The organism is Laedolimicola intestinihominis (genome assembly GCF_040096155.1).
Taxonomy (GTDB): domain Bacteria; phylum Bacillota; class Clostridia; order Lachnospirales; family Lachnospiraceae; genus Laedolimicola; species Laedolimicola intestinihominis.
In genome coordinates, this window is record NZ_JBBMFE010000003.1 from 169827 (window position 1) to 227497 (window position 57671).

Sequence of the window (57671 nt, forward strand, 5' to 3'; positions counted from 1 at the left end):
AGTTTTTCGGCACTCTCTCGTCCCATTTCCGCACCAGCTCCGGATCCAGCTTCGAGTTGGCCAGGGCTGTTCTCAGAATGATATCCTTATCGTAAAACTCAATTCCCAGCTCCTTCGCCACTCTCCGGCCGATTTCACCGCCGCCTGCACCGAATTCACGGGCAATCGTAATAATCTTTTTCATGAAAGCTTCCTCCGTTCTGTAAGCCTGTCGGCTCCGTCTTATGTTTCATTATAACGAACAAAAAGACTTCGGGCAACCCCTTTCTCCACAAAAAGAGCACCCCCGGAAACCCAGAGATGCTCCTCTTTCAATCTTTATTCGATAATTACCCGAATTAAACCTCAAGATAAGAATCTGCGTACAGATTGTTGTTCTTGATGATATCGCAGGACTTGATGGTCTCCATCAGTCTTAAGTCGTTCGGGTTTACGATAGCGGAGGTCAGACCGTTCATCATAGCCATAGCTACCATAGCGGAGTCCATGATCGGACGGATGTGCTTCGGCATACCGTTGGAGTTATTGGACAGACCGCCGGTGGACTTCATGCCCATGTCGGAGATCATCTTGATAAACTCCAGAACCTGCATCTGCTTGTCCTGCATTCCCTTGATAACCAGGAATAACGGGTCAAACCACATATCCTCAGCAACGTCCATACCATGCTCCATGCCTCTCTCCATCAGAGTCTGCATGTACATCATACGCTCGTCGTTGTCCTTAGCGATTCCCTCGCCGTTGCACAGAGCGATAACGATAGCGTCGTTAGCTGCTGCCAGGTCAACGTACTCCAGTCTTCCAGAAGCGTCAGCGGAGTTAACGATGGGCTTACCCTTTGCACGGTTGTATACAGAGATACCAGCCTCAATAGCTGCTACGTTGGAGGTATCCAGTGCCAACGGAACGTTGTCGAAGTTGCCCTGAAGCAGCTCAACGGCCCACTTCATCAGCTCCGGTCCGTCATTCTCAGCCGGTCCGATATTAACGTCCAGGTATGTAGCGCCTGCGTCCAGCTGCTGCTTTGCTCTCTTCAGGATCGGCTCCGGATCTCTCTCGGAAAATGCCTTATTTACAGCCGGTGCTGTGGTGGAAAGTCTCTCACCGATGGTAACAAATTTTGCCATAGTTTTGTTCTCCTTTTATTATAAAATAATTAGATCTCGCCGTTAGCCTGCAGATCCTTCAGGAACTTCACAAGCTGTACTGCCTCGTTGGGGGCTACGATAACTTCCCAGCCCGGCAGCTTCGCCTCGATATCGCCCTTCAGAACTGCTACCTTTCCGGGGATGATCAGCTTTCTGCACTTAACCTTCGGCTCTACGTTCTCCTGGATGAACTTGGATACAGAGGTAGAAGAAAGCTTACCAGCTGCCCAAGCAGTCAGTACGGAAAGTCCGCCTGCGTCGTTGATGATCAGGTTGCAGGGAACGCCGGAACGCTCCAGCTCGCCGGATACTACGAAGTAGGTCAGAGCGAAGTCTACAGTGGTCAGACATACGGAATTCTCATCGCCGCCGTTCAGCGGGTAGATGCCCGGCTCAACCTTCATGGGCTTCTGCGGGTCGGTAAATACATTCTGGCGCAGACCATACAGCGGCAGAGCCTGTGCATAGTCCATGCTTTCCATAACGATGATGGAACCGTATTTTACAGTAAACAGTGAAACAAGAGCTGCCTGCATGGTCGGATCTCCGGCAGCCAGTGCTCCTACGTTAACGATGGAGGGATAACCGAAGGTTCTGTTCTGATCCTTCAGAGCCGCGCGACGAATCTGTACGGTGGTAGCAAACGCGTCCTTAACAGAAGCAGTACCTACATTCAGTACCAGGTTCTTGTTGCCCAGCTTCTCAAGAGCTGCTGTGGTATCATAGAGCTCGTTGATGTCTGCGCCGCGAACGCCCAGAACAACGCCTGCCTCAGTAGCGACAGCGCTCATAGCCTCGTAGTTGGAAGCGTCTGCGCCATCCAGAACCGGCTTTGCGTCCTTGCATACAGCCAGAGCTGCCTTTGCAGCCTCAACATCGGTACAGTCAAGTACCAGAGTCTTGCCGCAGTCCATAGCCTTCTTAACCAGCTCCACATAAGCATCAACGCCCTTATCTGCACAGTAGGACAGATACAGCATCTCAACGTGCATACGCTCGCCGATACGGTCGTAATCAACCTTCTTAGCTGCCTCAAGCTTCGCGTCGATATCCTCGTCCGCGCTGCAGATGGATACTGCGTATCTCGGCTTGCTTACAAAGGTCTTCTCATGACGGCAGAGAACGGTCTCGCCGCCCAGTGTGTACTCAGCCTCGCCGGTACCAACCTTGATGGTCTTCATGGGCGGAGCAGTTGCCTCTGACAGAGTAGCCAGCGCTTCTTCGGACATATGCGGACACTTGCTGAGTTCTACAGCGCCCTGAGCAACCTTCATAGCAAATGCCATACAGGTCGGGCTTCCGCACTCCTTACAGTTTGTCTTCGGTGTTAATTTAAAAATATCCAAGCCTTTTAATGCCATGGTAAATTTCTCCTCCTTCCTCGATTAAACCAGTGCTTTAATTAATTTTGAAATCGTTGCAACCGAGGTCGGATGTTTCAAAATTACTGCATTGGAGCCGGATGCCAGTACTGCTGCGGCTGTCTCAACTTCCATATCAATTCCACGCTCTTCCTGGGATCCCCACTCCGGCATATCTGCTTCGGAAGCCATAGCCTCTTTTACATTCCATGCCTCGTCAGCTACCGGTGTCATAATCGGCATCTGAAGCTGTACATCACCCTGAGCCAGAGCTGCTGCCTTTACACGGTCCATAGTAGAAACTACGTACTCAAAACCGTATCCGGCTGCTGCGGAACCTACGTTCATGACAACGTTAGCCTGATCTACGCCCAGCTGTCCGATCAGCACGTTCAGCTGTTTTGCAAGGTTGATATCTACGGCAGACTCTGCTCCGACCTTCTGGCCGTAAGCAAGACCAGCTGCTGCTGCAACTGCCTTGTAGTTCTCTTCTCTTGCGGACAGGATCAGTACGTTCTTTCCCTGAAGCGCTTCTGCAACCTTGGAGAAAAGCTCTGCATCCTTCTCTACATTCTTACATCCCTCAATTACAAGAGGAGCTGTGATCGCGTCGCCAACCTCTTTCGCGATAGCTACGCAATCCTCAACGGAACGGTTCTCGCCATTCGGATCCGCTCCCTCAAAGCGGAGAACAACGAAATCTGCTCCAGGCATTTCTTCGGCTTTCTTTGCAATCTCTGCAAAAGTTGTAGCACCTGCATAGTAGTCCTTGATTCCTGCAACTTCATTCTCCAGACCCATGTCTGTAATCAGAACTCCAATCTTCGGTGCATTCTCGATCGGCGCGTCGAATGTATAAAACGGCAGTACATTCTCTCCGCCAAGCTTCACTGCCTTATCTCCGGTTCCGATTTCTACGGTACGGATAGCAGCGTTGAATTTTCCTGATTTTCCAGTAAACGGCATTTCTTAGTTACCTCCTTGTCCTTTACGTGGTTTTAACGCATAGGGGCACAGCCCCTATGCGTAAACCAATTATCTTACATATTATACTACATCATCGGGTCCATGCCAAGTGCCGGATGTCCTTTTTCTGTAAGGAATGCCAGCAATGTTTCCGGATCCTCTGCGATAGTCTCGTCACCGATCATATCGGTAAAGTTGTCGATTCCGTAGAGCTCTTTTGCTGTCTCATTGAGACGCTCTGCTACGGACTCCTTCAGCTCCTTGGGCATCCATACGATACGCTCGATTCCGCCCTCAGCCTTCATAAACTTCTTGGAAGAGATGAAGTGCTTTCCATGTCCCATGAATCCAGGTGTCTGAACTCCACCACCGGTCATACTTGCCAGCTCGGAGAAGGTCATTCCCAGCGGAGTCATACCTGCGTACTCACGGTTGGTGATAACAACACCGTTGGAGAACGGCTCGATACCACAGATACACTCGAAGCATCCGCAGGAAGTCATCGGCTTCTCCATGATGGAGTACAGGGAAACCTCTTCCAGAGCACCCTGGGAGTAAAGCTTAACCGCCTCATTGACATCCTCGTACTCACCGATTCTCTCATCGATGGGCTTCTCTTTGGTGATAACCTGGCAGGGTCCCTGGGGATCCAGCTCGTTGGTAGCCTTTGCGTCCAGCCATGAAACGGCACCGCACAGACCCAGACGCTCCGGAGTAACCACGCATACGTGGGACGGGGAGAATGCCTGGCACATGATACAGCTGTAGTATACGTCTACAGACTCGTCAGTCAGAGTAGCCAGACGGTCGTCACGCTTGTCAAACAGCGGGATAGCAGTCTCATGACGCATCTTGGTACACAGCTCCGGATCGGTGATAACCTTAACCTGGCATTTATCTACAACTGCGTCAAACTCATTCTTAATTCTTGCGTACAGAACCTCACCGATGTGCTTTGCACGGAAGCCTGCGTCGAAAGCGTTCTTGCTTACACGGATACGGATCATATCACGCTGACCGGTATGCATAACACCCTCAATGCAGTTCAGGTAGTTATGGAACTTACGCTCGAATACCGGCTCAAAGTCAGCCTGCATGCTCTTTCCGGCAACCTCGACAACGTAGCCGATGCTGTGCTTGCTGCCTACCTCGAACTCGTCGAAGTCCGGTCCGATTACTTCGATCTTGTGGTCCTCAACCTCAGACGCGTCCTTTGCCTCAACCAGCTCGAAGCAGTCCACACGGGAACCGTCGAACTCTACCTGCATATCGCCGCGGCGGATAATCTCGCCCTCGAATGCGGATGCGAAGGAAACCGGGATATCGATCTTGGTAACCTTAATCTTAATATCTCTTGCTTCAATAGAAGTAGCGTTGAACTTGGATACGTCCTCCTGAACGATCAGGCTCTTCGGTACACGGAAGATATTCTCGGTCTCGTTGGTTACTACCGGGAAACCAAGAGCGATTGCGCCTGCACCGCAAGCTACAATAACATCATCCAGCGGCTTGAACGCATTTACGAACGCCGGTACACGGTCCATGGTGTACTTCATCAGCGCGCCTGCGTCGCCCGGTGTTACGTTACCGAAGATCAGAGCCGCACGAAGCGCTACAGATACAACGTGGATTACTGCGGTTACGTCCTTGCCAAGCGGTACGATACGTACGGCGTTGCCCATGTTCAGGCCTGCCTCTACGCACTGTTCGATAACGCCGCCTACCAGAGTAACCAGACAGCCCTGTGCCTGATAGCTCTTAACCAGCTCTACTGCTTCTTCTGTAGAAGGAGCGCTTCCCAGGATAACAGCTACGCCCGGGATATCGCCGGTTACAAGGGGTACACCCAGCTCACGGATGATAGCGTCTGCCAGATGTCCGTAGCAGGGCTCCTCGTACGGCTTTGCGCCGTTCATGTACTTCAGTACCTCGATGAACTCTGCACACAGAGCTGTTGCAACACCGCTCATGAATGCGTCGTTCAGTCTCTTCTCTCTGGTCATCAGAGTCTTTACAACTCCCAGAGCTGCCTTCAGCTCTTTCAGGTTGGTAACCTTGCTTCCTGTTACGGCATAGTAGCAGGGAAGGCTGTATGCAGTGTCCGGGAAGGATACTGCCGCATCTTCTCCGTACTGTGCGATTGCGCCGTCGATAGCAGCCTCGGTCAGTCCGTAAACTGCGTCGTTGCCGCCGAATACTCTATCAAATAATGTCACGGTATTTTACCTCCAAATTTTAATTCGATTGATCGAGGATTTCCTTAATCTTCCGGATCTCCTCCTTTGCGGACTCGCTTACATCGTAGGGGGATTTGCCCTGCCGGTCCGCATCTATCACTTCCGGGTTATAATGGATAAATCCAAGTAAATCCTCTGCCGGGATCTTCGAGCGGATGAACTCCTCATCCTCTGCCCCGCGGACTTTGTTGGCTACTACGCGAACGGTCTGAATTCCCAGGTCGTGGGCCAGCCGTTTTACATTCTTATAGGTCTGAATGCTTCTCGCTCCGGGCTCGATGACTACCACAAACTGCTCCATACCTTCGCAGGTACCGCGGCCCAGATGCTCCAGGCCTGCTTCCATGTCCATGATAACCACGTCCTTGCTCCGAAGACTTAAGTAGCTCAAGATCCGCTTCAGCATCACATGCTCGGGGCAGACACAGCCGCCCCCTCCGGTCTCTACAGTGCCCAGCGTCAGGAGCTTGACTCCGTTATAGGTCTTGCTGTAGGTATCCGGGATATCATCCACCTTGGGATTCAGCGTGTACATGGCATTTCCGGGGCCTGCCCCTGTCCGTTCCTCGATGAGCTTTCTCATCTTGGAAATCGGAACAATCGAGTCCAGAACCTCCTCCGGAAAACCGAGCGCCAGACCTAAATTCGCGTCCGGATCCACATCGGCTGCCAGAACTGTACATCCCTCCTCCGCATATAATCTTGCAAGGGTGGCTGCAAAGGTCGTCTTTCCGACTCCGCCCTTTCCGGTAATTGCAATTTTCACGTTCTATTCCCTCCGGTTCTTTCTTTACTCTTTTTATCCGGATTAGATTCCCAGTGCGGTTCTCTTCTCCTCGATACGGTCGATCATCTTGTCAACCAGCTTCTCGATGTCTGTCTCGACAGTATAAGCGGCTTCAACCCAGTCACGAACGCCCTCAGTCAGCCACTGGCCCATCTCGGAAGAACCGGCTACATACGGGTCAACGCCCAGGAAGGTATCGATACCGGTTGCTACTACGTAGTTACCGATGGAAACAGCCTTCTCAGACATCCACTCCGGAGCGCAGCCTACAACCGGAAGCTGAGAAATATTCAGTCCGGAATCCTTGGCCAGCTCTGCTACCAGAACCATCATACGGCTGATATCTACACAGGAGCCCATGTGAAGTACCGGCGGGATGTCTGCCAGCTCACATACTCTCTTCAGACCTGCGCCGCAGAGATCCTTTGCTGCCTTATCCATCAGACCAGCCTTTGCTGCTGCCTGTGCGGAACATCCGGATGCTACCACTACGATATCGTTGGCAATCAGCTTCTTCATCAGCTCGATATGAGCGTAGTCCGGGCGAATCTTCGGGTTGTTACAGCCTACCATAGCGACTGCACCACGGATAACACCGGAGGTGATACACTCGATAAGCGGCTTGGTGGTACCTGTTACGTCTACCTGAGAGTTGGTTACGCCATCCAGTGTCTTAACCAGAGCCTCAAAGGAGTATCCAACAGTTGCTTTCTGCTTCATATCCGGAATGTATACCAGATCCGGCTTACGGTTCTTGAAGTTCTCACATGCAGTCATAACAATCTGCTTAGCCTTCTCTGCAGCGGTTCCTACATCAAAGCGGATGTAATCGGAATCCGGCATCTGCGCGATGGGAGAAGTGGTGATGAACTTGGTATGGAAGCACTTGCTCAGGGGTCCGAGTGCCGGGAAGATACACTGAACGTCTACAACGATAGCCTCACATGCGCCTGTCAGAACTACGTTCTCCTGCTGCAGGAAGTTACCTGCCATGGGAACGCCGCGGCGCATAGCTACCTCGTTGGAGGTACAGCAGACACCGGATACCGTGATTCCCTTCGCGCCCATGCTCTTTGCGTACGCGATCATCTCCGGATCGTCTGCGTACTCACAGACCATCTCAGAAAGTGACGGATCATGTCCGTGTACTACGATGTTTACATTGTCAGCGTTCATAACGCCCAGGTTTGCCTCGGTATCAAGGGGCTTCGGAGTTCCGAACAGTACGTCGGAGAACTCGGTTCCGCACATGGATCCGCCCCAGCCGTCAGCCAGACCTGCTCTTAAGGACTGACGAACCAGTGCCTCCGGAAGAGAAGAACATCCCATATGAGCCATATGTAAGGAGGTTGCTACCTCACGGTCAATTGCTCTCGGCTCGATCTCAGCATCATGCCACAGCTTCTGGGTATGCTCCGGAGCTCTCTTAAGCCATCTCTGTACACCGAAGGGCTTACCATACTCCATCAGAGCTGTCTCTGCCATCTCGTGAGCCAGATCGTAGATATCCTTACCCTCGGTCTCTACGCCCCACTCCTTTGCGATACGGATCAGTTTCTCCGGATCCTTAACCTTGTAAGCTCCGTCCGGCTTAGCTTCATACAGTGTGTGGCAGATCTCACGGCCATGGTCAGAGTGTGTAGCTGCTCCGCCTGCTGTGAATTTCAGATAGTTACGGCCTACGATACCATGTACGTCACATCCGCAGATACCTCTCGGTGCCTTCGGCGTAATACGGCACGGTCCCATAGCACAGATTCGGCAGCAGACACCCTGCTCACCAAACTTACAGTGCGGTGTCTGGTTCTTCACACGAAGCTGCCAGGCATCAGCACCTACCTTTGCTCCTGTCTCCAGAAGTCTGGCTGTTGCGGCTTCCATTTCCTCCACCGTTGTCAACTTTAAATCTCCCATTATAAACCTCCTACCTTTTTTTATTTTCATAAATTTATTATGAAAGATCCAACTGGTCAATAATACTGTACAGCGCCTTGCGGACCGGAGAATCCTCCGGAAGCTTTACTGTGGGCACGCCGTCACAGTCATACTCAAACACCTGCTCGTCCTGAGGAACGACGCCCAGCAGATGAAGGCCCTGTTTTTCGATCTCTTCTTTCGTTCCCGCATTCAGCACTCCACCCGGAGCGCGATTGATAATCAGTCCTACGGACTTGGGCTTCAGTCCACATTCCGGAATCAGCTTCGCGATACGTCCTACCGCCTGCACGCCTCTGCGTGAGCAGTCGCTGACCAGAATAATGGTATCTACCGACGGAAGAATTCCGCGGCTGATGTGCTCCATTCCCGCTTCATTGTCTACTACTATATATTTGTAATTCTTGGCATATCTTGCAATCTGGGTCGTCAGGAGCCCGTTGACGAAGCAATAGCATCCCTTTCCCTGTGTGTGACCCATCACCAGTAAATCATAATCATCCTGCTCGGAAAGCGCTTCTCCAAATTTCAGCTCCGCGTAATCCTGCTTGGACATTCCCTTCGGAATCGGGTTGGAACCCGCTGTCTCTGCCTTTGCAATCTCCTCACGAATCTCGCCCAGGGTCGGAGCAGCCTCCACGCCCAGCACCTCGTTCAGATTGGAATTGGCATCTGCATCTACAGCCAGAACAGGTCCCTGCTTCTTCTGGCACAGGTATTCAATTAAAAGTCCTGTAAGTGTAGTTTTTCCCACGCCGCCTTTTCCGGCTACGGCAATTGTATGTGGCATATCTTTGTTCTCTCCTGCCTTTTACCGCGGGCAGGTTTGTGCCCCGCCCGCAATTTTTAATAATCAATTTTAAGCTACTTTTCACATTCACTGTCCCGCGAGGTGTTTTGGCATGCATATGCCAAAATCCCGAGTTCCTCATGCGCGAAATTACGCAGTATGCGTAATTTCTGTGCACCACTCACTCATCTGGTTACTGTGAACGAAGTGAACGGTAACTAGATGAGTGTCTTCAGACCTGCGCGGTCGATGATTTCGGATACATCTTTCCACTTGTTCAGAGCGTACAGATGGATACCGTTTACACCCAGAGAACGATAGGTATCGATCTGCTTGATGGTGTACTCGATTCCTGCCTCGCGGAATCTCTTAATCTTATCATCATAGAACATATCGAACGGCTTGCCCTCAGCGTCCTTAGCTGCGAACGGGTTCGGGAACAGCCAGTTCTGGGAAATGATCTTGCACAGCTCGTGATCCATTACACAGCCGTTACGGGACAGTGCCATATTGATGGTAGCTGCCTGATCCAGAATCGGCATAACTCCTACGTCTACCGGCATGGTAACACCGGCGGAGTAGATAGCGTCCAGCCAGTACTTGAACTGCTCCATATCCCAGCAAAGCTGAGTCATGATGTAGTCAGCGCCGTTGTCCTGCTTCTGCTTCAGAACCGCGATATCGGACTCCAGGCTTCTGCATGCGATGTGTCCTTCCGGGGAACCTGCTACAGCGATCTCAAACTTATCGCCAAACTCGTCGCGAATGAACTTTACAAGGTCTGTAGCGTACTGGAAATCACCACAGGTAGTGGTCTCGCCCAGCGGAATATCTCCACGGAGAGCCAGAACATGATCTACGCCCTCATTCAGGTACTGCTGCAGCTGATCCTTCATGCCTTCCTTGGTGTTCTTGATTACGGTAAAGTGGGTAACCGGTGTAGTGCCAGCGTTCTTAATCATCTGACATACCTCGCGGTTTGCTCCTACGTTTCCGCCGCCTGCGCCGTATGTACAGGAAATGTAATCCGGCTGATACTTGCACAGATGCTCGATCGTGCCCGGAAGATTCTCCATACCCTTCTCAGTCTTCGGCGGGAAAACCTCGAAAGACAGCGCCATGCGCTCGTTCATGATGTCTGTTAACTTTGTCATTTCAACCAACCTCCATTTTTTCTATATATCAACAATATTGATATCCCATCCAGGCCCGCACGCACGGCTGCCTCCGTACAGCGTGCCCCCGCTTTTCATAAGCGGACAATAGCCCGTCTTTATACAGACGGGCAGTTTAACTTCACTACGGAGCCAGTCAGATCTACAAAGGAAATTGCTCCTTCTACAACCACCTCGGCGCCCATGATATCAATCAGACGCACCGAATCGCCTTCTACGTAAATCTTGCTGACATTCTTCAGCACGACCTCTTCCGTGTCTTTCATCGTCTTATATACAGTTGCCAAACACATAATGATGCCTCCTTGTAAACTGTCGTTACTGTACTAAGGAAAGCGCCAGGCTCAGATACAGATTGCCCTTATCGAAATTTTCGATGGCTTTCTCAATCTGTACCGCCACATCTTCCTTTCCTGTCTCGCGGAACTTCTTCGCCACCTCAGCCAGCTCCGCAGCATGGTGCTTGTTGTGATCCAGCATATAGGAAAGCAGCGCTTCCTGCTCGCTTCCCGGCTTGTGATCGCCGCAGCCACATCCGCAGCCCTCATGGCTGTGATCGTGTGTATGCTCATGACAGTGCTCGTGATCATGCTCATGCTCATGTCCGTGGCAATGTCCGTGTTCTCCGTCTACCATATGCATGGTTGTCTCCTCCTTTTACTCTATCTTTTAAATTGTGTTAATTTCCTGACAATCTTAGTACAATTATACCCTGACAGGGGGATTTTATCAAGTCGAATTTGGCCGAATAAAGGCTTTAAATTGTATTTCTTTGCATACATTCCAGCCCTGTCAAATTGCAATTGACTTTTCCCTGTTTTTTTTGTACCCTTAGTAAAAGTGTACACGATAACCCCGATAACTTCAAGCAAAAGGTGTAAAAATGGACAAAAAATTTGAGATAACTGGCACTACGAAACTTACCTGTCTGCTGGGAAATCCCGTTTCCCACAGCATATCCCCCGCTATGCACAACGCTTCTTTCCAAAAATTGGATCTGGACTATACTTATCTGGCTTTTTCCGTAGATGAAACGCATTTCGAACGGGCCGTGGACGGACTTATCACCCTGGGGGCCGCCGGCTGGAACTGCACCATGCCCCTGAAGCGGCTTATGTACGAGCGGGTGGATACCCTCTCCGACTCTGCCCTCTTAAGCGGCGCAGTCAACACCGTAGTAAACCGGGACGGGCAGCTCTTTGGCGATAATACGGACGGCTACGGCTTTCTGCAGTCCATGCGGGACGCAGGCTTCTCCTGTGAGGGAAAACACGCGGTCCTGCTTGGCAGCGGCGGAGCGGCGGCAGCCATTCTGGCTCAGGCGGCCCTGGACGGCGCTGCTGCCATCGACGTCTTCGCCCGTAGCGCCTCCGCGTCCACCAGGCTAATCGCCGAGGAAATCCAGCGGATCCATGCCCGCTGCGACTGCCGGATCCGTCTCTTTGATCTGGCGGACAGCACTTCGCTCAGGCACTGTCTGGACGAGGCCGACGTACTCATCAACGCCTCCTCCGTAGGCATGGCTCCCCACACAGACGCTTCCCTGATCCCGGATCCCGCCTTCTTCCATCCGGGTCTGGTGGTGGGCGACGTCATCTACAACCCCCGGGAAACCCTGCTCCTGCGCACCGCAAAGGAAGCAGGCTGCCACACCTTCAACGGTATGTACATGCTGCTCCATCAGGGCGCTAAGGCTTTTGAACGTTGGACCGGCCGGGAGATGCCTGTGGAATATATCCGGGAGCTCTATTTCCGGTAGATGCATCCCCTGCCCTGAATTCCGATCCGATATCTTGTAAATTCATCGGTTCCTGCTTTCTTTCAGAAAGATTTCGTGTTATAATAAAAAAAGCTGCAGTTTTGCCGGCGGCAGATCCGCAGCTTCCCTTTTATCGCAAAAGCACTGTTACGTTAATACACAAAAGTGTAATTATTTTCAAATCTGGAGATGAACCGTTATGATTTACCTTGACAATGGCGCCACCACCTTTCCAAAGCCGGAATGTGTCTGGGACGCCGTAGACCATTTTAACCGGACAGCAGCTGTCAACGCGGGCCGGGGCGCGTATCAGGCTGCCCGGGACGCCACCGCCATGATTCGGGAGGTCCGTGAGCAGCTGATCAGTCTCTGCGACGCCAGGGAGCAGGCCCAGGTTATCCTGACCCCTTCTGTCACCATTGCCCTGAACCAGATTATCCAGGGACAGAAATGGACGCCAGAATCGGTGGCCTACGTATCCCCTTACGAACACAACGCGGTACTTCGCCCCTTAAAGCTTCTGGAAAAGCGCGTCGGTATCCGGGTTCTGGAGCTGCCCCTCGCCGCAGATCTTTCCATCGACCTGGAGGCCACGAAAGAAATGTTCCGGCAGACCCCACCGGATTTTGTCAGCGTCTCCGCCGTCAGCAATGTGACCGGTTACATCCTGCCGGCCCGGGAAATCTTTCTGATGGCTAAAGAATATGGCGCTTTCACTCTGCTGGACGCGGCTCAGGCCATGGGACTTCTAAAGCTGTGCTTCTCTTTCCTCCGGGCGGACGCCATCACCTTTGCCGGACATAAGACGCTTTACGCGCCCTTTGGCATAGGTGGCTTTCTGTTAAAGAACGGGATCGATCTGGAAGAGCTTCTGGCCGGCGGCAACGGCATGAAATCCTTAAGCGAGGACATGCCCCGCTATATGCCCGAGAAAATGGAGTGCGGCAGCATGGACACTCCCGCCATCGCAGGCCTTCACGCCTCTTTAAAATGGCTGAAAACAGTCCGCCCGAAGAAAACCGAGGACGAGCTTATGGAATATCTTATTCCTAAGCTTCGGGAGATTCCCGGCCTGCACCTCTACTGTGCGCCGGATCCCAGTCTTCAGGCAGGTGTCATTTCCCTGAACCTGGACGGCTTCCGGGCCAATGAAGTAGGCGCAATTCTCGACAAAGAATGGGATATCGCAGTCCGGGCCGGCCACCACTGCGCTGCGCGAATTCATAAGCACCTGAAGGATAAGGAATTCGACGGCACCGTCCGGGTAAGCATAAGCGCATTCACCACGAAGGATGAGTTGGACACGCTGGTGAAGGGCTTAGAGAGTATTGACCGGGACATGTTAAAGGGAATTTCTTCCAGCGTTCTTCGGGGCAATTGCTGATTTATCAGATACCTATATGCACAAAAAGCGTGCGCAGATCAAAGAAAAGAAAGGAACATACACTATGAGCTATGACAAGTTATTTGAAAAAGGACGTATCGGAACCCTGGTTCTGAAAAACCGCGGCATCATGATGCCCATGGCCACGGATCTGGCCGACAAGAACGGCATCGTTACCCCCAGACAGATCTGCTACTATCAGGAGCGGGCCAAAGGCGGTATCGGCATGATTATCAATGAATATACCGGTGTGGACGACGTGGACAGCATTCCGTCCATCCACAACCTGCGTATCGCCCGGGATTACCATATCTCTGAAATGGAAAAGCTGACCGACGCGGTTCATCTCTATGGCTGTAAGATTGCGGCGCAGATTCACCACGGCGGCGCTACCTCCAACCCGAACTTCACCGGACGCCAGAATCTGGCTCCCAGCGCCGTTCCCATTGCGGACGGACGCCCGGTTCCGAAGGAAATGACACTGGAGGATATCAAGCGTGTCGAACAGAAGTTTATCGACGCTGCAGTCCGCTGCCAGAAAGCAGGCTACGACGCCGTAGAGCTTCACGGCGCCCACGGCTATCTGATCGCCCAGTTTTTCAGTAAATATTATAACCGCAGAACCGACGCATACGGCGGAAGCGTCGAAAACCGCTGCCGCTTCATCGCGGAAATCATCGCGGGCATCCGCGCCAAGCTTGGCTCCCGTTTCCCGATCATTGTCCGCATGTGCGGCGACGAGATGACCCCTGTAGATGGCTTCCTGACTCTGGAAGATGGTCTTGAGATTGCCAAATATCTGGAAAGCTGCGGTATCGACGCCATCAATATCAGTAACGGAAGCGCCCGCAACGGCGACGCCAACTGCGAGCCCTTCTCCTATCAGTCCGGCTGGAAAAAGCACGTGGCGAAGGCTTATAAGGAAGCCCTTCACATCCCGGTTATCGCTACGAACACCATCAAGGATCCGGATTTCGCAGAATCTCTTCTGGAGGAAGGCGTCTGTGATTTCGTGGGTCTGGGCCGTTCCCAGCTGGCAGATCCGGATTTCATGAACAAGGCCAAGACTGATCATGCAGATGAAATTCGTAAATGCATCGGCTGCCTCTACTGCCGTGAACGTGTACTGGGTCAGGGACTTCCCATTCGCTGCGCCATCAACGCGCGTACCGCCAGAGAGGATGTCTTCTCCCATATCCGCAGGGACGGCGCAGGCAAGACGGCTGTCGTCGTAGGCGGCGGTCCCGCCGGTATGGAGGCTGCACGGGTGCTGGCACTGCGTCAGTTCCATGTGGTCCTCTTTGAAAAGGAGACAAAACTGGGCGGTACTCTGAACGTGGCCGACAAGCCTGCTTTTAAAGATAAGCTGACCCGCCTTTCCGAAACCATGGAGACCCAGATCCGCCACCTGGGCGTAGAAGTCCGTCTCGGCACCGCCGCTACTCCGGAGCTGGTAAGCGCCCTGAACCCGGTGGGCATCGTAGTTGCCTGCGGCGCGGAGCCTGTGATTCCGCCCCTGCCGGGCATGCAGCAGAATCATGTCTGCACCGCGGAAGATGTCCTGACCGGCAAAGCGAATCCGACCGGACAGGTGGCCGTCATCGGTTCCGGTCTGACCGGGCTTGAGACCTCTGAGATGCTTTTGAGCCGTGGTCTCTCCGTCTCCATCATCGAGATGGCTCCGGATATGGGGCCGGGTATCTTTGGCGCCATCCGAAATGATGAGCTCAGCCGCATTCTGCCTCACAACCCGGGCGTCTACACCGGCCACAAGCTCCTCTCCATCGAGGAAAAGACCGTAACCCTGGAAAAGACTGACGACCATAGCACGGTGGTTCTGCCCGCCGACTCCGTAGTCCTGGCCCTGGGTGTGCGCCCGCGCTCCGCTCTGGCTGAAAGCTTCGAGTCCTGCTGCCCGCAGGTGCATATCGTCGGCGACGCCCGCAAGGGTGGCCGCATCGCTACAGCGGTACGGGAGGGCTTTGAAGCTGCTTATGTCTTTGAGGCATAATTTTCAAATGCATTTCCTATTTTTATAAGGAAAGCCTGTCGTAAAATGTATCACTCACATTTTACGACAGGCTTTTCTCTCAAATATGCTCTTGTAGAATGTCAGATTTTTCCAATCACGTATGGCAGGACAAAATTTCCAAGCCCCCACAGCGCCAGCAGATGCACCGGATAAAACCAGTAGAAGAAATATTTGGGCTGATGGCCGCGTTTTCCATTGTAGAGAAGCAGGGCCAGGAAGCCGGGCAGGGCGTAGAGTTCTATCCGACCGCCCACTGCCAGCAGAACATAGGAGACGGCCAGCGCCGCTATTCTGTTTTCCCTCAAAAGGTACATTACCGTAATGACCAACACGCCGGTGGCGCCATAGTCAGTATTGCAAACTTCTGCCAGAATTGCCGCCGCGCCCAAGGCCGCCACGCCGCGCCATTCCCGGCCTGCGCTTTTCCGGAAGATCTGGATGGCCAAAAGGCCCAGCGCCAGGGTACAGAAAACATTCTGATGTGCCCACCATGGGAAATGATTTCGAAGCGCCAGATCAAAGGGGAGCTCCGACACCAGCGCAAAAACCAGCAGCCGACGGGCATATTTTCCAATATCATGGGTATGAACCGCACCCTCCACCAGCAGGAAGCAGAAAATCGGGAAGGCTGAACGGCCAATATAGCGCAGGATACGATCGATGCTCCACCAGAATTCCATATGTTCGATCATCCCGGCCAGCGATGAATTTCCATAGCCATTCAGGACAAAAATCTCCAGGATGCTCGCGCCCACATGGTCTGCGAGCATCAGCAAAATGGCAAGCCATTTCAGAGTACTCCCTGAAAACGGCCTGCCAGTCTCTCTCTTATTCATGCTTTTCGGCAACCTCACCCTGCTTCTTATAGATGGAGTTTGCCGGTACGACGCCGCGCACGGAAGACAGCGGATAAATGTTGGTATGCGGACCGATGACAGTTCCCGGATTCAGGACAGAGCCACAGCCCACCTCTACCTCATCGCCAAGCATGGCGCCGAATTTCTTGATACCGGTTTCGATATCTCCCTCCGGAGTGTGAACCTTTACCAGCTTCTTATCGGATTTTACGTTCGAAGTGATGGAGCCTGCGCCCATATGGGACTTATAGCCCAGGATCGAATCACCCACATAATTGTAATGAGGTACCTGCACCTTATTAAACAGAATCACATTCTTAAGCTCTGTGGAATTGCCGACAACTGCTCCCTCTCCCACCAGGGCGTTTCCGCGAATAAACGCGCAGTGGCGCACTTCCGTATCCTTGCCAATGATGCAGGGACCGGTGATGGACGCAGTGGGCGCCACCTTTGCAGAGCGGGCAATCCAGATGTTCTCTCCGCGTTTCTCATACTCTTCCTCGCTGAGTGTCGCGCCCAGCTCCAGAATAAAATCGTGAATCTTAGGCAGGGCCTCCCAGGGGTAGGTGACACTCTCAAGAAGGGGTGCAGCCAGGGTTTCACTTAAGGTATACAGTTCTTTTACTTCCAATGCTTTCATTTCTTCTTCGTCTCCTTTTTCTCACTTTTCTGGGTTTTATAAAAACGGGCGGACGCGTCAAAGCAGGGGCGTAGGGCCCTGCGGTAATCGGCGGCAAGCACCGCCTGCGTCTTATCCGTAATGTACTTTTCCAGCTTCTGCATGTAATAGTCTTCGGTAATGGTTCCTTCGGCCATCTGGGTCAGTCCCTTCTCCCAGCTGGCCGTCAGTTCCGGATTCAAAAGTCCGTAGATGGAAGCCCGCACCACGTCGAAAATCATTTCCCCCAGAAGGGTCGGCGTGATAATCTGGGTCTTTTTATTCAGGGCAATGTACTTATTATTGACTAACTTTTTCAGGATCTCGGCCCGGGTAGCGCTGGTGCCGATGCCGCTGCCCTTGATTTGTGCCCGCAGCTCCTCGTCCTCAATAAGCTGACCGGCGTTTTCCATGGCCAGAATCATGGATCCGGAGTTATACCGCTTGGGCGGCGACGTCTCGCCCTCTTTGATGTGGAAACCGCTGACTTCCACCGAATCACCCTTTTTCAGATGCTTCAGGAGCTCCAGGAATTCCGCGTCCACACGCACATCCTCGGTCTCCTCATTTTCCGCGTCCGCCTTCTTCTTTGCAGCATCCGCTGTGCCCTGGGGCAGCACCTTCAGATACCCTTCGTTCAACAGCACCTTGAAGCCGGAGAAGAACCGCTCGCCCCGCACCTCGGTTACTAACTGCACCTTCTGGTATTCCGCCGCCGGATAAAAGATGGCCAGGAAACGCCGGGCAATTACCTCATAGATCTGCTCGGATACCGGATTCAGACTTCGAAGCGCTGAGAGCCCCTGCCCCGTCGGCACAATAGCGTAGTGGTCTGTAATCTGCTTATCGTTGACATAGCGGGTCTTGGCGATGCCTTTCCAGGCCGTACCATTCAGAACCTCATGTGCATACTCCGACAGCTTTCCGTAAGAACGTAAGCCCCCGATATTTTTATAAATCTCCTTCGCCACGGCGCCGGACAGCACACGGGCGTCCGTTCGGGGATACGTCACCAGCTTTTTCTCATAGAGCTCCTGCACCACCCGCAGAGTTTCGTCGGGACTCAGCTTAAAACGCCGGGAGCATTCATTCTGGAGCTCTGCCAGATTAAATAAAAGCGGCGGATTTTTCTTTTCCTTTTTCCGCTCCATGGACGTAAGCACTGCCCGCACCGGCTTTTCTTCTTCCAGAAAATGAATCAGGCTCTCCGCGTCCTCCTTCTTCTTATATCCGTTTTCCTTATATAACTTATGCGGCTCGCAGTAAGTGGAGCCCGATACAGCCCGCCATTCCCCCTCAAAGCTGCGGCCATGGAGTCCGAAATCTCCCAATACCCGATAAAAAGGCGTCTTTACAAACTCCCGGATCTCCCGCTCTCTGCGCACCACCATGCCCAGCACACAGGTCATCACGCGACCCACGGAAATAACCGTATAGCGGGTATTCAGATAGTTGGAAATGGTGTCGCCGTATTTGAGGCTTAAAAGGCGGGAAAAATTGATACCCATCAGGTAATCCTCTTTGGCGCGCAGGTAAGCGGCGCTGGCCAGATTGTCGTATTCCGACAGTTCCTTTGCCTCGCGGATACCGCGTAAGATCTCTTCCTCTGTCTGGGAATCAATCCAGACCCTGCGGCGCTTTTTTCCTTTGACGCCGGCCATCTGCTCCACCAGACGGTAGATATATTCTCCCTCCCGCCCCGAGTCGGTGCAGACGTAGATGGTCTCCACGTCCGGCCGGTTCAGAAGGCCGCTTACAATGGTATACTGCTTTTTCACCGAAGGAATGACCTCATACTTGAATTCCTTCGGCAGAAACGGCAACGTGCTGAGACTCCATTTTTTCAGGCGCTCGTCGTAGACCTCCGGGTAGCTCATGGTCACCAGATGACCGACACACCAGGTCACGATAGCGTCCTCACCCTCCAGATAGCCGTCCCTTCTGGCAGTCTGAAGCCCCAGCGCCCTGGCAAATTCCTGGGCCACACTGGGCTTCTCTGCGATATATAGTGATTTTGACATAAGTTCTCGCTTTCTATGTAATGTCCCCGGCTGCCCGGAAGACTATGGCTATTCTAACACATCTGCCATGAATCTGGCAATGTCTTTCGGAATGGGTGCCTCGATGTGGATGGGTTCTCCGGTAAAGGGCTGGCAGAAATCCAGACTGACGGCGTGAAGGGCCGTCCTGTTCATCCGTGTTCCGCACTCTTCCTGTGCCTTTGCCCTGCTTTCCGGCCCGGCGCTGCCGACTACTTTTCCATACAAAGAATCACCTGTCAATGGACAGCCAATGCTTTGCATATGCACCCGGATCTGATGAGTGCGGCCTGTCTTCAGGCGCAACTCCAAAAGGGCTGTATTTTTAATCTCCCATTTTTTTACAGTTTTATAGCAGGTCATCGCGTATCTTCCATGCATGTCCCCTGTCGGACATACCTGCATCCGGGTCTTATCCGCCGGATCCGACACCAGCCATTTTTCAACCGTTCCCTGTTCCGGCTCCGGAATCCCGTCCGTCAGCGCCAGATAAGTCTTATGAAGCCTTCCCCGCTCCCGCTGCTGTTCCAACCGGGCCGCCGTTGTGCGATTTTTCGCCGCCAGTACCACGCCGGAAGTGTCCTTGTCCAGACGGCCGATGATGCGGATGACACCCTCTTCACCCTTTTCCCGTAAATAATGTACCAGGCGGTTCGCGAGCGTATCCGCCTCAAAGGTCTGTCTGCCGGAAGGGTGTACCGGGATGCCGGAGGGCTTGTTTACCACCACCACATCCATGTCCTCATACAGAATCTCCAGCGGCGCGTTGGAAGCCTTCAGATGCCCGCTCACTGCGTCCGGTTTTTCCGTCTGCACCGTCACCTGCTGCCCCTTTCGCACCTGCGCCGTCACTTTTTGCCGTTCTCCGTCCACGCAGATACCGTCCTCCAGAAACTTGGCCCGGCTGATTTCCTTCTTTGCAAGACCCATGCCTTCCCGGAGAAAATGATAGAGGGTAGAGCCGTCGTATTCTGTTGATACTGTTTTTTGAATGCCATGACGCATAATCGAAGCTGTTCCCCCTGTTCATTCCGCATATTTTCCCTGGCCGGTCTTTCTCTGTCAGGGCAGAATCACCGGCGTCCTCGTATATTCATTCGCAAGCGTTTTCCCTGTCTTCAGAGCTTTGGCCGCCTCGTAGAGATGAGCTGCCGCCACATCCTGTTCAAACAACGCCCGTTGTTCCTCTGACAATATTTTCGCCGCGTCCGCCGTCTTTACCAGAAGCGGCGAAGCGCTCTCCCGCTTCACTGCCGAAAGCAGCTTCCCGGCGCTTTTTCGAAAGCCCAACGCCCGCAGGTAAACCGGATAATCCGCCTCCCGGCGCTCCTCAAGCTTCTTCTGCGAAAGCCCCAGCAAAATATGACACAGTGCCCGGGTCACACGCGTATGGGTCACCTGCCGGGTCTTTATCCGGTCTGCAAAGCTTTCTGCCGAGGTAAAGGTCAGACGGTTCCTGCAGATCCGCACGGCCAGCTCTTCTCCCACATCCTGCATAGCTGCCAGTTCTTCCTGAGAATCCGTCAGCAGCCGGTAAAAAAGCTGCGGTGAAAAATCATTCCAGGAGAGCGTTTCATTCCTTTGGAGCGCCTGTGCGAGCAGGACGGCAGATTCTTTCGGAAGCTGCGCCGCAGCCTCCAAAGGCAGGGTTTCTCTCCCGAATCCCGCCACCGCATGCCGGATGGCCGAGGCTGACGCCATCGCCGTGTCCAGGGTCAGCTCATGATATCCTGCTGCCTCCCGCCGGATGGTCAGAGGCTTCATCCTGCTGCTTTTATGAAGCAGCGCCCGCAGATATTCCACGCCGAGGATATTATTGGGAGAATCCAATATGGCAGCTGCCCGGCGGCAATCCGCGTCGTCGGCGGAACACGGCAGAATCCGCTCCGTGCTGTTCCAGTACTCCTCCGCCGCCCGGCTTCTGGCCGCCGGAAAGCTGACTCCCTGCTTCAGATAAGACTGCAAGGTCTCCCGATAGAGGGGCGGCTCCTCCTCAAAAAGTCTCGCATAACGCCAAAGGCTGTCCAAATCGCCCGTCTCGCTTCCAAAGCAAAGTGCGTCTACACAGCCCAATTCCTCCAACACCGCCACCGCTCCCCGGGCAAAGGTTTCCGCGCTGCCGGTGGCATAGGATACCGGCAGCTCCAGCACCAGATCTGCGCCGGAACAGAGTGCCATCTCCGCTCTCAGATATTTGTCTGTCAGAGCCGGACATCCCCGCTGTACGAAATCGCCGCTCATGACAATGACAGCAAAATCAGCCCCGGAAAGCTCCTTTGCTTTCCGAAGCTGATAAGCGTGTCCCTTATGAAACGGATTGTATTCTGCTATGATTCCGACCGTCTTCAAAGGTTCTTACCCTCCCACGTCTTATACAAAATCCAGACCCGCAGCGTCTTTTTCAGAGATACCATATACACCGGAAGGGAGTCGATCATGGTTCCATCGATATCAAACACCAGATGGCTGTATTTCTTCATAAACGCTCTCCTTTTCTCTTATCGAAACAGGATAAAACACGGCGCAGACATTTGCGTGCCGCGCCGTATCTCTTCTGTAAATATGTTAGTTCTTAAAGGAATGAATCGGCGCCGGAATCCGTCCCTTGCGGCTCACAAACGCGTCGCAGGAAAACTGATTGACCGGAATAATCGGCGCATAGCCAAGAAGACCTCCAAACTCTACTGTCTCGCCCACGCCTTTACCGATAACCGGAATCAGACGGACCGCTGTAGTTTTCTGGTTGATCATGCCAATGGCCATTTCGTCAGCGATGATACCGGAAATGGTGCTGGCCTTGGTGTCGCCCGGAATGGCAATCATATCCAGACCTACAGAGCAGACGCAGGTCATGGCCTCCAGCTTCTCGATGGTCAGGGCGCCTGCTTTCACGGCGTCGATCATACCCTGATCCTCGCTGACCGGAATGAAAGCTCCGCTTAAACCGCCCACGTAGGAGGACGCCATGACGCCACCCTTCTTCACCTGATCATTTAACAGAGCCAGGGCTGCCGTGGTTCCCGGCGCGCCGCAACGCTCCAGGCCGATCTCCTCCAGAATCTCCGCCACGCTGTCGCCGATGGCCGGGGTCGGAGCCAGAGAAAGGTCGATGATACCGAAGGGAATGCCCAGACGTCTGGAAGCCTCCTGAGCTACCAGCTGACCCACACGGGTTACCTTGAACGCAGTTTTCTTGATGGTCTCGCAGAGCACCTCAAAGCTCTCACCGCGCACTTTACTTAACGCGTGCTTTACAACGCCCGGTCCGCTGACGCCCACATTGATGATGGCGTCTGCCTCGGTCACGCCATGGAACGCGCCCGCCATGAACGGGTTGTCGTCCGGCGCATTGCAGAATACTACCAGCTTGGCGCAGCCAAGGGAATCCTGCTCTTTGGTATACTCGGCGGTCTGTACCACCATTTCACCCATCAGACGTACCGCGTCCATATTAAGGCCCGTTTTTGTGGAGCCCACATTGATGGAGCTGCAGACACGTTCCGTCTTCGCCAGAGCCTCCGGTATGGATCGAATCAGGTTCTCCTCACCCTTGGTCATGCCCTTGGATACCAGAGCAGAATAACCGCCGATGAAGTTCACACCCACCTCTTTGGCCGCTTTATCCAGAGTCACGGCCAAGGTCACGTAATCCTCCGGCTTCTTGCAGGCCGCCTCGCCGATGGTGGCGATGGGGGTGACAGAAATTCGCTTATTTACAATGGGAATGCCGTAATCGCATTCGATTTCTTTTCCAACTTTTACCAGATTTTTGGCTACGGTTGTGATCTTATCATAAACCTTCTGATTCAGACGGTCGAGATCGGCGTCGATACAGTCCATCAGGCTGATGCCTAAGGTGATGGTACGCACATCCAGATTGTCCTGCTCAATCATCTGGTTAGTCTCTTTTACTTCGTATAAATTAATCATGAAAAGCGGCTCCTTTCCCGGTTAAATGCGGTGCATTTTGTCGAAGATTTCTTCCTGCTGGCACTTGATCACTACGCCGATCTCTTCGCCGAGGGCAGCCAGTTCACCGGTCAACTTCTCGAAGGATTCTACTTTTCCGGTATCCACGATCATCATCATGTTGAAATAGCCCTGTACAATAGTCTGGGAAATATCCAGGATATTGACCTGATTTTCTGCAAGATAGGTACACACTTTTGCGATAATGCCGACGGTATCTTTGCCTACTACGGTGATAATGCTTCTTTTCATAATATCCTCCTTTGTGTCGTTAGACTGCTACGCATTCTGACTGTTCGTCCCGGCTCGCCACCCACATGGGGAAATCGCCCGGTTTGTATGGGCTTTCATTCAGCATCAGCTCCAGCTTCACGGTCTCATAGGCCAGCTCCGCGTAATTATTTTCCTTGCTGAGATGTCCCAGGAATACGGCCTTCATGTTGTCGTGAAGCACCTGGCCCAGAAGCTTTCCGGCGGACTCGTTGGATAAGTGTCCCCGGTCGCCTGCGATGCGCTGCTTCAAATAATAGGGATACGCGCCCACCTGAAGCATATGAATGTCATGGTTCGCCTCAAGCAATAATACATCAAGATCCTTCAAATGGTCAATAGTATAATCGGTATAAACGCCAAGATCTGTGGCTACCGCCATCTTTTTTTCTCCACAGGCCACCCGGTAGGCCACCGGCTCCGCCGCATCATGGGAGATGCGGAAGGGGGAAATGGTCAGATCCCCGAGGATGAAATCCTCATCCGCATGAATTTCGCGGAACAGCTCTCCGTCAATCTTGCCCAGGTTTGTCATGGCCTTTACGGCCTCCGCGGTGCCCGGCGTGGTGTAAATCGGTACGCCGTATTTGCGGGACAGAACGCCCAGACCCTTAATGTGGTCGGAATGCTCATGGGTCAGCAGAATGCCGTCCAGATCCTTTCCGGTCAGCTCCAGGTTATTGAGTCCCGCCTCCACCCGTTTTCCGCTAATGCCTGCGTCAATCAGAATATGGTGTTCTTCCGAACCTATGTAAATACAGTTGCCGCTGCTGCCGCTGGCGATGCTGCATAGTCTCATGTTACTTTCTTGCTCCTTTTTATCCTTCTGTCATGTATCACGATTCTGTCCGGATAACCTTGTACGGTTATCGGAATGTCCCGGATTCCTGATGCGTTGTGTGAATTCCAAGTTTTCCCAGCAGTATATCCACCCGCTCATAAACAGCCTCTTTCGTGCTGTTGTTGTCGATCACCTGTGCGCAGTGGGTCCGGAATTCCGCGTCCGTACACTGTTTCCGGAAAATGGCATCTATTTTCTCGTCCGAATAGCCTCTGGACTCCTTAAGTCTCGCCCTTCGAATCTCCGGTTCTGTATAGATATACCAGAATTCTTCGCAGAGCTCCTCATAATGATCCTCGATAAGCAATGCTGCCTCTACTACAAAGAGCGCGCACGCACCCTGCTGCCGTTCCTTCTCGATCTCCCGGCGGATCCAGTTTTTGATGGCCGGATGCATCAGCTCATTCTGCCAATCCAGTTCCTTTTTATCCGCAAACACAATCTTTGCCACGGCGGCCCGGTCAAGCTGTCCGTCCGGGGTGAGTACACGCTCCCCGAAATGCGCCCGAATCTTCTCAAAGCACTCCATACCAGGCTCCATCAGAAGGTGGCCCACCTCGTCGGCTTCCACCACCCGTACGCCTGAAATGGCCGTCAGGTACTTCAAAATCGCGCTTTTTCCGGCTCCCACGCCGCCTGTAATTCCGATTACTCTCATCTTAATGCGCCTCGTACCAGTTTTCTCCCTGCTTCATATCGATTTCCAGCGGAACAGAAAGCTCTGCCGCACCTTCCATCTCCTCGGACAGGATCTGTTCCACCGCGTCCAGCTCTTCCGTAGAAGCCTCGAGCAGAAGCTCGTCGTGTACCTGCAAAAGCAGGCGGGACTTTAAGCCCTCGGCTTTCAGCCGCTGGTCCACGCGAATCATGGCGATCTTAATGATATCCGCCGCCGTTCCCTGAATCGGCGCGTTCATGGCCACCCGCTCGCCAAAGGAGCGCTGCATGAAGTTCGAGGACTTCAGCTCCGGCATGGGGCGTCTGCGGCCGAACATAGTCCGGGCATAGCCTTTTTCTTTTGCCTCCGTCACACAGGAATCCAGGAATTCCTTAATCTTCGGATAGGTCTCAAAATATTTCTGAATATACTCCTGGGCCTCTTTCCGGGAGATACTCAAATCCTGAGACAGGCCGAAGGAGCTGATGCCATATACGATACCAAAGTTGACAGCCTTGGCATTTCTTCGCTGGAGGTCCGTCACCTCGTCGAAGGGAATGTGGAACACCTGGGACGCAGTCAGCCGGTGGATGTCCTGGGCCTCCCGGTAGGCGTGAATCAGATTTTCATCGCCGGACATATGGGCCAGCACTCGCAGCTCAATCTGGGAATAATCCGCATCCACCAGCACACAGCCATCTTTCGGGATAAAGACCTTGCGAATCTGCCGTCCCAGCTCCATGCGAATCGGGATGTTCTGCAGATTCGGCTCCACGCTGCTTAAGCGGCCTGTGGCCGTGATGGTCTGCTGGAAGGTGGTGTGAATCCGCTCATCCGGGCCGATGTAAGCCGTCAGACCGTCCGCATAGGTGGATTTGAGCTTTGTAAGCTGCCGGTATTCCAGAATGTCCGCCACAAACGGACACTCCGGGGCTAACTTCTCCAGCACTTCAGCGGAAGTGGAATAGCCGGTCTTGGTCTTTTTGCCGCCCTTCAGTCCCATCTTGTCAAATAAAATGACGCCCAGCTGCTTGGGAGAATTGATATTGAAGGTCTCCCCGGCCTCCTTATAGATCCGGGTCTCCAGCTCGCCGATACGGACAGCCAGCTCGTCGCCGTAGCTCTTCAGAGCCTGCGCGTCCACCCGGACGCCCTCCTGCTCCATGCCAAAAAGAGTCCAGACCAGCGGCATTTCCATGGTCCGGTACAGATCTTCCATGCCTGTCTCCTGTAAATGCGCCAGTAACACCGGCATGGACTGATATAAAACGTAGGAAGAGTAGCCGCCGTAGATACGGAAGGCCCCGGTCTTTTCTTCCAGCACTTTCGTTAGTTTATCCTTACCAAATAGTTCTGCATAGGAAGGAATCGTAAGGCCCGCATACTCCCTGGCCAGCTCCTCATAGGCATAGCTGTCCTTCAGAGGATTCAGCAGATAGGCCGCGATCTCCGCGTCCAGAAACGCACCCTGCTGCTCTTTGTCCACATTTACGCCATGGGCTGCCAGGCACTTTAACTCTTCTTTTAATTTCAGGGTTGCGATCTCCGGTACCTTCGCGAAGATCTCACCCAGACGGCCCAGCAGCCAGTCTGCGGTCACAAAACCCGCCACCGGAATCACATATGTCTCTTTCTCCGACAGGGTCAGGGAAAGAGACAGTATTTCATCCCCCTCCCGGTGAATGGCAAAGGCCAGACGGAGCGCGGCTGCCGCCTTATTCAGCACCTGATCCGCCTCGCCGAAGTCCTCGATCATCCGGAAGGTTTTCTCGATCTTATCATTGGCCGGGGCGTCCACCTGAAAACGGGACAGCATATTTTTGAACTCCAGCCGCTTGATCAGGGCGTAGGCTTCCTGGGTGTAGATGTTGCCCAGCTTCGCCATGTCCCAGTCGTAATCATAATCGCAGTCGATGTTGATGGTGGCCAGCGCCTTGCTCATGACCGCCATGTCATAATGCTCCTGCAGCGCATTTTTCGCCCGGTTGGGCTTGATCTCCTCCACATGGGCGTAGGCGTTTTCGATATTGCCGTACTGAACGATCAGATTCGTGGCGGTCTTCTCGCCGATGCCCGGAACGCCGGGGATATTGTCGGCAGAATCGCCCATCAGGGCCTTCAGCTCGATGATCTGAAGCGGGGTCACCTGATACCGGTCAATGACGTCCTGCGTGTTATAATTCTCGGTCTCAGTCACACCTCCTTTCGTCTTTGGCAGGCGGATGCGAATATGCTCGGTGGCCAGCTGCAGAAGATCCCGGTCGCCGGACAGTACCGTCACCTCCATGCCCAAGGCCTCGCTTCGTTTCGCCACGGTTCCCAGGAGATCGTCCGCCTCCAGACCGGCCTTTTCCATGGTCGCAATGCCCATGGCGTGCAGCACGTCTTTCAGCACCGGCACCTGCTCATGAAGCTCCGCCGGCATGGGTTTTCTGGTGCCCTTATAGGCGTCGTACATCTGATGCCGGAAGGTAGGCGCCTTCACATCGAAGGCCACAGTCAGATAATCGGGCTTTTCCTCCTCCAGCACCTTAAATAATGTATTCAGAAATCCGTAAATGGCATTGGTGTGAAGTCCTTCCGAATTGGTCAGATCAGTTACGCCGTAAAAGGCGCGGTTGATGATGCTGTGTCCGTCCACCAGCAGTATTTTTTCACTCATAGTTTTACTATCTCCATCACGATAATTGCCACAAGAGCCGCCATGGCCAGCACCTGTGATACCACATAATACACGTTCAGGAGCACCCGTCCCCTCACCCGCTGCTCTGACGCGTGCAGTGCCTCCTGTAGAAGATTGTGCATATCCCGGCCTTCATTTTCCCCATCCAGCTGGGACAGGCCCGCGTAAATGGTGTAATAGATCTCCAGCTCCTCATAGCAGCTCTTGCATGCGTTGATATGCTCCAGAAACGGCCCCAGCTGCTTGTCCGTCAGCTCGTCATTGATATAGGGCATAATCATCTGTTCCACTTCTTTGCAGGTCATAAGCGGGGCCTCCTTTCGCAATATACGTTCTTTCATAAAACAAAGCCGCGGACTGCATAAAGTTCCACGGCTCGCAGATCAGATTTTATTATAGCACAGATGGCTGGGATCATACAAGGTATCGGGAAGAAATCCCTGCGGGTTCAAATCCCGCTGCCGGATTTTTCCCTGATTTTCATGCGAAAAAAGCTCTGTAAAACCATTCGTAGGTCTTACAGAGCTTTTTCTGAGCCTGCCGGCAGCGGGACTTGAACCCGCACGTGGTCACCCACAACAGATTTTGAGTCTGCCTCGTCTGCCATTCCGACATGCCGGCATGTGCTGTATCAGCAACTCATTTATTATAGCACAGGCTTACGTCAAGCGCAAGCCCTAACTTCCACTCTTCCGCAATTTTTCCAACAGCTTCTCGAAATATTCCGGCAGGGGAGCTTCAAATTCCATGTATTCGCCGGTGGTCGGATGAATGAAGCCCAGCACCATGGCATGCAGGGTCTGACCCTCCAGCTTAAAGGGGGATTTGGCGCGGCCATAGATCTCATCTCCCAGCAGCGGATGTCCCAGGCTCGCCATATGGACGCGGATCTGATGGGTCCGGCCTGTCTCCAGCTGACACTCTATATAGGTATCATTGCCGAAACGCTCCAGCACGCGGTAATGGGTCACGGCACGCTTGCCGCCACTACGGACGATGGCCATCTTCTTGCGGTCCTGGGGATGACGACCAAGGGGCGCGTCCACGGTGCCCTCGTCCTCCTTCAGATTGCCGCAGACAATAGCGCGATATTTTCTTGTGATGCTGTGTTCCTTCAGCTGCTCTGCCAGGGCATTATGCGCTCGGTCGTTTTTGCAGACGATCAGAACGCCCGTGGTATCCTTGTCGATGCGATGGACGATACCTGGCCGCAGCACGCCGTTGATGCCAGACAGATCGCCCCTGCAATGATACATGAGCGCATTGACCAGCGTCCCTGTATAGTGTCCCGCCGCCGGATGCACCACCATATTTTTCGGCTTATTGATGAGAATCACGTCGGAATCCTCATAGAGAATATCCAGCGGAATATTCTCCGGCAGAATCTCCGGCTCCTCCGGCTCCGGAATGGTAAGCGCAATCACAGCGCCGACCGCTGTCTTCGTGCTGGCCTTAACCGGTTTTCCATTCATTTGCACGCTGCCATCCTTCAGAAGCTTCTGCAGATAAGAGCGGGTAATATCCGGCAATTGTTCCGCCAGATACTTATCAATCCGTACACCTGCATCCTCCGGACTCACCGTAAGCCGCTGTAATCCATTTTCATTCATGCTTCTTTTTCAGGCTTAAAAAGCCCAGCTCCTCATCCTTGTATACAAAGAGAATCAACACGGCCAGTAAAATCGCGCCCGCAGTCACATAACAGTCGGCCACGTTGAAAATCGGAAAATCAATCAGTTTGAAATACAGAAAATCTACCACATAGCTCTGAGCCATCCGATCAATCAGATTGCCCACCGCACCTGCGCCAAGCAGGACGCCTACCACGCGTAGCGGCAGATATTTCTTATCCTCCGGCATACGGTTATAATAAAAGCCCAAGACCACCAGCACCAGGACAGTACAGAGCAGGAAAATAAGCTTCTGTCCCTGGAGAATCCCAAAAGCGGCACCCCGGTTTTCCAGGTAGTGCAGTTCAAATACGCCATCCCAGATCACAAAAGGCTTCTGATTCATCAGATGCTTCACTGCCAGCAGCTTCGTCCACTGATCGAGAGCGACGAGAAGCACTGCCGTCACAATGCCAATCAGATTATATTTCGTCTTTTTATTCATATCCTTCTTCCCCTATACGATTGCTTCGCCCAGAATCCACCGAATCGCCTCCAGAAGCTCCTCATCTGTCAGCGTACGCTCCACAAAGGCGTCTCCGATATGCCGCAGCAGCACGAACTTGATACTGCCTGCATCCATCTTTTTATCCGACTTGGTTGCCTTTAAAACCTCCCCGGCAGAAAGTCCATCCGTCCTCACCGGAAGGCCGAATTCTTTCAGGCCTTCGCAGATATAGACCAAATCTTTCTCGGAAATCAGCCCCTGCTTCCAGGACAGATATGAGGCCGCCGCTGTTCCAATGGCCACACATTCACCATGGGACATGCTGAAATTCTTCAGCTTTTCCACCGCATGTCCGATGGTATGGCCAAAATTCAGGAGCGCGCGTTCGCCCTGCTCAGTGGGATCCTGTTCCACCACCGCGCGCTTTATCTTACAGCTCTCCTCAATCATCGGAAGCAGAACATCCATCTCGTGAGAGCGAATCGCTCTCTGATTTTCCAGCAGCCACTGAAAATACTCCCCATTCTTAATCAGGCCATGCTTCAGAATCTCTCCCATGCCGGAAGCAAACTGCCGTTCCGGAAGAGTCGTAAGCACTGCCGGATTCATGTATACCAGCCTCGGCATATGGAACGCGCCGACCATATTTTTATAGCTGTCGAAGTCCACACCGGTCTTGCCGCCGATGCTGCTGTCCACCTGGGATAACAGGGTTGTGGGAATCTGGATAAAGCCGATGCCGCGCAAATATGTCGCCGCAGTGAAGCCAGTCAGATCGCCTGTTACGCCACCTCCCAAAGCTACCAGCATATCCTTGCGGTCATAATGCTTCTCGATCAGATAGGCGTAGACCTGGCGCACCGTATCCAGTGTTTTATACTCCTCGCCCGATGGAATCGTGTAGAGCTCCACAGTATCTGTCACCTTCAAAAGCTCAGCCCGCACCGCTTCCCCATAAAGCTCTCCGGCCTTCGCGTCCGCCACGATACAGAGCTTCCGACCTTCCACTCCCAGGGTCTTTACCTGCTCGCCAAGCTTCGTAAAATCCGCTTTCAGGATAATATTATAACAGAACTTCCCATCCTTTCGAACCGGAAGCACACGCATATTTTCGTCCATATCGATGTCCTCCATCTTCTGTCTCTCAGATATATCTCCACAGGGTCACATACTCCCGGCCTTTCTTTGACTGGCCTCCCGTTCCCTGAAACCGAAACCGTCCCATGCCCCGCACGGACACCAGATCACCTTCTTTGGGTTCATAACCGTTAGATGTGACTAATTTACCGTTTACAAAGACCTTGCCGCCCTCGATGAGTCCGGTCAGGCTGCTGCGGGAAGCATTAAACGCCAGCGCCAGCAGCTTGTCAAGCCTTACCGACGCCACCGTACCGCCCACCTCTTTGTATTTAGGCTCATAGTGAAAGTCTTCCGCTTCCACCTGCTCCACATAGACGCTTGTGTGCCGGATCCGGGTCAGATTTTCCCGGATAAAATCCGCCATCCGTTCCAGGCAGAACAGATAAGCCGCGTCGTCCTCTACGAGAATATCCCCCAGGCATGTTCGTTCCAGCCCCAGATTCAAAATTGCCCCCAGATAATCCCGATGATTTAAGCTTTCCGCAAACTTCACGTTCAACGGTGTGATTTTCAGGCAGCAAATCGGATAATCAGCATAAAAGACAGGAGCCTCAGGACGAAATACCGCTATCTGACGCTCCGCCAATTCATAGCCGCCGAAGCTCTCCATCTTCAGATAGGAGAACTCCGGACGCAGGCTCTGAAAAATATTCAGTTCATTTAGATTCAGGAAGTCGGAAAATACAGCAATTCCGCGCTGATAGGCCGTACGGGCCAAATCCCGGAAATGCTTTTCCAGCTGTTGTTCTTCTCTTGTCATCATTACTTATTATACACAGACGGAAGATCCAGGGAACCGCTTAAAATATCCTGCAGATCACCGGAGATATCCACATTCTTCGGCGTAACCAGGAAAATGTAACCGGACACCTTCTGCAGATGACCGCCAATGGCATAGCAGCCGCCGGAGGTAAAATCAATAATCCTCTGAGCTACATCCACATCCAGTCCCTCAAAATTCAGGACTACGGTGCGGTTGCTGAGCAGGGTATCCATAACCTCCAGAGAATCCTCGTAGCTGGTCGGCTTAATCACACAGACCTCCATGCCGTTGCCACTTCTTCTCTGGGCCTGTCGAATCGGAGTTACCTTGGCAGATTTTGCGGAAGCAGCATCCTCCGGAAAATCATCCTCTGCGTCCTCGTCCTTCTTTTTCTTAAAAATGCTTTTCTTAGGCTTATCGTCGTAGTCGTCCTCGTAGTCGTAATCATCCTCATAATCGTCATACTCGTCGTCACCGCCGAGCTTCATGACATCCAGAAATTTATCGATTACACTCATACCGCTGTCTCCAATCTATTCTTTTTAGATATTGTAATTTCTTTCTCCGAAAATGCCTGTCCCCACGCGCACCATGGTAGCGCCTTCTTCGATAGCTACCTGATAATCACCGGTCATGCCCATGGACAAGACATCCATAGATACATTATCAATATTTTTGTTCTTGATGTCAACAGATAATTGCTTTAATCTGGAAAAATGTACCCGGTTCTCCTCCGGATCTTCCACATAGGGCGCTATGGTCATCAGCCCTTTTATCTGAATGGACGGAAGCTTGGCGATTTCACGCACCAGACCTTCCGTTTCCTCCAAAGTGACACCGAACTTGCTCTCCTCGCCGGCTACATTGACTTCGATAAGCACCGGAACCGTGACGCCTTTCTTCACGCCCTCTTCGCTGATGGTCTCTGCCAGCCGCATAGAATCCACGGAATGAATCAGGCAGGCTTTATCCACCACATATTTGACCTTATTGCGCTGCAGATGGCCGATCAGGTGCCAGTGAATATCTTTCGGCAGCACCTCGTATTTGTCCACAAGCTCCTGTACCTTATTTTCCCCGAAATCCCGTGTGCCGCCCGGAAGCAGTTCCTCAATCATCGACACGGGCTTGGTCTTGCTGACCGCAATCAGGGTCACCTCATCCCGGGAACGTCCTGCGCGCGCACATGCCTCGCATATATGCTTCTCTACCTCTGCAAGATTTTCCACTACCATACTCATATTTTGCTCCTCCTGGTATCTCCTAATAAATTACCTGATCCTCCGTGACAGTCGCCGCGTTCAGCACTATCCGATCGTACACGGACAGTCCGAAGCTGGTTCCCTCTTTCACAATACTGTACTCCTCATTTTCGTAGAGAACCTCCACCCGGCGGAAAATCGTGTAACCCTTGTTAATATTATAGACGCCTGTAAGCTTCGCGGTCTGCCCCACCTGATAAGTTTCCGACGAATCTGTCTTCACCAGCAAATCTCCACTCACAAGCTTCTTCATGGAAGTGCTGAAGCTCTCCTCTTCCGGATCCACATAGGCATTTTCTTCATCCTGATAGTAAATCGTACAATTCACAAACTGCGCAGTCACTGCGCCGTCCTCTCCGGTCACCTGTTTCATGAAGCCGGTGTCATTTTCCACCTTAGTCAGATAAACTGCAGGAATCACATAGAAATCCTTCTCCGTAATGGCCGTCCTCGGAATCTTCAGACCCGAAGTCTCGTCGCGCAGCACCTCAAAGCTCAGATATCTCTCATTTGCGTAGCGCACCATGGAATTTACAAAAGAAAGCACGCCATAGGCCTGTCCGTCCCGATATTCCACAGTCACAGAAGGCCACACCGTCTCCCCGTCCTTATCAAACTGTATCTGTATGTAGGTGGTTCCCTGTGTTACCGTACCGTCCTCCGCAGTCCGCTGATTGGCCTGCATCTTATCCAGGATATAGCTTTCCATCTCTGCGTCCAGCGGAAATACCAGCTTCCAGTTTTCGTCCGTCACCAGCTTATAGGCCGGATCCCCGGAACTGACCAGTTCATTGGTCCGCAGATTCTGCCGCTGATATTTTGTCTCGTCAAACCAGTCCGCATTCAAATCATCGAGGCTGGCATCCTCATAGCCGTCTATATAATACTCCACCACTCCGGCCGTGGCCGCGTTGTACCGCGTGAACAGGGCGCTATTGTCATCCGTAGCGCTGTCCAGCTTGTCAATCATATTCTGGTTGACAAGCTCCAGAATCGTGCTGTCTACATTCGTTTTAAAATTGTATACACTGTCAAATTCCATATCAGAAAAACTGCTCATATAAGTGCTGATTTGCGAACGAAGCTCTGCGTAATCCTCTTCACCCAAACTGATGTCTCCCGCGTTTTCCTGCAAAATATCCGCCATTTTGCCGCTCTCATCCAACGTATAAACCGTCGAGAGGACCGACACCTTCTCACTTTCCGACGCATAATAATTGATATAACCTGTCTTTTCCGTAGAATATACCTGCTCCGTCCGCAGGGCAATACCCGTATAGCGGTAATCCGTCGCAAGATTTCCCTCTATGACCTCATACCCGGAGATATGCGTCGAAGTAAAATACATATAAATACAGATAATCAGATAGATGGCAATAAACCCGAAAAAGACAACACCCACATTCAGGGTCCGCCCCATTCTGACTACCTTTTTTCTCTTTTTCCCGGTTTTTGCCACCAGTCAATTTCCTCCATACTTAACGAGAGGACGCCCTGAAAACAGGGCATCCTCTTATGTATTGTGCAGAAATAAAATCATTTAACTAACAGGAAATGATAACCTGCTCTTTCGCGAATTCAGGAAGCTGGTTCTCTTCAACGGAAATGCTCAGACAGAAGTTTACCTTGAACTGCTCGCTGATGGCGTTCAGCTGAGTCAGCGCGTCTGTCAGATCCTCTCCCTCCAGATGGGCGATTTTCAGAAAGCTGTCCAGATACATCTGCTCCAGGTCGTAATCCTGTGAAATAATACCACAGATAAAACCGATGAACTCATCACAGTTCTTAAGCGGATAATCAGCTACATTGATAAGACGAACCTTGTTGTCAAGCTCATGCATATGCTTGGTATTCTTATCCAGGTATACGATGTTGCCTGACGCTGTCTTAATCTGGTTGTTTACTCTGTCCAGCAAATGCTTTGTCTTTCCGTCTCCCTTACTTCCTACAATTAACTGCACCATAGCCGTGTCCTCCTTGGTTTTCCCATTTTTCTTTTAAAGGCTGTTCGATCCTTTTTTAGATAATAACAGTATAGTCGATCTGCCCTAAAAACACAACTATTATTTACTTTTTTTCCGACTAATTATACAATCTAGTTATATAATTCTCTCCATTCCATATCGCCACGGTCCAGAGCCTTGATCAGAAGCTCCGCGGTAGCCAGATTGGTAGCCAGCGGAATGTTATACATATCGCAGAGCTTTACCACGTTATTCACATCCGGCTCATGCTGCTTGGGATTCAGCGGGTCCCGCAGAAAGATCACCAAATCCATCTGGTTATGCTCAATCTGTGCCGCGAGCTGCTGCTGTCCGCCCAGATGGCCCGCCAGATACCGGTGTACATTCAGATTCGTAACCTCCACAATCAGTCTGCCGGTGGTACCCGTCGCATAGAGTTCATGCTTACTGAGAATTCCTCTGTATGCAATACAGAAATTCTGCATCAGTTTTTTCTTTGCATCATGTGCGATTAATCCAATGTTCATAGGAACACCCCCAAAGTTAGTATTTTTTCGGCTGCAAGCCGACATTTAACACAAATCCTATGGCCATAAACAGCGTCAAAAGCGACGTCAGTCCATAGCTCACAAAGGGCAGCGGGATTCCCGTATTCGGAAAAATCCCCGTTGCGACGCAGATGTTGACAAAACTCTGAAACCCGATATAACCAGCCACTCCGCAACAGATCAGCGTACCCGAAAAATCTCGCGATTTCTTACCAATCCAGATACATTCTATCACAATTAACGCCAATAGTAAAATAATTGTTGCACAGCCGATAAATCCAAGCTCCTCCCCGGCCACCGCAAAGATAAAATCCGTCTGGGGCTCTGCAATGAAACTGCCGTTCTTTACGGAAGAAACCAGATTATTGTTCAGCCCCTTCCCCACCAACTGGCCGGAACCGATGGCCATGATGGAATTCTGCTGCTGATAGGCGTTATCCGCGTACTGGGTCGGATTCAGCCAGGCCATAATTCGAAGCCAGGCGTAATGGTCGAGAAGCTTCTGATCCGGCTGCATAATCAGGCTGATGAAAATCACCGCTGCCGGGATTCCCACCGCCAGCGCTCCGCCGATGAGCTTGTAGCTTAAGCCCGAGATAAAAAGCAGGATAGCAAAGGTCATGCAGATGGAAATGGTCGTGGACAGATCCGGCTGGCTCTTAATCAGAGCCGCGGGCACCGCAAAGAGCGCCGCCATCAATCCCAGCACCTTCCAGGTATTCAGATTTTCTCTGTACTTTTCCAGCATTTTCGCGAAAAACAGAATCAGTAAAAGCTTGGACAGCTCTGAGGGCTGAAAACGGAAACCGCCTATCTTCAGCCACCGAACCGCTCCATTGGCGTCATCGCCCAAGGGCGTCTTTACCAAAAGTAAAAGCACCAGGTTAAAGGCATATATCAGCCAGTAAAACTTCAAAACCCAGGTGTAATCAATCAATGAGACTACAATCATGGCCACGGTTCCCAGAAATAGTCCCAGAATCTGCTGACTCTGTACGGATTTTTCCGCGCTTCCGATAACCAGGATTCCGATAATACTGATAGCATACACATAACACACAAGTCTGAATCTGTAATCCCTCAATCGATACTGTTTTAACATAATACTCCTCTTATACCCGAGATTATCCCTACCGCAGCTGATCCTTGTGCTTCAGATCCTTAATCGGAATATTGGCGCACAGGGCCGGTACATGACCATTCTGCCCGTCGGATTCGGTCTGGGTAATCTGGATGTCCAGATTTTCACAGTCGATCTCCATATATTTTGAGATAACCTTGATAATATCGTTCTTAATCAGTTCCATTACTTCAGGGGAACAGTTTGCCCGGTCAGAGATCAAAAGCAGCTTGAGTCTGTCTTTGGCCACGTCTCCTGAACTCTTTTTCCGGAAAAAATCCATCAATGCCATTTTCCTTCTCCCCCTTTACTTATTTAAACAGCTTGGACAGCTTTGCGAAGAATCCGTTGTTTACATCCAGATTCATAAGCGGCACATCCTCACCCATGATACGCTTACAGATGTTCATATAAGCGGTTCCGGCCAGAGAAGAATCGCCGGCCAGCGGCTCACCCTGGTTGGTAGCCACTACGATGCTCTCGTCGTCCGGTACGGCTCCGATGAGATCGATGGCCAGGATATCAATAACGTCCTCAATGGACATCATATCGCCGCGCTTTACCATATCCATGCGCAGACGATTCACGATCAGATTGATCTTGTGGATGTCATTGGCTTCCAGAAGACCGATGATGCGGTCCGCGTCGCGGATAGCGGAAACCTCCGGCGTAGTCACGATAAGCGCCCGGTCCGCCGCGGCGATGGCGTTCTTGAAGCCCTGCTCAATACCTGCGGGGCAGTCCAGCAGTATGTAGTCAAACTCAGGCTTAAGCTCCTCGATAAGCTTCTTCATCTGTTCCGGATTCACTGCCGTCTTATCCCGTGTCTGCGCAGAAGGAAGCAGACAGAGATTGTTATACCGCTTATCCTTAATGAGTGCCTGCTTCATACGGCAGTTACCCTCTACCACGTCTACCAGATTGTATACAATCCGGTTTTCCAGTCCCATAACCACATCCAGATTCCGCAGTCCGATATCTGTATCGATCATTACCACACTTTTACCCAGCTTCGCAAGTCCCGTTCCAATATTCGCGGTGGATGTGGTTTTACCCACGCCGCCTTTCCCGGATGTAATTACAATTACTTCACTCATACCTTTTTCCTCCAAGCTTTTATAATTTAATATCATTTAATACATCTTTTGTAATGGGTTCTATATAAATGTTCCCATCTTCCACAAAGGCAATCTTCGGCGTGTCATCTGCTTTCTTCTTCCGTACCGCCGCGCCGTCGGAGCTGCGGGCTATCACATCGCCAATCCGAATCTGCATGGGATCCATGGAAAGAGCCGCCACAAAGGCTGCTTCATTACCGGCTGCACCCACAAACACATTGCCCTTCAGAGTTCCAAGTACGATTACATTTCCCTTAGATACCACCCGGGCTCCCGGATTGACGTCTCCCAGAATAATGATGCTGGTTTCTGATTCCAGTACCTGGCCGGAACGTAAGGTTCCTTTATAGAAACGCCCATCCTGCAGATTGGTCAGGTCATGCTCCGACGGGCTTGCAGCTGCCCCTGCCACCTGATCCACCGCCTGCTTCATATGCTGCTCGGTCACCTGATTTTCATCCACCAGGCAGACCACCTGAATCTGGCAACTCTTTCCTATGACATCCGCCAGTTCCTGTTCCTCCGCCATGCTTAAAGTTCTTCCCTGAAAGCACAGGGCCATCTGGGCGTTTCCAAAAAATTTGGCGGAAGCGCTGAATTTCTCAGCTACTTCTTTCTTTATGGTCTCCCAGTCAGGCTTCTCATCCAGAATGACAATCAGCCCGTACCGGTTACTTTTGATGATAACTGATTGATTCGACATCACTTTCACTCCTAATCCCCGATTGTCTGTCCGCTGGAACCGCTGGCAGTTCCGCTTAAGATATCTTCCTCATCCGCAAGGTTAAAGTAATATTTGAACACATCCGCGCCCACCTCCGCACAGTTTGCGGATGTATAACCGTTAGCGATACGGACGGCAATGGCAATTTCCGGCGACTCGTAAGGCGCGAAGCCTACAAATAACGCATGGTTCGGATGGCTCTTACTCTGCTGCGCCGTACCGGTCTTACCCGCCACATTGAGTCCCAGATCGCTCAAAGCACTCAAAGATTTGGTGTTCTCAGCCACCAGGCGCATACCCTGCTGCACTGCATTCCAGCTGCTGTCCGCAATCTGTACCTGATTGTGCAGCTTTGGCTGATACTCCTCGATCAGCGTACCATCTGTCTCTGTCAGTTTATCAAGGAGCGTCAGGTCATAGCAATTTCCCCGGTTCGCCAACGTTGCCACATAGCGGGCGATATGGGAAAGGGAATAGCTGTTGGTACCCTGTCCGATGGCGGAACGTACCGCGTCCTTATCAGAAATCCGCGGCTCGTACTCGGAAAGCTCCAGACCGGATTTATCTCCCAGCCCAAACATTCTGGCATATTTTTCCAGTGCCGTCAGACCCTTGTCCACATTGTATCCTCCGGCGCTCCGACCGCCTGCCAGACGGTAGCCCACCTCATAGAAGAACACATTACAGGAATCACGAATAGCCGTAGTCACTGTCTCATTGCCGTGATGTCCGCCATACTGGTTAAAAATCCAGCAGGTGGGCGACGGCGTAATCTCCGTAAATACGCCGGACGCATAAATCGTTGTTGAGGGGGTAATCACGCCCTCTTCCAGACCCGCAATCGCTGTAATCGGCTTGAACGTAGAACCGGGCGCCAGATTTTCCTGGGTCACACGGTTGACAAAGGGTGATGACAGGTCTTTTCGCAGGCTGTTGTAATAATCGGAATCCATCACATTGGTCAGACGGTTGTTATCATAGCTGGGATACGTGACACAGGCCAGAGTCTGACCGGTCTTCACATCCACAATCACAATGCCGCCGCTGCAGGGCTCCAAAGCCAGCTGAGCCGGCGTGATCTCCAGATTCCGAATCTTGTCCAACATGAATGTGTAGGAACTGAGCGCTCCGGAATTCAGCCTGGATACGGTATCCTCGTCATATTCTAACACATTCTGGTCATATAATAAAAGACAAATTTCTCTGCCTGAGAGCTGATCGTCCAACAACATATACTTGTACAGCATTTTCCCAAATTCCGCGTCATCCATCAGGGCGTCTCGGATATATTGCAGTACTGACTGATAGATCTCCGCCGAATCCAGATAAGGATTGTCGCCCGAAATCTTCGTAACGTCGATCCAGTTTTTGGAAATTGCATACTGCAGATATTCCCGGAGACTGATGGTCTCGTCGGTGGTCCAGGCGATATAAGTGGCATCCGAAGTATCCACAGCATCCTTCATCAGCACCTGATTATCTCCCATCAGCACATTGGCCACGATATAACTCATATAATTTTTCATCTCTTTGGAGAGGTTCTGATAAGCCGCCGCGTTTTGTGAATTCAGCTCCGCAATCAGGCTGTCCACCGTATTCTGCAGCTTCACCTGGAAACGGCTGTATACGCTCTTTTCCAGATCCGTGGCGTCGCCCGCGTTAAAATGAGTCGTATCAATAATATAATTGTTGATCAACGCATAGTATACATCGTAGATCGGAATCATAATCTTGGCAGCGCTGGCATTGGGACCCGGATTGTACTCCTTGGTATTCTGAATCTTGGAAATCAAAATACCGGCCAGCTTCTGCTCCAGAATATTGTAGCAGGCCATCTGCAGGTTCTTGTCAATGGTCAGATAGACGTCATTGCCCGGAACCGCGTCCTTCTGTTCGGCCACCTCCAGAATCCGGCCCACGCTGTCCACGTACATCTTTTCGTAGCCCTTGGTTCCCTGAAGTTCTGTCTCCATATACTGCTCGATACCTGATTTTCCCACGATATCGTTGAGCTCATAGTCGGGGTTCTCCTCCTGCAGGCTGTCCAGCTCATCCTGGGACGCCTTTCCGATATAACCGATGATCGGCGCGAAATATTCGCTGTCCGGATAGACTCTCCGGCTGCTCTCCTCGATCTCCGCGCCCTGCAGCTCGCTCTGATTTTCCAAAACTGCCGCTACGGTCTCCTCGGATACATCCGTAGCCACAGTGGTCGCCACGTAACGCTTATAGTTATTAGCGGAGATGCCAAACCGGATGGTCGCGATCTGCAGCTGCTCCTCAGGCGTATATCCTGCTACGGAAATGCCGTATTTCTGCTGTTCCTCTTCCGTATAGGAGCTGCGGATATCGTATTTTTTCTCACCACACATATACGCCATCAGCTCGTCTGCAGTGGCAAGCTCCTGCTTGGGCTCCAGCTCGCTGATCTTATTCTTGCCATATACATCAGCTTTTAATCGCAGAAGGGAATTTCCTTCCAGCGAATATTCAAACTGGCCGTGATTGTATACAATACCCAGGTCGCTAACCACGCTGTCGCCATTCTTCTCAATCAGCTTAATCAGCTTATAGATGGTCTCGTTCAGTTTCGCGTTCTTGGTCCGGGTATTGGCATACGTACCGTTATCCTGAATGGTAACGGAATAGGAAAGCTCACTGTAGGCCAGTACCTCTCCATTCCGGTCGTAAATCTTTCCACGGGTGCTGGCCACTGATACCTCGCGCTCGGTCTTCAGGGTAAAGGAATCCTGATAATCGCCGCCCTTTACAATCTGCAGATAGAAAACCCGCTGCAGAAGAATGCCGAAGAGAGCCACAAACACCACGACCAGGACAAAGGTTCTTGATTTTATTAAATTACTTAAGGTTTCTTTGATTTCGTCCAACAAATCTTTTCTTACTCCTCTGTCTTATGATCCGTCTGTCCATTATCCTTATAAGGTATTATGGGAGATGCCATACGGCTCTCGCCTTCTTCCTTTTCCTTTTTCTCCAGCCAGTGATTCAGTGAACGAATCAGGCGGTAGAGTACAATGGTCACCACTACGGTATACACCAGCTCCGGAAAGATGATATGTCCGAAATAAAAACCAAAATGGAACCGTCTCCGCATCAGGAACAGGAAGAAATAGACGCTCAGTCCATATACGAGCTCTGACAACGCAATCCAAATCATCGGAAGCTTGATATCTTCATCGTAAAACATTCTGTGAAACAGGCCGCTTCCATATCCCAGAAACATATACAGAAGACTGTAAAAGCCGAACAGCCGCCCAAAGAAAATATCCGTCAGAAGGCCGGAAAAAAAGCCTACGGCCATACCCTCTTTTTCCCCGCGCATAAAACCCAGGGAGGATGTCACAATCAGCAGCAGATTCGGAACAATTCCTGCCAGGGACAGTGCCTGAAATACCGTACACTGCAGGATAAAGCATATGATAATCAGAAGCGCTTCTATCGCTTTACGTCTCATCCTTTTCACTCCTGTCTATTCTTCCACTGTCTGCTTTATATCAGTGATGACAAGCACCGAATGCAGATGTTCGAAATCCACAGCCGGAGTCAGTGTGCCGGAACGGGTCAGGTTATTGGAATCCAGACTCAGTTCATTGATATAGCCGATCAGCAGTCCCGCGTGGTACTTGTCGCTTACATGGGAAGTCACCACCGTGTCACCGATGCTGGCCTTTCCTTCCGTATCCCGCAGCTGGTAAAGCTGAATCAGGCCGGACTCCATCAACTGTAAATCGCCCTTTACAAAGCAGAGATCGGAGGTGGAAAGCACCTGGGCGCTGACTTCGCTCATATCGTCGATGATAGAGCGCACCTGCGCCCAGTTGTCACCCACCTTGGTAATAATACCAACCAGGCCGCTGCCTGCGATGACGTTCATATCTGTCGCCAGACCGTCCTTGCTGCCCTTGTCAATGACAAAGGTGTTGAACCAGTTACCGGAGTCGCTGGCAATGATGTTAGCCGCCACCTTGTTATACTCTCCATAGGTCTGATCCAGATTATAGAGAGCCTCCAGTTCCTGCAGCCGGTACTGATTCTGCATCAGCCGGCTGTTCTGAAGGGTCAGCTCATCCACCTGCTCCTGCAAAGCCTTATTCTCCGCCTGAGCGTCCGCCAGATCCTGCAGGCTGTTACCTTTATCTCTGGCCCAGCCGCCCACACTGTTGATGCCCCGCTCAAAAGGCACGAAGATATAGCCGGTGATACGGCCCAGCGTGCTGCCCGCGAAACCGGTGGCGTAAGACGCGTACATCATTCCGATACAAAGAATCGCCAGCACCGCAAATATGTACTTTGGCGGTACTGTAAAATGATTTTTCTTCTTCATACTTCACCTGATATTACTTAGTTATAGTTCTGCTCTTTGGTCACGAAGGTCAGGCTCTTGAACTCCTTCTCCTTGATCACACGCTCCAGTCCCCTGGCCACGCACTCCTCCGGCTTCTCCACCAGATTCACCTTGATATTGGTGGCGTCCGCGATGAGCTTGTCCAGACCCTTTAAGTTGGCCACGCCGCCAGTCAGGAAGATGCCGTTGCGGATGATATCCACACCAAGCTCGGGCGGGGTTCTCTCCAGAATCACTTTGATGGCATCCACGATAGACTTCAGATTCTCCGCAATGGCATTTGCCACGAAGTCCGCGGTAATCTCCAGAAGGGCCGGAAGTCCCAGAGCCATATTGCGGCCACAGATTTCCCGCTTGGATGTAGTGTCACCGGGCTGATAACCCAGCTCATCTTTCAGAATCTCGGCAGTTTTATTACCGATGAAATAACCATACTCCCGGCGGATGGCATTGGCGATGGCCTCGTCGATCTTATTGCCGCCGTTCTTAATCAGCTTGCTGGTGACAGTTCCGCCCAGAGACAGGATGGAGATCTCCGTGGTATCCGCTCCCACATCTACGATCATGATACCCTGGGACTGCGTCACATCCAGACCCAGACCCAGACCTGCCGCTACCGGCTTGTCAATCATCTGGATATTCCTGGACTTGAGACCTGTTCCCTGAATCAGCGTGCTGAACACACGATCCTGTACATCGGTAGGCAGCGCTACCACAAACTCCGCGCCCTTTAAATTACCCTTGGTATGAGTCTCCAGAAAAGCCTTCAGGAACTCCTGCATATAGGTAATGCTGGCTACGGTTCCGAAGGACATGGGGTAAAGCACCTCGATATTGGACGGTGCCTTCTCATGCATTTCGAAAGCCTCGTCGCCGTAGGCAATCATTCCCTTCTTCTCCTCAATGGCCACCATATTCTTTTCGCAGTAAATGGTATCGCTCTCCTTACTGTAGATCTTGATGCTGCTTGTACCAAAGTCGCATCCAAAACTCTGTGCAGACATGTCTTTCTCCTCACTTTCTTCTAAACTCTTATTCTTCAGATAGTATTCCCCGCTCCTGAAAGGAGCTATAACAATGATCACCTATAATAATATGATCCAAAAGCTGGATACCCAGCATTTCTCCTGCTTTGTAAATGCGGCGCGTCATCCGGATATCCTCGGGGCTTGGAGCCGCATCGCCGCTGGGATGATTGTGTACCAGCACCATGCGCACCGCCCGGCATTCCAGCGCCTCCATGAAAATCTCCCTCGGTGAAACCAGCGACGCGTTAACCGTGCCCTGGAACATGAGCTTTTCTTTCAGAAGTTTATTTCTGGTATTCAGAAAAAGCACATGCAGCTGTTCCTGCTCCGCGTAACGCAGCTCCTCCATGAAATAATCCGCAATCGTCTCCGGTGTGTCAAAGGCAAGACGTTCAGCCGCTTTCGCTTTTGCCATCCGGGCCGCCAGCTCCGCCACACATTTCAGCTGCACAGCTTTCACCTGTCCGATACCCCGGACGTCCATCAGACGCTCCATGGAAATCCGATTCAGGCCCTTCAGGCCTTCGCAGCCCGGCAGGCTTAAGATCCTTCCCGCCAGCTGACAGGCATTTTCCCCCCGAGTGCCCGTCCGCATAACCACGGCCAGCAATTCCGCGTCGGAAAGAGCAGCTGCTCCGGCTTTCACACATTTTTCATAAGGACGTTCTTCCTTATATAGTTCTTTCATGGTTGTTGTACTCATATTCGTTCCTTTCTGCTCTCCAGGCAGCGGATAACGACAGAACAACCATTTTCTGAAACCGGTGCTTTACAGCTTCCGGTATATAATAATCGCGATCACCACGCCCAGGATGCTGGCAATCGAGATATGGATGGTCAGGCCGAAGGTCAGAATCAACAACCCCAAATCCAGCACAATCGGATTCTCCAGACCGAAGCTCTGTCCGTAATTCAACCAGCTAAGGCCTGATACATTTGCCGTCAGCATGCCGATAAAGCCTCCCAATACGATGCCGGAAAGCAGCATAATCAGCAGCACCCAGCCGTTCTTTGATCTCATAAACTCCCTCCGTCTTTTGTCTACATATCACATTTTATCATAGCACAAAGGCTTTCTCTTGTATACAAAAAAAATCCTAAAGTTCTCTTAAGTTGTCGCCAGGTTCTGACAGAATCTTCCTGCAATCGCCTCGGCGGTTTTTACGCCGTCCATGGCCGCGGAAGTGATCCCGCCCGCATAGCCCGCGCCCTCGCCGCAGGGATAAAGTCCCCGCACCGCGCTCTCCTGACTGTCGTCTCTGAGGATACGCACCGGTGACGAGGTCCGGCTCTCCACGCCGGACAGCACTGCATCCGCCCGGGCAAAGCCCGGAATCAGATGCTCTGAGCCCACGATACCCTCTTCCAGAGCCGCCGACAACTCCGCCGGGAAGATGCCGCGCACATCGCCGAAAGTCCAGGCTCCCTTGATACAGGGCTCAATTTCTCCCAGATTTTTACTTATCACATGCTGCCGGAAATCACCCAGCAGCTGCACCGGCACCCGGCCGCCGCCTGCCCAGTATGCCGCCCGCTCCAGCTTCCGCTGGAACTCCACGCCGGACAACAGATCGCTGCCGCCGAAATCTTCCGGACGCACGGTCACAATCATGGCGCTGTTGGCGTTACGGCTGTCTCTGGCCTGGTAACTCATGCCGTTGACCGCAAGGCCGCCCTCCTCCGAAGAAGCGTTGACCACGTACCCGCCAGGGCACATGCAAAAAGAATAGACGCCCCGGCCGCCGCCGACTTTACGGGTCACCTTGTAGGCAGCTGTGGGCAGTCCCTTCGGATACCCCTCGCCATACTGGCTCACATTGATCATTTCCTGGGGATGCTCAATCCGCACGCCAACCGCAAAGGCTTTCCGCTCCATGGGGACAGCCCTGCTTTTCAGCATGGCAAAGGTATCCCTGGCGCTGTGGCCGATGGCCAGCACCAGCACCTCCGCCTCCAGATAATCCGCTTCCTGTTCCGGTTCGCTGCTGCGCTTTGTATACACGCCGCGGACCTGGCCGTCCCGGATGTGGATGTCCGTGAGCTGTGTACCGAAGCGCACCTCTCCACCGAGGTTTTCAATCTCTTTTCGGATATGCTCCACCACGCCAATCAACACATCTGTGCCCAGGTGAGGCTTATTCCAGTAGAGAATCTCCTCAGGCGCGCCGGCCTCTACAAAGGTCTTAAGGACCAGACGACCCCGGCCCGCCGGATCCTTCACCAGCGTATTCAGCTTGCCGTCGGAAAATGTGCCCGCACCGCCCTCGCCGAACTGCACATTGGAATTCGGTACGAGCGTGCCGCCGTTCCAGAAGTGATCCACGGTCTCTTTCCGCTTTCTGGCGGTCTCGCCCCGCTCCAGCAGGATAGGCCGATAACCTGCCCGGGCCAGCATCAGGCCACAGAACAGGCCCGCCGGGCCGGTTCCCACGATGACCGGGCGGTGTTCCAGCATCTCATTTCCGGGCTCCGGAAAATGGTACCTCTTTTTCTCTGTCTTTGATACATTTCGGTTGTGAAGCTTCTTCAGAAGCTTTTCCTCGCCCTTCAGCTTCACATCCACCGTATATACATAACAAATTGGTTTCTTTCTCGCGTCGATGGATTTCTTCTGAATGGTCAGCTTCTCGATCTTCTCGGAAGCCACCTTCAGTTCCCGGGCCGCCGCCTGCAGAAGCGCCGGCTCGCCATGCTCCACCGGAAGTTTGATTTGACTGATTCGAATCATAGGGTTTTCTCCTCTCCGGCTGTCGCCGCGCTCATTCCCGCCAGCCAGCCGCTGCTCCAGGCCCACTGGAGATTATAGCCGCCGCAGGCTCCGTCCACATCCAGAAGCTCCCCCGCCAGATAAAGGCCCGGCACCTTTCGGGATTCCATGGTATCCGGATTCACTTCCCGCGTGTCTGCGCCGCCGGAGCAGACCTGAGCCTGGGTGAAATCGCCGCTTCCTGTGATTTCTGTCTCAAACTGCGTCACAGTACGCGTCAGCTTCGCAAATTCTGCATCCGTCCAGTCTCCTGCCTTTTTCCGGCTCTTTCCCAGACCGCTGCGTTCCAGCACGCAAGCGCTCGTTTTAGCCGGAAAAAGGCCGGTCAGGAACTGTTCGCCGGTCTTATAAGGATTTTTTTCTGCTCTGTCCTTTAAAAATGTGAGAAACTGTGCTTCGTCAAACATGGGCATCAGGTTCAGCACTGCCCGCACCTTTTTTCCTGCATCCAGCGCCCGCACTGCATAGCGGCTCACCTGAAAGACCGGAATACCGGAAATTCCGTTTTTTGTAAACTGCACCTCGCCCTGATCGGAAGCCAGCAGCCTTTCCTCTGTATAGAGCTCCACTCTTGCGTCCATCCGGACACCTGCCAGCTTTTCATAAAATTTTTCTTTACATCGAAGCTGTACCAGCGCCGGGAGCGGTTTGATGATTCGGTGCCCCAGACTCTCCGCCAATCTGTAACCGCCGCCGTCGGATCCGGTCTCCGGAGCCGCCTTGGATCCACAGGTCAAAATCACTGCGTCCGCCGGATAGCTCCAGCCTTCTGTCTGCACCCGAAAACTATTTTCCTCCCGGGTAATAGCCTGTGCTTCTGTATTCAGCGCCAGCTTTACGCCCCGATGCTCCGCCTCCAGACGCAGCACCTCCGCCACGGAAGCTGCCTGATCGCTGTAGGGATAGAGATAGCCGTTTCGGTTTTTTGTAAATATTCCAAATTCTGTAAGTTTTTTCAGAATATCCTGCATGCCGACCCGTGACAGAACCTGCGCCGCAAAATCCGGCTCCGCGCTCCGGTAATGGTCCGGACTCTGATCCCGGTTGGTCAGATTGCAGCGGCCATTTCCGGTAACCAGTATTTTCTTTCCCACCTGCTTATTTTTTTCCAACAACGTCACCTTTGCGCCCTGCTTTGCCGCCGCAATGGCCGCCATGAGCCCGGCGGCTCCGCCGCCTACAACCACTACCTTTTTCATCCGTTTCTCCTTATAGCTGTACCAGACCGGCATCGACCATTCTTTGCAGGGACATGAGAATGCCCAGCTTCGCATGGGGCCAGGTCAGTCCGCCCTGGAAATATACCGCGTAGGGCGGTTTGATGGGACCGTCCGCGGAAAGCTCGATGGATGAGCCCTGTACAAAGGCTCCGGCTGCCATGATGACGTCGCTGTCATAGCCCGGCATCGCCCAGGGCTCCGGTGTTACGTAGCTGTCCACCGGCGCCGCAGCCTGAATGCCCTGACAGAAGGCGATAACGCCCTCGGGTTTTCCAAAGGTTACGGCCTGAATAATATCATGACGGCTCTCGGTACTGTCCGGCACTACCGCAAAGCCCAGTTTTTCATAGATATTGGCTGCGAAAATCGCGCCCTTTAAGGCTGCCGCCGTGACCGTCGGAGCCAGGAAAAATCCCTGATAAAAGCTGGTCATAACGCCCAGGGACGCGCCCACTTCCCTGCCGAGGCCCGGAGAAGTCAGACGGTATGCCGCATTTTCCACATACTGTTCTTTTCCCACGATGTAACCACCGATGGGAGCCAGGCCGCCGCCCGGGTTCTTGATGAGAGAGCCTACGCAGAGATCCGCGCCTACATCCGTGGGCTCGATCCGTTCTACAAACTCGCCATAGCAGTTGTCCACCATGCAGATCACATCCGGCTTTCTTTCTTTTATAAATGCAATCAACTCGCCGATCCGCTGTACAGAAAGGGTCGGACGGGTCTGATAGCCCTTGGAACGCTGGATGGTCACCAGCTTTGTACGCTCATTTAAGGCTGCCTCAATGGCCGGATAATCGAAGCTTCCGTCCTCCTTTAAGTCCACCTGACGGTAGGTCACGCCATATTCGGCCAGGGAACCGTTGGACGGACGGATACCGATGACCTCCTCCAGGGTATCGTAGGGCTTGCCCACCGGAGAAAGAAGCTCGTCGCCGGGACGCAGGTTTCCGGACAGGGCTACTGCCAGAGCGTGCGTACCGCAGGCGATCTGAGGGCGCACCAGGGCCGCCTCTGCGTGAAACGCCGCAGCGTAAACTTCCTCCAGCTTATCTCTTCCCAGATCGTTATAGCCATAGCCGCTGGTAGCTGCGAAGCAGGCCGCCTCCACACGGTTTTTCTGCATGGCCCCCACAACCTTAAGCTGATTATATTCAGCAGTCTCATCGATCCGGTCAAAGCGTTCTTTTAAGCCCTTTTCTATCTCCTGTCCAAATGCGTATACGGCCGGGCTGATGCCCAGTTCCCGGTACATGTTCTCTGTCTGTGTCATTTCATAATTCCTCTTTCTTTTATTATTTTCAGCATAAATGCAAGAATTTTCTCATCATCGTACGCGAATTCCGGTTTTTCCACCCAGATCACATCCCGCTCCCGCCGGAACCAGGTGAGCTGGCGCTTGGCAAAATGCCTGGTATCCCGTTTCAGGACGCGCACGGCCTCCTCCAGTGGTATTTCCCCGTCAAGATAGTCCAGGATTTCTTTGTAACCCAGCCCCTGCATGGAGACCATGCCGCGCCTGCAGCCTTCGTTTTTAAGGCTCTCCACTTCTTTCACCAGGCCGTCCTTCATCATTTCATCTACCCGTCGGTCGATGCGCCCGTAAAGGCTTGCGCGCTCGTCATTCAGGACGAAGTAGGCGAAGTTGTAGGGTGATTTCTTTTCCCGCTGCTCCTCATTATGTTCTGAGATACGCTCGCCGGTCATTTCATAATATTCCAGGGCGCGGATAACCCGCTTTACGTTGTTGGCATGGATTTCTTCCGCTGCTTTTGGGTCTGCCCGAACCAGTCGGGCGTGGAAGGCTTCCGGGCCCTCCTCTGCGGCCAGAGCCTCCAGGTTCGCGCGAAGCTCCACATTTCCCTCATTTTCGGTAAAATCAATATCGTAGAGCAGCGCCTGGATATAAAAACCAGTGCCACCGGTCAGGATGGGGATGTGCCCCCGGGACCAGATGTCTTCCATGGCTGTTTTTGCCAGTTTCTGGAAAAGAACCACGTGAAAATCTTCCTCCGGTTCCAGAACATCGATCAGATGATGGGGGACGCCCTGCATCTCCTCCGGGCGGATCTTGGCGGATCCGATATCCATGCGACGGTAAACCTGCATAGAGTCGGCGGAAATGATTTCGCCGTTTACGGCTTTCGCCAGGGCAATGGATAGTTTTGTTTTTCCGACGGCGGTGGGGCCAGTCAGGATAATCAGGGGCTTTTTCACGATGGACGTCCTCCTCTCTTAATTGCAATCTGTTTTATTCTAATATGAATTGTTCGGATTTTCAACTGGGTTTTGTGGTAAAAATACAGGCGGGGGAGAAAATTTTTCTCCCCCGCCCTCACGTTTTAACAAAGACGCTTTGGTCAGAGATGTTTTTATTTTACCCCTGCGTGAAGCGGGACAGGAACTGTCGCGTACGCTCTTCGCGGGTATGCTCAAAGACTTCTTCGGGCGTGCCTTTTTCCAGGATGCGGCCGTCATCCATGAAGATGACCTGGCTGGCCACGTCGCGGGCGAAGGCCATTTCATGGGTAACGATAATCATCGTGGTTTTCTGATCCGCCAGCTCTTTGATGACTCTCAGAACCTCGCCGGTAAGCTCCGGGTCGAGGGCTGACGTCGGTTCATCAAAGCAGAGGATGTCCGGCTTCAAGGCAAGGGCGCGGGCGATGGCCACACGCTGGCACTGACCGCCGGAAAGCTGGTGGGGATAGTTGTTCATTCTGTCCGCCAGTCCCATCTGGGTCAGGAGACCTTTGGCCTCGGCCTCGATCTCTGCGTGGATTTCTTTTTTACGGGCTTTGTAGTCCGGCTGCTCTTTGGCCAGCAGCTCTTTGGCCAACATAACGTTGCCCAGGGCCGTGTACTGTGGGAACAGATTGAAAGACTGGAAGACCAGTCCGAAGTGCAGTCTCTTTTTGCGGATCTCGGATTCCTGACGGGTCTGTGGATCTGCGGCGTCGAACAGGGTCTCGCCGTTTACACGGATGACGCCTGTGTCCGGGTGCTCCAGAAAGTTCAGGCAGCGGAGAAATGTGGTCTTGCCGCTTCCGGAGGATCCGATGATGGATACTACATCGCCTTTTTCCAGGGTAAAGCTGATATCTTTTAAAACCTCTGTTTTGTCAAAGGTTTTGCTTACATGTTCTACTTCCAGTATTGCCATTCTTTTTACATCCTCCTTATCTGAAATAGTCTAGTTTCCGCTCCAGACGCTCCAGAAGGACCGTCAGAACACCGTTGAATATCAGATAGTAGACGGCTGTGAAGAACAGCGGCCAGATCTCACCCGCGATTCCCTGGGAGCCCTTCATGAAAGCCTGTCCGGCCCAGATAATCTCCTGCAGGGCGATGATACGCGCCAGGGAAGTATCCTTTACCAGGGTGATGATCTCATTGGACATGGGCGGTACGATGCGCTTGATCATCTGCATCAGCTTAACCTTGAAGAAAATCTGGGTCTTGGTCATACCAAGCACCAGACCGGCTTCTTCCTGCCCGGCAGGAACGCTCTGAATGCCGCCGCGATAGATTTCGGAAAAATAACAGGCATAATTGAGGACGAAGGACAGGGACGCGGCCAGGAACCGACCGGTTTCTCCACCGCCCCAGATCTGCTTATGCAATACCAGTCCCGGGAAATAAAAGATGATTAAAAGCTGGATCATAAGCGGCGTACCGCGTATGATCCAGACGATGAATTTGGATAACATACTCAAGGGGCGGAATTTTGACATGGACCCGAAAGCTATCACCAGTCCTAAGGGTACCGCTCCTATCAATGTGATGAAAAATAATCTCAGTGTCTGCAGAAAGCCGCTGTTCAATGCTCCCAAAACAATCGGCATCTGTTCTATGATTCGTTCCATTTTACTTCTCTTTTGCTTTTATTTTTATTACTCCTGTACCAGAGCAGCCTGTACGCCGTACTTCTCTGCGCACGCCTTCATGCTTCCATCTGCTGTGGCGTTTGCGAAGAACTCGTCCAGAACGGCTGCCAGGTCAGAACCCTTACGGAAGCCAACGCCGTATTTCTCACTGTTCAGGGCTACGGTATAAGTCAAATCCGCATAGCTGGTTCCCTCGCCAATCATGGCCGCTGCCATCAGGGAGTCGATAACTGCCGCGTCGGATGTGCCGGATGCCACTTCAAGCAGGGCGTCGGACTGTGCCTTCACCGGTGTGTAGTTAAGTCCAAGGGCGCTGACCTCTGCCTCTCCGGCGCTGCCAGCCTCTACCGCGAAGCTTAAATCCTTCAGGCTGTCGGTATCCTGATACTTATCCGCTGCGTCCTTCGGTACTACGACTACCTGCGCGTTATTCAGGTATGCGCCGGTGCACTCCATGGAGCTTGTGACCTCGTCAGTCAGGGTCATTCCGTTCCATACACAGTCGATGCTCTTGCCGTCCAGCTCCAGGACCTTATTATCCCAGTCAATCTCTACGAACTCCACGTCTACGCCCAGGCTCTCCGCGAAGGCCTTTGCCATATCTGCGTCAAAGCCGACCCAGTCGCCATTGTCATCTTTATAATCCATGGGCTCGAAATCGGTGATGCCGACTACCAGAGTCCCCTTGTCTACCACATACGCCATGTCGCTGTCTGCGGAAGCTGTATCAACCTCTGCCGCGTCATCCGCGCTGTCCTCAGCCGCGTCCTGGGCGTCGGTATTGGTTACTACTTCTTCTTTACCGGAAGATCCGCAGCCTGCCAGCATGGAAGCTGCCATTACTCCACACAAAAATACGCTTAATACTTTCTTTTTCATAATCTGTCCTCCCACTGCCGACTCTGCGGCTGATTCGTTACCGTTTTCTTTCACTCTCTACCATTCAATCACTGTACAACAATAAAGTGACGGTACCATTGAATTTTAACATCTGGTTTCTGGTCTGTCAACCCGAACTTTACGCATAGCGGGTATTTTTTTCATATTCCCGCTCCAGCTCATAGATTTTCTCCTCCAGATGTTCCGGCTGTTCCAGATGTTCCCCTGCTTCGGACAAAAGCCGTTCATAGTCCTCCATATATTCTGAGAGCTGTTCTCCATGGACATTCTGAAGCTCCATGGCCTGTTCAAAATCTTCGTCGGACAGTCCCAGCCGCATGGAAAAGACATACTCCTTCAGAACCTCCGGATCCTTCTGGTACTGCCAGGATGTGCGAAATGCCCGTGCAGCCCTTCCAAACTGAAACAAACGGCTGTAGCAGACGCCCAGATTGTTCCAGACATGGGCGTAAAACTCCACACCCAACCGATCGCTCTGCCGGATGTCCAGAATCTTTTCATATTCATAAATGGACGCCAGATAATTACCATTGATGAAATATTCGTCGGCCCGGAGCTTCAGCCGTTCCTGCTCCTGGTAAGTGTTCAGCACCTTCATCCTGGAAGAAAGCTCCGTCAGCTCCTCCCGGGTATAATAGTCGACACTCCGAAGGATGGTCAGAACCATATTCTGGATGCTGCTTCCTGCCTCGGCTCCCTTTTTCAGCTTCTCCGCCAAATCCGGATTGTGAGCCTCCGTCCGAAGCCATTCCCAGAGGCGTTTCCCCAGCATCTGACGATCGGCCAGATAGACATTTTCGTACAGGAAAAACGCCAGCTCCTCCATGGAATACAGGCGGATACCCATGCTCTCTATGTAATAGGGCGTCTTTACCGGTTCATCCCGGCAAATCATCACTGCTCCCATACCCGTGCGCCTCCTTCCTGACTCAAATCAACCGTTTCGTTCCAGACCATATCGGAAGAGGGAAACAGCTCGCCAAAGCCCAGATCCCGCACCTCTATCCGAAGCTTTTCCACGCCTTCGAATTCCACAAAAATCCGAAGCCTGGTGGTCCTGGAAGGCCGTTCCGGAATGCCGGTAAGCTCCAGGCTTTCCTTCAGCGTCATATTTCCCTGCATGGGCTTTAAGATAAATTCCAGCACCGGTTCATCCAGAAGCATGGCCTCGCACTGCGCCTTGGCCTCATACCAGCTGGTTCCCGCGTTCAGCAGGGTATAGAGGCTGTCTTTTCCCGTTCCCGGTGTGCGGATACCCACATTGTAGGGAATTTTATCTTCACCCAGGAACACGTAGCTACGCTCCTCCGGATTCTTCAGTTCTTCCATGGCCCGGTAACAGGCCCCCTTGGCAAATAAGTTATTGCCCGCAAAAACGCGTTTCCCGGCACTGCAGAGAATCTTCAGGCTTTCTTCATACCATTTTCCATCGAAGCCCTCTCCCACCAGAAAAACAGAAGACACCGGACGGCCTCCGAAAATATCCCGGGCAATGCCGGACAGCGCCAGATCCTTCTCCCCATTGGTATAATTCCCCAAGCCGGTCTGCCATTTTTCTTCTTTTTCCGCCCGGGCCATGGCCGGAATCGTCCTGCCGTTCACATTGAGCACAGCGCTCCTAAGTTCTCCTCCCTCGCAGGTAAAGAGAACGGACTGATGCCGCCAGATTTCCCGGGGCTGATGCAGCACATAAGCACAGAAGCTCTCCTCACGGGACTGAACGAAAATCCGGCTCTCCGGAATGCCAATCATCTGCATGGCCGCCCGCCGAAGCTCCGCCGCTGTCTGCTCATCCGCCTGTTCCACACAGAATACCACGGCAGCCGCCTCGTGAATCTTACCGTAGGGCTTCAGAAGCCGCATGGCCTTTTTCAGAAAAGCCTCCGTGGTTTCTGTGGGGATTCTGTATTTCTCCGTTCCGGGCTCCACAGCCACCGAGACGGGTTCTTTTGATTTTTCATTCCAGCAGCAGATCTGCGAATACTCTTTTCCCAGATCAAACCCTATTACAAAGGTTCCCACTGTCTGCTACCTCCTTGTCCGAACAAATGTCAGTCTATTTTAACGAAAACATGGTTTCCACCAGAAATTTCTTTTTCCCGTAGGTCCCATACTGCCGCCGAAGTTCCGGCATGTCGTGCTCGGACAGGGCACGGGCCATTTCGTAAATGGAAGCATATTTGGTGCCGGTCACAAGCGGCTCTTCACCGCCTTCCACGAAGCTGTGATCCGGCGTAGCGTGCTCGCCCTCTTCGTCCTCCTCCGTCACAAACCAGGTAAGCCGGTCATCGTAGAACAGGGTAAATTCCTTCACAAAAAGTCCCGGCTCCACCGGATACAGCCGCTCCGCCACATAATTGCAGTTTTTCATCCGTGGCGACTCGATAACGTAATGCAGAATCACCTTATGCTCCGGATTAGCCCGGTATTCCACGAAGGTCTTATCCTCCAGAAGCTCCGAGCGCCCAAGCCGGGCCAAAAGTGGTTTCATAAAAGAAAACCGCATTTTCTTCTGAATACAGAGCTTCGTCATCCGCTCGGCCCGTATCTCCTCGCTTTCTGTCAGCTTCCGCCTGCCGGACAGATATCGCAGATACGCCAGTTCGCAGACCGGCGCCAGACCGGCTTCCCAGGCAATGGCCTGCGCAAGCTGCCCATAAATTCCTTCCGGCACTTTCTCATCCCGTACAAAATCCTGCCAGCTCATCCATGTGAGATAAGCCCGCGCCACCAGACCGTCGCCGCCCAACGCCCGGTAATCCTCAAAGATTCCATAAGCCTCTTCTTTCACCTGTCCGGTAAACAGCATCTGGCCGAGAATACGTTCTTCCAGATCAAAGACATCCAGTTCAAACTCATGCGCCTCATTCCAGACTTCCTCCATGATGGCCACAGAGCCATAATAGTAACCGGAAAGATATTCCAGGATTCCTTCGTTGTATTTGTGTTCCCGGAAAATATGCAGACAGAGCTTCAAAAGGAAGGCATCCTCCTCATATTCCAGTTCCCGCATTTTCCAGACCGCCAGCTTCAGCAAGAGCTTTACCCGCACCATGGAATAATCGTAAGCGCGGATCGTATCCCATGCTTCCCCGTACATGCCGCGCAAAATCAGGATTTCCACATAACGTGCCCGGTCCTTCGGCGTCATCCGGGTTGTCTCGGTCACAAAGAATTCCTGATCCAGATCGTCCAGATCCTGGTTTGCGTAATAGAACTGCAGGATCTCCTGACGCACATCTTCTTTGTAATGAGCCGTAAAGCCTTCAATCTTTAATACCCGCTTATAATTTTCCACATTTTCTCTGGTAATCACATGACATCTGGACATACCGTCGCAGAGGTAGAGATATAAGCCTCTGTGATATCGGAGCAGTTCCCGGCATTTATCCACGTAACGGCGCTCGTTCATAAGACGGGTCAGTGTGTAGGGGACGCTGCTGGTATAACAGCTGCCCTGTTCATCTACCAGCACAATCACCGCCCCCGGCGTATAGATGGGAATCAGTGCTTCCCCGTGGCTCAAAGGCACGGTAATCTTCTGCTGTAGCTGCTCATAGAGCACCTGCACATGCCGGATCCGTCTGTCATCGCAGCGGAAACGGCGCAGGAACATAATATCTGACAACGCCTCGGCAAAATCAATGGTCAGAAGTTCTTCCACCAGAAAACGTTCGTATATGACAGCCATATTTTCGCTGAGTCTGCGCTCCAGAAGCTGATCCAGCATAAAGGCCTCAATCCGATCCCGGTAGCGCCTGTAAAGCTCGCCGTCCTCCGGCTGGAAACGTATCACATTGGCGTAAAGCAGCGCCTTCTGAGCATTATTCAGCGTATTCTCCATGAGGAAATAGAGCAGCAGATTCCGGGGAAATGCCTCCGCAAAGGTTCCGGGAACCGACATCATAAAGTACTCATAAAGATTGGTGATTTTCAGCTCCAGCTCCACGCCGCGCCGGTACCAGGAAAAGCTTTCTTCGTCGGTGCTGCCGTTTTTAATCAGAATCGAGCAGATCGCTGACAGAAGTTCACTGCCGCCATACCGCTCATAGGCCTCTTTTACCCGGGCAAAGCCCTGAGCCTCGGGCCGTCTGCCCCGCCTGATCTGATCAGCCAGTTCCAGCGCCTCCCCCGGCGTCAGTTCCTTCTTTTCCGTATCCTCGATGATTTTCACATCCAGTACTTCTTCCGGCTGTTCCGATCTCTTTTCCTCCGGCAGCGGTTCAATCGGATCGGCGGAAATAAAGTAAGCGTAGCCCTCTTCCTTTGGCTCCTCATGGGGCGCTACCCGCACCGTATACGGAAGCAGATACTCTCCGGCCTCGGCTACGATACAAAATTCGCCCTCAATCTCCTCGCCGCCCCAGAGGCCCTGCCCGTCAAAGCTGTAACCGATGCGCGCCGTCCGGGCAGAAAAGCTGGGATGCTCCACCTGCATCCGCCAGGAGGAAGCATAGACGATGCCTTTGATCTGCCGATCCGCGGTCACGGTAAAACTGCTCTCCGCCTTTTCCCCCGGCCTGCAATTCAGAGTGATCAGAGATTCGGACAGACTCATCTTCGGCTTTTCGTATTCTATCTTTCCTGCTGCGATTCGTTCCAGCTTCGCCCGCATAGATATTCGCTCCTTCCGCCGCCTGCGCGGCTTTCCAAGTTTTGATTGCATTTTTTTGAAATCCAGTTATAATCAGTATAGCATTATTTGTCAGAAAGCACAAGGAAAGAGGAATTCGAAATGATTAAGCATAAAGACCATTTTCACGGAAGTGATCTGGAGAAGATTGAAGAAGTTTACGGCATCAAAAAGGAAGATATCACCAGTTTCAGCGCCAATGTGAATCCGCTCGGCATCTCTCCGAAGCTGCGTTCCTCGCTGATTGACCATATTGACGCGATTACCTCTTATCCGGATCGGGAGTATACATCCTTACGCCGCCGGATTGGAGCTTATGTGGGCGCCCCCGCTGAGAGTATTCTGGTTGGAAATGGCTCCACAGAGCTGATTTCGCTGTTTATCCAGATGGAACATCCGAAAAAGGCGCTGATTCTGGGACCCACTTATTCCGAATACGAGCGGGAGATTTCCCTGGGCGGCGGTACGTCTCTTTATTTTCCGCTTAAAGAGGAAGACGATTTCGTTCTGCATCCGGAAGCATTTAGGACGGCGCTCAATGAAAGTATTGATCTGCTGGTAATC

The 57671-nt window shown here is 52.4% G+C and carries 55 protein-coding genes, 1 tRNA gene and 1 pseudogene (2 of these 57 cut by a window edge); 4 read left to right on the plus strand and 53 right to left on the minus strand.

The window, feature by feature from the left end:
• From WMO29_RS05030 to WMO29_RS05080, 11 genes and pseudogenes are all read right to left on the minus strand, one after another.
• Positions 1-184, minus strand: the 5' end (the start) of a protein-coding gene (locus tag WMO29_RS05030; RefSeq protein ID WP_349164030.1) for a cytidylate kinase-like family protein. The gene continues 407 nt to the left of window position 1, outside the view; only the first 184 of its 591 coding nucleotides appear in the window; it begins with the start codon at positions 182-184; its stop codon lies off the left edge, out of view.
• 154 nt (positions 185-338) lie between these two features.
• A complete protein-coding gene (gene acsE / locus WMO29_RS05035) occupies positions 339-1127 on the minus strand; it encodes a carbon monoxide dehydrogenase/acetyl-CoA synthase methytransferase subunit (protein WP_158361987.1) in 789 nt (262 codons plus the stop codon).
• Between the two features lie 29 nt (positions 1128-1156).
• Positions 1157-2509, minus strand: a complete 1353-nt coding sequence (gene acsC / locus WMO29_RS05040) for an acetyl-CoA decarbonylase/synthase complex subunit gamma (protein ID WP_349164031.1) — start codon at positions 2507-2509, stop codon at positions 1157-1159.
• Between the two features lie 24 nt (positions 2510-2533).
• Complete coding sequence (acsD, locus tag WMO29_RS05045) at positions 2534-3475, minus strand: acetyl-CoA decarbonylase/synthase complex subunit delta (protein ID WP_158361985.1); 942 nt, start codon at positions 3473-3475, stop codon at positions 2534-2536.
• An 86-nt stretch (positions 3476-3561) separates the two neighbouring features.
• Positions 3562-5691, minus strand: a complete 2130-nt coding sequence (gene acsB / locus WMO29_RS05050; protein WP_349164032.1) for an acetyl-CoA decarbonylase/synthase complex subunit alpha/beta — start codon at positions 5689-5691, stop codon at positions 3562-3564.
• A gap of 154 nt (positions 5692-5845) precedes the next feature.
• A pseudogene (locus WMO29_RS05055) lies at positions 5846-6478 on the minus strand (ATP-binding protein); the annotation flags it as partial.
• Between the two features lie 42 nt (positions 6479-6520).
• Positions 6521-8413, minus strand: a complete 1893-nt coding sequence (gene cooS, locus WMO29_RS05060; protein WP_349164034.1) for an anaerobic carbon-monoxide dehydrogenase catalytic subunit — start codon at positions 8411-8413, stop codon at positions 6521-6523.
• Positions 8414-8450: 37 nt separating this feature from the next.
• On the minus strand, positions 8451-9224 hold the full coding sequence (locus tag WMO29_RS05065) for an ATP-binding protein (protein WP_158361981.1): 774 nt from the start codon (positions 9222-9224) through the stop codon (positions 8451-8453).
• Positions 9225-9442: 218 nt separating this feature from the next.
• A complete protein-coding gene (locus WMO29_RS05070) occupies positions 9443-10378 on the minus strand; it encodes a methylenetetrahydrofolate reductase (protein ID WP_178038151.1) in 936 nt (311 codons plus the stop codon).
• 119 nt (positions 10379-10497) lie between these two features.
• On the minus strand, positions 10498-10692 hold the full coding sequence (locus tag WMO29_RS05075; RefSeq protein ID WP_349164035.1) for a CooT family nickel-binding protein: 195 nt from the start codon (positions 10690-10692) through the stop codon (positions 10498-10500).
• Positions 10693-10717: 25 nt separating this feature from the next.
• Positions 10718-11041: a DUF8180 domain-containing protein gene (locus tag WMO29_RS05080; protein WP_349164036.1), complete on the minus strand. Its 324-nt coding sequence runs from the start codon at positions 11039-11041 to the stop codon at positions 10718-10720.
• 241 nt (positions 11042-11282) lie between these two features.
• On the opposite strand from WMO29_RS05080, the gene aroE reads away from it, so the two are divergent.
• The 3 genes from aroE to WMO29_RS05095 all read left to right on the plus strand — a co-directional run bounded on the left by aroE (position 11283) and on the right by WMO29_RS05095 (position 15553).
• Positions 11283-12158, plus strand: a complete 876-nt coding sequence (gene aroE / locus WMO29_RS05085) for a shikimate dehydrogenase (RefSeq protein ID WP_349164038.1) — start codon at positions 11283-11285, stop codon at positions 12156-12158.
• A gap of 199 nt (positions 12159-12357) precedes the next feature.
• A complete protein-coding gene (locus WMO29_RS05090) occupies positions 12358-13542 on the plus strand; it encodes an aminotransferase class V-fold PLP-dependent enzyme (RefSeq protein WP_349164039.1) in 1185 nt (394 codons plus the stop codon).
• A 64-nt stretch (positions 13543-13606) separates the two neighbouring features.
• Positions 13607-15553, plus strand: coding sequence for an NAD(P)/FAD-dependent oxidoreductase (locus tag WMO29_RS05095; RefSeq protein ID WP_349164040.1), 1947 nt, complete (start codon positions 13607-13609; stop codon positions 15551-15553).
• A 101-nt stretch (positions 15554-15654) separates the two neighbouring features.
• On the opposite strand, the gene WMO29_RS05100 is transcribed toward WMO29_RS05095, so the two are convergent.
• The 42 genes from WMO29_RS05100 to WMO29_RS05305 form a co-directional block, all read right to left on the minus strand.
• Positions 15655-16410, minus strand: a complete 756-nt coding sequence (locus tag WMO29_RS05100) for a TraX family protein (RefSeq protein ID WP_349164042.1) — start codon at positions 16408-16410, stop codon at positions 15655-15657.
• The gene (locus tag WMO29_RS05105) at positions 16403-17071 is read right to left on the minus strand and encodes an LbetaH domain-containing protein (protein WP_178038158.1); all 669 of its coding nucleotides are present in this window, start codon (positions 17069-17071) and stop codon (positions 16403-16405) included. Before WMO29_RS05105 ends, WMO29_RS05100 begins: the two co-directional genes overlap by 8 nt.
• Positions 17068-19110, minus strand: coding sequence for a DNA topoisomerase (locus WMO29_RS05110; protein ID WP_349164044.1), 2043 nt, complete (start codon positions 19108-19110; stop codon positions 17068-17070). The genes WMO29_RS05105 and WMO29_RS05110 overlap by 4 nt, the downstream gene beginning before the upstream one ends.
• Before the next feature lie 48 nt (positions 19111-19158).
• Positions 19159-20133, minus strand: a complete 975-nt coding sequence (locus WMO29_RS05115; protein WP_349164045.1) for an RluA family pseudouridine synthase — start codon at positions 20131-20133, stop codon at positions 19159-19161.
• A 57-nt stretch (positions 20134-20190) separates the two neighbouring features.
• Positions 20191-21477: a nucleotidyltransferase gene (locus WMO29_RS05120; RefSeq protein WP_349164046.1), complete on the minus strand. Its 1287-nt coding sequence runs from the start codon at positions 21475-21477 to the stop codon at positions 20191-20193.
• On the minus strand, positions 21474-21608 hold the full coding sequence (locus WMO29_RS05125; RefSeq protein ID WP_349164047.1) for a hypothetical protein: 135 nt from the start codon (positions 21606-21608) through the stop codon (positions 21474-21476). Before WMO29_RS05125 ends, WMO29_RS05120 begins: the two co-directional genes overlap by 4 nt.
• Before the next feature lie 85 nt (positions 21609-21693).
• A complete protein-coding gene (locus tag WMO29_RS05130; protein ID WP_178038162.1) occupies positions 21694-23058 on the minus strand; it encodes a DUF711 family protein in 1365 nt (454 codons plus the stop codon).
• Between the two features lie 21 nt (positions 23059-23079).
• Entirely contained in the window at positions 23080-23349 is a 270-nt protein-coding gene (locus WMO29_RS05135; protein WP_178038163.1) for an ACT domain-containing protein, read from the minus strand.
• Between the two features lie 19 nt (positions 23350-23368).
• Positions 23369-24166 (minus strand): MBL fold metallo-hydrolase, encoded by a 798-nt coding sequence (locus WMO29_RS05140; RefSeq protein ID WP_178038164.1) that lies wholly within the window; start codon positions 24164-24166, stop codon positions 23369-23371.
• A gap of 67 nt (positions 24167-24233) precedes the next feature.
• Positions 24234-24866, minus strand: coding sequence for a dephospho-CoA kinase (gene coaE / locus WMO29_RS05145; RefSeq protein WP_178038165.1), 633 nt, complete (start codon positions 24864-24866; stop codon positions 24234-24236).
• Between the two features lies 1 nt (position 24867).
• A complete protein-coding gene (polA, locus tag WMO29_RS05150; RefSeq protein ID WP_349164049.1) occupies positions 24868-27528 on the minus strand; it encodes a DNA polymerase I in 2661 nt (886 codons plus the stop codon).
• Positions 27525-27854 carry a zf-HC2 domain-containing protein gene (locus tag WMO29_RS05155; RefSeq protein WP_178038167.1) on the minus strand — a complete coding sequence of 110 codons (330 nt, stop codon included), beginning with the start codon at positions 27852-27854 and terminating at the stop codon, positions 27525-27527. Before WMO29_RS05155 ends, polA begins: the two co-directional genes overlap by 4 nt.
• A gap of 233 nt (positions 27855-28087) precedes the next feature.
• Positions 28088-28170, minus strand: a tRNA-Leu gene (locus tag WMO29_RS05160).
• Positions 28171-28226: 56 nt separating this feature from the next.
• A complete protein-coding gene (locus WMO29_RS05165; protein ID WP_349164050.1) occupies positions 28227-29159 on the minus strand; it encodes an RluA family pseudouridine synthase in 933 nt (310 codons plus the stop codon).
• The gene (gene lspA, locus WMO29_RS05170) at positions 29152-29664 is read right to left on the minus strand and encodes a signal peptidase II (protein ID WP_178038169.1); all 513 of its coding nucleotides are present in this window, start codon (positions 29662-29664) and stop codon (positions 29152-29154) included. Before lspA ends, WMO29_RS05165 begins: the two co-directional genes overlap by 8 nt.
• 12 nt (positions 29665-29676) lie before the next feature.
• Complete coding sequence (aroB, locus tag WMO29_RS05175; RefSeq protein WP_349164051.1) at positions 29677-30786, minus strand: 3-dehydroquinate synthase; 1110 nt, start codon at positions 30784-30786, stop codon at positions 29677-29679.
• A 25-nt stretch (positions 30787-30811) separates the two neighbouring features.
• Positions 30812-31567, minus strand: coding sequence for a YlmH family RNA-binding protein (locus WMO29_RS05180; RefSeq protein WP_349164139.1), 756 nt, complete (start codon positions 31565-31567; stop codon positions 30812-30814).
• A 2-nt stretch (positions 31568-31569) separates the two neighbouring features.
• The gene (locus tag WMO29_RS05185; protein ID WP_178038170.1) at positions 31570-32088 is read right to left on the minus strand and encodes a cell division protein SepF; all 519 of its coding nucleotides are present in this window, start codon (positions 32086-32088) and stop codon (positions 31570-31572) included.
• Positions 32089-32112: 24 nt separating this feature from the next.
• Positions 32113-32805 carry a YggS family pyridoxal phosphate-dependent enzyme gene (locus WMO29_RS05190; RefSeq protein ID WP_349164140.1) on the minus strand — a complete coding sequence of 231 codons (693 nt, stop codon included), beginning with the start codon at positions 32803-32805 and terminating at the stop codon, positions 32113-32115.
• A 28-nt stretch (positions 32806-32833) separates the two neighbouring features.
• Positions 32834-34291, minus strand: coding sequence for a biotin/lipoyl attachment domain-containing protein (locus WMO29_RS05195; RefSeq protein ID WP_349164052.1), 1458 nt, complete (start codon positions 34289-34291; stop codon positions 32834-32836).
• Positions 34292-34376: 85 nt separating this feature from the next.
• Positions 34377-34796, minus strand: coding sequence for a twitching motility protein PilT (locus WMO29_RS05200; protein WP_178038172.1), 420 nt, complete (start codon positions 34794-34796; stop codon positions 34377-34379).
• Between the two features lie 131 nt (positions 34797-34927).
• The gene (mgsA, locus tag WMO29_RS05205) at positions 34928-35323 is read right to left on the minus strand and encodes a methylglyoxal synthase (RefSeq protein ID WP_178038173.1); all 396 of its coding nucleotides are present in this window, start codon (positions 35321-35323) and stop codon (positions 34928-34930) included.
• A gap of 16 nt (positions 35324-35339) precedes the next feature.
• A complete protein-coding gene (locus tag WMO29_RS05210; protein WP_178038174.1) occupies positions 35340-36446 on the minus strand; it encodes an FtsW/RodA/SpoVE family cell cycle protein in 1107 nt (368 codons plus the stop codon).
• Between the two features lie 28 nt (positions 36447-36474).
• Positions 36475-36756, minus strand: coding sequence for a cell division topological specificity factor MinE (gene minE / locus WMO29_RS05215; protein ID WP_178038175.1), 282 nt, complete (start codon positions 36754-36756; stop codon positions 36475-36477).
• A gap of 19 nt (positions 36757-36775) precedes the next feature.
• Complete coding sequence (minD, locus tag WMO29_RS05220; RefSeq protein WP_178038176.1) at positions 36776-37561, minus strand: septum site-determining protein MinD; 786 nt, start codon at positions 37559-37561, stop codon at positions 36776-36778.
• Between the two features lie 19 nt (positions 37562-37580).
• A complete protein-coding gene (minC, locus tag WMO29_RS05225; RefSeq protein ID WP_178038177.1) occupies positions 37581-38285 on the minus strand; it encodes a septum site-determining protein MinC in 705 nt (234 codons plus the stop codon).
• Between the two features lie 11 nt (positions 38286-38296).
• Positions 38297-41197: a penicillin-binding transpeptidase domain-containing protein gene (locus WMO29_RS05230; RefSeq protein ID WP_349164053.1), complete on the minus strand. Its 2901-nt coding sequence runs from the start codon at positions 41195-41197 to the stop codon at positions 38297-38299.
• An 8-nt stretch (positions 41198-41205) separates the two neighbouring features.
• Positions 41206-41781, minus strand: coding sequence for a rod shape-determining protein MreD (gene mreD / locus WMO29_RS05235; RefSeq protein ID WP_349164054.1), 576 nt, complete (start codon positions 41779-41781; stop codon positions 41206-41208).
• A 15-nt stretch (positions 41782-41796) separates the two neighbouring features.
• Positions 41797-42651 (minus strand): rod shape-determining protein MreC, encoded by an 855-nt coding sequence (gene mreC, locus WMO29_RS05240; RefSeq protein ID WP_349164055.1) that lies wholly within the window; start codon positions 42649-42651, stop codon positions 41797-41799.
• Positions 42652-42668: 17 nt separating this feature from the next.
• The gene (locus WMO29_RS05245; RefSeq protein ID WP_349164056.1) at positions 42669-43676 is read right to left on the minus strand and encodes a rod shape-determining protein; all 1008 of its coding nucleotides are present in this window, start codon (positions 43674-43676) and stop codon (positions 42669-42671) included.
• Between the two features lie 28 nt (positions 43677-43704).
• Positions 43705-44403 carry a RadC family protein gene (radC, locus tag WMO29_RS05250; RefSeq protein WP_349164057.1) on the minus strand — a complete coding sequence of 233 codons (699 nt, stop codon included), beginning with the start codon at positions 44401-44403 and terminating at the stop codon, positions 43705-43707.
• 66 nt (positions 44404-44469) lie between these two features.
• Positions 44470-44721 (minus strand): DUF4321 domain-containing protein, encoded by a 252-nt coding sequence (locus tag WMO29_RS05255; RefSeq protein WP_178038183.1) that lies wholly within the window; start codon positions 44719-44721, stop codon positions 44470-44472.
• Between the two features lie 87 nt (positions 44722-44808).
• Positions 44809-46428: an NAD(P)/FAD-dependent oxidoreductase gene (locus WMO29_RS05260; protein WP_349164058.1), complete on the minus strand. Its 1620-nt coding sequence runs from the start codon at positions 46426-46428 to the stop codon at positions 44809-44811.
• Complete coding sequence (locus tag WMO29_RS05265; RefSeq protein WP_349164059.1) at positions 46425-47666, minus strand: BaiN/RdsA family NAD(P)/FAD-dependent oxidoreductase; 1242 nt, start codon at positions 47664-47666, stop codon at positions 46425-46427. Before WMO29_RS05265 ends, WMO29_RS05260 begins: the two co-directional genes overlap by 4 nt.
• Positions 47667-47676: 10 nt before the next feature.
• Positions 47677-48960 carry a methionine gamma-lyase family protein gene (locus tag WMO29_RS05270; protein ID WP_349164060.1) on the minus strand — a complete coding sequence of 428 codons (1284 nt, stop codon included), beginning with the start codon at positions 48958-48960 and terminating at the stop codon, positions 47677-47679.
• Positions 48957-49904 carry a tRNA (adenosine(37)-N6)-dimethylallyltransferase MiaA gene (gene miaA / locus WMO29_RS05275; protein WP_349164061.1) on the minus strand — a complete coding sequence of 316 codons (948 nt, stop codon included), beginning with the start codon at positions 49902-49904 and terminating at the stop codon, positions 48957-48959. The genes WMO29_RS05270 and miaA overlap by 4 nt, the downstream gene beginning before the upstream one ends.
• A gap of 160 nt (positions 49905-50064) precedes the next feature.
• Complete coding sequence (locus WMO29_RS05280; RefSeq protein WP_349164062.1) at positions 50065-50850, minus strand: amino acid ABC transporter ATP-binding protein; 786 nt, start codon at positions 50848-50850, stop codon at positions 50065-50067.
• Between the two features lie 16 nt (positions 50851-50866).
• Complete coding sequence (locus WMO29_RS05285; protein ID WP_178039487.1) at positions 50867-51553, minus strand: ABC transporter permease subunit; 687 nt, start codon at positions 51551-51553, stop codon at positions 50867-50869.
• A gap of 27 nt (positions 51554-51580) precedes the next feature.
• The gene (locus tag WMO29_RS05290) at positions 51581-52453 is read right to left on the minus strand and encodes a transporter substrate-binding domain-containing protein (RefSeq protein WP_349164063.1); all 873 of its coding nucleotides are present in this window, start codon (positions 52451-52453) and stop codon (positions 51581-51583) included.
• A 139-nt stretch (positions 52454-52592) separates the two neighbouring features.
• Positions 52593-53381, minus strand: a complete 789-nt coding sequence (locus WMO29_RS05295; RefSeq protein WP_349164064.1) for a hypothetical protein — start codon at positions 53379-53381, stop codon at positions 52593-52595.
• On the minus strand, positions 53369-54496 hold the full coding sequence (locus tag WMO29_RS05300; protein WP_349164065.1) for a DUF5716 family protein: 1128 nt from the start codon (positions 54494-54496) through the stop codon (positions 53369-53371). Before WMO29_RS05300 ends, WMO29_RS05295 begins: the two co-directional genes overlap by 13 nt.
• 34 nt (positions 54497-54530) lie before the next feature.
• Positions 54531-57089 carry a DUF5717 family protein gene (locus WMO29_RS05305; protein ID WP_349164066.1) on the minus strand — a complete coding sequence of 853 codons (2559 nt, stop codon included), beginning with the start codon at positions 57087-57089 and terminating at the stop codon, positions 54531-54533.
• 120 nt (positions 57090-57209) lie between these two features.
• Between WMO29_RS05305 and WMO29_RS05310 the strand changes: the two genes are divergently transcribed.
• Positions 57210-57671: the 5' portion of a pyridoxal phosphate-dependent aminotransferase gene (locus WMO29_RS05310; RefSeq protein WP_349164067.1), read on the plus strand. Its footprint extends 633 nt past the window's final position; the window shows 462 of its 1095 coding nt (coding positions 1-462); it begins with the start codon at positions 57210-57212; the stop codon falls past the right edge of the window.

Coding starts and splice junctions, on each gene's coding strand:
- radC (WP_349164057.1), bottom strand. CDS start 44,403: ATGAGTACAACAACCATGAAAGAACTATATAAGGAAGAACGTCCTTAT.
- WMO29_RS05245 (WP_349164056.1), bottom strand. CDS start 43,676: ATGTCTGCACAGAGTTTTGGATGCGACTTTGGTACAAGCAGCATCAAG.
- WMO29_RS05255 (WP_178038183.1), bottom strand. CDS start 44,721: ATGAGATCAAAGAACGGCTGGGTGCTGCTGATTATGCTGCTTTCCGGC.
- WMO29_RS05155 (WP_178038167.1), bottom strand. CDS start 27,854: ATGACCTGCAAAGAAGTGGAACAGATGATTATGCCCTATATCAATGAC.
- WMO29_RS05280 (WP_349164062.1), bottom strand. CDS start 50,850: ATGGCAATACTGGAAGTAGAACATGTAAGCAAAACCTTTGACAAAACA.
- WMO29_RS05265 (WP_349164059.1), bottom strand. CDS start 47,666: ATGAAAAAGGTAGTGGTTGTAGGCGGCGGAGCCGCCGGGCTCATGGCG.
- WMO29_RS05305 (WP_349164066.1), bottom strand. CDS start 57,089: ATGCGGGCGAAGCTGGAACGAATCGCAGCAGGAAAGATAGAATACGAA.
- WMO29_RS05260 (WP_349164058.1), bottom strand. CDS start 46,428: ATGATTCGAATCAGTCAAATCAAACTTCCGGTGGAGCATGGCGAGCCG.
- coaE (WP_178038165.1), bottom strand. CDS start 24,866: ATGAGAGTAATCGGAATTACAGGCGGCGTGGGAGCCGGAAAAAGCGCG.
- mreC (WP_349164055.1), bottom strand. CDS start 42,651: ATGAAGAAGAAAAATCATTTTACAGTACCGCCAAAGTACATATTTGCG.
- polA (WP_349164049.1), bottom strand. CDS start 27,528: ATGAGTGAAAAAATACTGCTGGTGGACGGACACAGCATCATCAACCGC.
- WMO29_RS05285 (WP_178039487.1), bottom strand. CDS start 51,553: ATGGAACGAATCATAGAACAGATGCCGATTGTTTTGGGAGCATTGAAC.
- WMO29_RS05295 (WP_349164064.1), bottom strand. CDS start 53,381: ATGGGAGCAGTGATGATTTGCCGGGATGAACCGGTAAAGACGCCCTAT.
- WMO29_RS05080 (WP_349164036.1), bottom strand. CDS start 11,041: ATGCATATGGTAGACGGAGAACACGGACATTGCCACGGACATGAGCAT.
- WMO29_RS05200 (WP_178038172.1), bottom strand. CDS start 34,796: ATGGTGCAGTTAATTGTAGGAAGTAAGGGAGACGGAAAGACAAAGCAT.
- WMO29_RS05290 (WP_349164063.1), bottom strand. CDS start 52,453: ATGAAAAAGAAAGTATTAAGCGTATTTTTGTGTGGAGTAATGGCAGCT.
- acsE (WP_158361987.1), bottom strand. CDS start 1,127: ATGGCAAAATTTGTTACCATCGGTGAGAGACTTTCCACCACAGCACCG.
- minE (WP_178038175.1), bottom strand. CDS start 36,756: ATGGCATTGATGGATTTTTTCCGGAAAAAGAGTTCAGGAGACGTGGCC.
- minC (WP_178038177.1), bottom strand. CDS start 38,285: ATGTCGAATCAATCAGTTATCATCAAAAGTAACCGGTACGGGCTGATT.
- WMO29_RS05070 (WP_178038151.1), bottom strand. CDS start 10,378: ATGACAAAGTTAACAGACATCATGAACGAGCGCATGGCGCTGTCTTTC.
- WMO29_RS05270 (WP_349164060.1), bottom strand. CDS start 48,960: ATGACACAGACAGAGAACATGTACCGGGAACTGGGCATCAGCCCGGCC.
- WMO29_RS05100 (WP_349164042.1), bottom strand. CDS start 16,410: ATGAATAAGAGAGAGACTGGCAGGCCGTTTTCAGGGAGTACTCTGAAA.
- mreD (WP_349164054.1), bottom strand. CDS start 41,781: ATGAGACGTAAAGCGATAGAAGCGCTTCTGATTATCATATGCTTTATC.
- WMO29_RS05165 (WP_349164050.1), bottom strand. CDS start 29,159: ATGAATGAAAATGGATTACAGCGGCTTACGGTGAGTCCGGAGGATGCA.
- WMO29_RS05090 (WP_349164039.1), top strand. CDS start 12,358: ATGATTTACCTTGACAATGGCGCCACCACCTTTCCAAAGCCGGAATGT.
- lspA (WP_178038169.1), bottom strand. CDS start 29,664: ATGAATAAAAAGACGAAATATAATCTGATTGGCATTGTGACGGCAGTG.
- mgsA (WP_178038173.1), bottom strand. CDS start 35,323: ATGAACATTGGATTAATCGCACATGATGCAAAGAAAAAACTGATGCAG.
- WMO29_RS05180 (WP_349164139.1), bottom strand. CDS start 31,567: ATGACAAGAGAAGAACAACAGCTGGAAAAGCATTTCCGGGATTTGGCC.
- acsC (WP_349164031.1), bottom strand. CDS start 2,509: ATGGCATTAAAAGGCTTGGATATTTTTAAATTAACACCGAAGACAAAC.
- WMO29_RS05130 (WP_178038162.1), bottom strand. CDS start 23,058: ATGATTAATTTATACGAAGTAAAAGAGACTAACCAGATGATTGAGCAG.
- aroE (WP_349164038.1), top strand. CDS start 11,283: ATGGACAAAAAATTTGAGATAACTGGCACTACGAAACTTACCTGTCTG.
- cooS (WP_349164034.1), bottom strand. CDS start 8,413: ATGGGAGATTTAAAGTTGACAACGGTGGAGGAAATGGAAGCCGCAACA.
- WMO29_RS05210 (WP_178038174.1), bottom strand. CDS start 36,446: ATGTTAAAACAGTATCGATTGAGGGATTACAGATTCAGACTTGTGTGT.
- minD (WP_178038176.1), bottom strand. CDS start 37,561: ATGAGTGAAGTAATTGTAATTACATCCGGGAAAGGCGGCGTGGGTAAA.
- WMO29_RS05110 (WP_349164044.1), bottom strand. CDS start 19,110: ATGTCAAAATCACTATATATCGCAGAGAAGCCCAGTGTGGCCCAGGAA.
- WMO29_RS05125 (WP_349164047.1), bottom strand. CDS start 21,608: ATGAAGAAATACAGCCATCTGGTGTTTGATATCGATGGAACCATGATC.
- WMO29_RS05105 (WP_178038158.1), bottom strand. CDS start 17,071: ATGAAAGCATTGGAAGTAAAAGAACTGTATACCTTAAGTGAAACCCTG.
- aroB (WP_349164051.1), bottom strand. CDS start 30,786: ATGGACGAAAATATGCGTGTGCTTCCGGTTCGAAAGGATGGGAAGTTC.
- acsD (WP_158361985.1), bottom strand. CDS start 3,475: ATGCCGTTTACTGGAAAATCAGGAAAATTCAACGCTGCTATCCGTACC.
- WMO29_RS05095 (WP_349164040.1), top strand. CDS start 13,607: ATGAGCTATGACAAGTTATTTGAAAAAGGACGTATCGGAACCCTGGTT.
- WMO29_RS05135 (WP_178038163.1), bottom strand. CDS start 23,349: ATGAAAAGAAGCATTATCACCGTAGTAGGCAAAGATACCGTCGGCATT.
- WMO29_RS05115 (WP_349164045.1), bottom strand. CDS start 20,133: ATGCGTCATGGCATTCAAAAAACAGTATCAACAGAATACGACGGCTCT.
- WMO29_RS05185 (WP_178038170.1), bottom strand. CDS start 32,088: ATGAGTGTAATCGATAAATTTCTGGATGTCATGAAGCTCGGCGGTGAC.
- WMO29_RS05065 (WP_158361981.1), bottom strand. CDS start 9,224: ATGCCACATACAATTGCCGTAGCCGGAAAAGGCGGCGTGGGAAAAACT.
- WMO29_RS05075 (WP_349164035.1), bottom strand. CDS start 10,692: ATGTGTTTGGCAACTGTATATAAGACGATGAAAGACACGGAAGAGGTC.
- WMO29_RS05140 (WP_178038164.1), bottom strand. CDS start 24,166: ATGAGACTATGCAGCATCGCCAGCGGCAGCAGCGGCAACTGTATTTAC.
- WMO29_RS05190 (WP_349164140.1), bottom strand. CDS start 32,805: ATGGTAGTGGAAAATCTTGCAGAGGTAGAGAAGCATATATGCGAGGCA.